The 57,548-nt window shown below is 72.3% G+C and carries 45 protein-coding genes and 2 riboswitches (2 of these 47 cut by a window edge); of the genes, 9 read left to right on the forward strand and 36 right to left on the reverse strand.

All coding sequences use genetic code 11. From position 1 onward, the window contains the following. From serA to ACWD4U_RS12290, 20 genes are all read right to left on the reverse strand, one after another. Window positions 1-566 carry the 5' end (the start) of a phosphoglycerate dehydrogenase gene (serA, locus tag ACWD4U_RS12195; protein ID WP_363451041.1) on the reverse strand. Its footprint begins 1,021 nt before the window's first position, so 566 of the gene's 1,587 nt are visible here — the first part of the coding sequence; its start codon is at window positions 564-566; the stop codon falls past the left edge of the window. Window positions 567-788: 222 nt separating this feature from the next. Further along, complete coding sequence (gene ilvC, locus ACWD4U_RS12200) at window positions 789-1,787, reverse strand: ketol-acid reductoisomerase (RefSeq protein WP_363450883.1); 999 nt, start codon at window positions 1,785-1,787, stop codon at window positions 789-791. Window positions 1,788-1,887: 100 nt separating this feature from the next. Then, window positions 1,888-2,412 carry an acetolactate synthase small subunit gene (gene ilvN, locus ACWD4U_RS12205; protein ID WP_363451043.1) on the reverse strand — a complete coding sequence of 175 codons (525 nt, stop codon included), beginning with the start codon at window positions 2,410-2,412 and terminating at the stop codon, window positions 1,888-1,890. A gap of 23 nt (window positions 2,413-2,435) precedes the next feature. Further along, window positions 2,436-4,286: an acetolactate synthase large subunit gene (locus ACWD4U_RS12210; protein WP_363450885.1), complete on the reverse strand. Its 1,851-nt coding sequence runs from the start codon at window positions 4,284-4,286 to the stop codon at window positions 2,436-2,438. A 263-nt stretch (window positions 4,287-4,549) separates the two neighbouring features. Beyond that, entirely contained in the window at window positions 4,550-7,525 is a 2,976-nt protein-coding gene (locus tag ACWD4U_RS12215) for a putative bifunctional diguanylate cyclase/phosphodiesterase (protein ID WP_363450887.1), read from the reverse strand. Between the two features lie 208 nt (window positions 7,526-7,733). Further along, window positions 7,734-10,757 (reverse strand): helix-turn-helix transcriptional regulator, encoded by a 3,024-nt coding sequence (locus ACWD4U_RS12220; protein WP_363450889.1) that lies wholly within the window; start codon window positions 10,755-10,757, stop codon window positions 7,734-7,736. Window positions 10,758-10,834: 77 nt separating this feature from the next. After that, window positions 10,835-11,056: a hypothetical protein gene (locus ACWD4U_RS12225; protein ID WP_363450891.1), complete on the reverse strand. Its 222-nt coding sequence runs from the start codon at window positions 11,054-11,056 to the stop codon at window positions 10,835-10,837. 236 nt (window positions 11,057-11,292) lie between these two features. Next, a complete protein-coding gene (gene gatB, locus ACWD4U_RS12230; protein ID WP_363450893.1) occupies window positions 11,293-12,795 on the reverse strand; it encodes an Asp-tRNA(Asn)/Glu-tRNA(Gln) amidotransferase subunit GatB in 1,503 nt (500 codons plus the stop codon). Between the two features lie 30 nt (window positions 12,796-12,825). Beyond that, the gene (locus ACWD4U_RS12235; RefSeq protein ID WP_363450895.1) at window positions 12,826-13,065 is read right to left on the reverse strand and encodes a hypothetical protein; all 240 of its coding nucleotides are present in this window, start codon (window positions 13,063-13,065) and stop codon (window positions 12,826-12,828) included. Continuing rightward, entirely contained in the window at window positions 13,062-14,555 is a 1,494-nt protein-coding gene (gene gatA, locus ACWD4U_RS12240; protein WP_449787173.1) for an Asp-tRNA(Asn)/Glu-tRNA(Gln) amidotransferase subunit GatA, read from the reverse strand. Before gatA ends, ACWD4U_RS12235 begins: the two co-directional genes overlap by 4 nt. A gap of 5 nt (window positions 14,556-14,560) precedes the next feature. Beyond that, window positions 14,561-14,857: an Asp-tRNA(Asn)/Glu-tRNA(Gln) amidotransferase subunit GatC gene (gene gatC / locus ACWD4U_RS12245; RefSeq protein ID WP_014138188.1), complete on the reverse strand. Its 297-nt coding sequence runs from the start codon at window positions 14,855-14,857 to the stop codon at window positions 14,561-14,563. Between the two features lie 126 nt (window positions 14,858-14,983). Then, window positions 14,984-16,573, reverse strand: a complete 1,590-nt coding sequence (locus ACWD4U_RS12250; protein WP_363450897.1) for a putative bifunctional diguanylate cyclase/phosphodiesterase — start codon at window positions 16,571-16,573, stop codon at window positions 14,984-14,986. A 289-nt stretch (window positions 16,574-16,862) separates the two neighbouring features. After that, complete coding sequence (ligA, locus tag ACWD4U_RS12255) at window positions 16,863-19,139, reverse strand: NAD-dependent DNA ligase LigA (RefSeq protein ID WP_363450899.1); 2,277 nt, start codon at window positions 19,137-19,139, stop codon at window positions 16,863-16,865. Next, the gene (locus ACWD4U_RS12260; protein WP_449787177.1) at window positions 19,136-20,107 is read right to left on the reverse strand and encodes a methionine synthase; all 972 of its coding nucleotides are present in this window, start codon (window positions 20,105-20,107) and stop codon (window positions 19,136-19,138) included. The genes ligA and ACWD4U_RS12260 overlap by 4 nt, the downstream gene beginning before the upstream one ends. A gap of 88 nt (window positions 20,108-20,195) precedes the next feature. Beyond that, window positions 20,196-20,885 carry an SDR family oxidoreductase gene (locus ACWD4U_RS12265; protein ID WP_363450903.1) on the reverse strand — a complete coding sequence of 230 codons (690 nt, stop codon included), beginning with the start codon at window positions 20,883-20,885 and terminating at the stop codon, window positions 20,196-20,198. Window positions 20,886-20,897: 12 nt separating this feature from the next. Next, window positions 20,898-21,431 carry an LOG family protein gene (locus ACWD4U_RS12270; RefSeq protein ID WP_363450906.1) on the reverse strand — a complete coding sequence of 178 codons (534 nt, stop codon included), beginning with the start codon at window positions 21,429-21,431 and terminating at the stop codon, window positions 20,898-20,900. Between the two features lie 53 nt (window positions 21,432-21,484). Further along, window positions 21,485-22,630, reverse strand: coding sequence for a tRNA 2-thiouridine(34) synthase MnmA (mnmA, locus tag ACWD4U_RS12275; RefSeq protein ID WP_363450908.1), 1,146 nt, complete (start codon window positions 22,628-22,630; stop codon window positions 21,485-21,487). Between the two features lie 133 nt (window positions 22,631-22,763). Continuing rightward, window positions 22,764-24,143, reverse strand: a complete 1,380-nt coding sequence (locus tag ACWD4U_RS12280) for an MFS transporter (protein WP_363450910.1) — start codon at window positions 24,141-24,143, stop codon at window positions 22,764-22,766. Between the two features lie 134 nt (window positions 24,144-24,277). After that, window positions 24,278-24,766, reverse strand: coding sequence for a MarR family winged helix-turn-helix transcriptional regulator (locus ACWD4U_RS12285; RefSeq protein WP_363450913.1), 489 nt, complete (start codon window positions 24,764-24,766; stop codon window positions 24,278-24,280). A 45-nt stretch (window positions 24,767-24,811) separates the two neighbouring features. Then, entirely contained in the window at window positions 24,812-25,993 is a 1,182-nt protein-coding gene (locus tag ACWD4U_RS12290; RefSeq protein ID WP_363450915.1) for a cysteine desulfurase family protein, read from the reverse strand. Window positions 25,994-26,100: 107 nt separating this feature from the next. On the opposite strand from ACWD4U_RS12290, the gene ACWD4U_RS12295 reads away from it, so the two are divergent. After that, window positions 26,101-26,922 carry an IclR family transcriptional regulator gene (locus ACWD4U_RS12295; RefSeq protein ID WP_363450917.1) on the forward strand — a complete coding sequence of 274 codons (822 nt, stop codon included), beginning with the start codon at window positions 26,101-26,103 and terminating at the stop codon, window positions 26,920-26,922. Here the strand turns inward: ACWD4U_RS12295 and ACWD4U_RS12300 are convergent. The 11 genes from ACWD4U_RS12300 to ACWD4U_RS12350 all read right to left on the reverse strand — a co-directional run bounded on the left by ACWD4U_RS12300 (window position 26,858) and on the right by ACWD4U_RS12350 (window position 38,633). Then, entirely contained in the window at window positions 26,858-27,517 is a 660-nt protein-coding gene (locus ACWD4U_RS12300) for a trimeric intracellular cation channel family protein (protein WP_363450919.1), read from the reverse strand. The genes ACWD4U_RS12295 and ACWD4U_RS12300 overlap by 65 nt on opposite strands. Window positions 27,518-27,562: 45 nt before the next feature. Then, window positions 27,563-28,342, reverse strand: coding sequence for a ferritin-like domain-containing protein (locus ACWD4U_RS12305; RefSeq protein WP_363450921.1), 780 nt, complete (start codon window positions 28,340-28,342; stop codon window positions 27,563-27,565). A 121-nt stretch (window positions 28,343-28,463) separates the two neighbouring features. Further along, window positions 28,464-29,378 (reverse strand): DUF6891 domain-containing protein, encoded by a 915-nt coding sequence (locus ACWD4U_RS12310; protein ID WP_363450924.1) that lies wholly within the window; start codon window positions 29,376-29,378, stop codon window positions 28,464-28,466. 26 nt (window positions 29,379-29,404) lie between these two features. After that, window positions 29,405-30,193 carry a class I SAM-dependent methyltransferase gene (locus ACWD4U_RS12315; protein ID WP_363450926.1) on the reverse strand — a complete coding sequence of 263 codons (789 nt, stop codon included), beginning with the start codon at window positions 30,191-30,193 and terminating at the stop codon, window positions 29,405-29,407. 129 nt (window positions 30,194-30,322) lie between these two features. Beyond that, the gene (locus tag ACWD4U_RS12320) at window positions 30,323-31,372 is read right to left on the reverse strand and encodes an ABC transporter ATP-binding protein (RefSeq protein ID WP_363450928.1); all 1,050 of its coding nucleotides are present in this window, start codon (window positions 31,370-31,372) and stop codon (window positions 30,323-30,325) included. A 28-nt stretch (window positions 31,373-31,400) separates the two neighbouring features. Beyond that, window positions 31,401-32,447 carry an ABC transporter ATP-binding protein gene (locus ACWD4U_RS12325; protein ID WP_363450930.1) on the reverse strand — a complete coding sequence of 349 codons (1,047 nt, stop codon included), beginning with the start codon at window positions 32,445-32,447 and terminating at the stop codon, window positions 31,401-31,403. Further along, window positions 32,444-33,442, reverse strand: coding sequence for an ABC transporter permease (locus ACWD4U_RS12330; protein ID WP_363450932.1), 999 nt, complete (start codon window positions 33,440-33,442; stop codon window positions 32,444-32,446). Before ACWD4U_RS12330 ends, ACWD4U_RS12325 begins: the two co-directional genes overlap by 4 nt. A 116-nt stretch (window positions 33,443-33,558) precedes the next feature. Next, window positions 33,559-35,331 carry an ABC transporter substrate-binding protein gene (locus tag ACWD4U_RS12335; RefSeq protein ID WP_363450935.1) on the reverse strand — a complete coding sequence of 591 codons (1,773 nt, stop codon included), beginning with the start codon at window positions 35,329-35,331 and terminating at the stop codon, window positions 33,559-33,561. A gap of 30 nt (window positions 35,332-35,361) precedes the next feature. Then, window positions 35,362-36,360: an ABC transporter permease gene (locus ACWD4U_RS12340; protein ID WP_363450937.1), complete on the reverse strand. Its 999-nt coding sequence runs from the start codon at window positions 36,358-36,360 to the stop codon at window positions 35,362-35,364. Window positions 36,361-36,897: 537 nt separating this feature from the next. Continuing rightward, window positions 36,898-37,746 carry an enhanced serine sensitivity protein SseB C-terminal domain-containing protein gene (locus ACWD4U_RS12345; protein ID WP_363450939.1) on the reverse strand — a complete coding sequence of 283 codons (849 nt, stop codon included), beginning with the start codon at window positions 37,744-37,746 and terminating at the stop codon, window positions 36,898-36,900. Window positions 37,747-37,865: 119 nt separating this feature from the next. Beyond that, window positions 37,866-38,633, reverse strand: a complete 768-nt coding sequence (locus ACWD4U_RS12350) for an enhanced serine sensitivity protein SseB (RefSeq protein WP_363450942.1) — start codon at window positions 38,631-38,633, stop codon at window positions 37,866-37,868. A gap of 138 nt (window positions 38,634-38,771) precedes the next feature. Beyond that, window positions 38,772-38,872, forward strand: a riboswitch (glycine riboswitch). Next, window positions 38,873-38,981: riboswitch (glycine riboswitch) on the forward strand. Window positions 38,982-39,005: 24 nt separating this feature from the next. Here ACWD4U_RS12350 and gcvT point away from each other — a divergent pair. The 4 genes from gcvT (at window position 39,006) to ACWD4U_RS12370 (ending at window position 43,416) form a co-directional block, all read left to right on the forward strand. Beyond that, a complete protein-coding gene (gene gcvT, locus ACWD4U_RS12355) occupies window positions 39,006-40,142 on the forward strand; it encodes a glycine cleavage system aminomethyltransferase GcvT (RefSeq protein ID WP_363450945.1) in 1,137 nt (378 codons plus the stop codon). A gap of 101 nt (window positions 40,143-40,243) precedes the next feature. Next, a complete protein-coding gene (gcvH, locus tag ACWD4U_RS12360) occupies window positions 40,244-40,618 on the forward strand; it encodes a glycine cleavage system protein GcvH (protein ID WP_363450947.1) in 375 nt (124 codons plus the stop codon). A 13-nt stretch (window positions 40,619-40,631) separates the two neighbouring features. Then, entirely contained in the window at window positions 40,632-41,900 is a 1,269-nt protein-coding gene (gene glyA / locus ACWD4U_RS12365; protein WP_363450950.1) for a serine hydroxymethyltransferase, read from the forward strand. A gap of 148 nt (window positions 41,901-42,048) precedes the next feature. Then, window positions 42,049-43,416, forward strand: a complete 1,368-nt coding sequence (locus ACWD4U_RS12370; RefSeq protein ID WP_363450952.1) for an L-serine ammonia-lyase — start codon at window positions 42,049-42,051, stop codon at window positions 43,414-43,416. 224 nt (window positions 43,417-43,640) lie between these two features. Here the strand turns inward: ACWD4U_RS12370 and ACWD4U_RS12375 are convergent, their stop codons facing one another. From ACWD4U_RS12375 to ACWD4U_RS12390, 4 genes are all read right to left on the reverse strand, one after another. Continuing rightward, window positions 43,641-44,207, reverse strand: a complete 567-nt coding sequence (locus ACWD4U_RS12375; RefSeq protein WP_449787174.1) for an ATP-binding protein — start codon at window positions 44,205-44,207, stop codon at window positions 43,641-43,643. A 135-nt stretch (window positions 44,208-44,342) separates the two neighbouring features. Beyond that, entirely contained in the window at window positions 44,343-45,533 is a 1,191-nt protein-coding gene (locus tag ACWD4U_RS12380; protein ID WP_363450954.1) for a L,D-transpeptidase, read from the reverse strand. A 177-nt stretch (window positions 45,534-45,710) separates the two neighbouring features. Then, window positions 45,711-46,952 (reverse strand): L,D-transpeptidase, encoded by a 1,242-nt coding sequence (locus ACWD4U_RS12385; protein WP_363450957.1) that lies wholly within the window; start codon window positions 46,950-46,952, stop codon window positions 45,711-45,713. A gap of 182 nt (window positions 46,953-47,134) precedes the next feature. After that, entirely contained in the window at window positions 47,135-48,364 is a 1,230-nt protein-coding gene (locus tag ACWD4U_RS12390) for a L,D-transpeptidase (protein WP_363450959.1), read from the reverse strand. 213 nt (window positions 48,365-48,577) lie between these two features. Between ACWD4U_RS12390 and glgX the strand changes: the two genes are divergently transcribed. Continuing rightward, on the forward strand, window positions 48,578-50,776 hold the full coding sequence (glgX, locus tag ACWD4U_RS12395) for a glycogen debranching protein GlgX (RefSeq protein ID WP_363450961.1): 2,199 nt from the start codon (window positions 48,578-48,580) through the stop codon (window positions 50,774-50,776). Between the two features lie 43 nt (window positions 50,777-50,819). On the opposite strand, the gene ACWD4U_RS12400 is transcribed toward glgX, so the two are convergent. Next, window positions 50,820-52,229: a family 2B encapsulin nanocompartment shell protein gene (locus ACWD4U_RS12400; RefSeq protein ID WP_363450963.1), complete on the reverse strand. Its 1,410-nt coding sequence runs from the start codon at window positions 52,227-52,229 to the stop codon at window positions 50,820-50,822. A gap of 294 nt (window positions 52,230-52,523) precedes the next feature. Here ACWD4U_RS12400 and ACWD4U_RS12405 point away from each other — a divergent pair, with 294 nt between their 5' ends. From ACWD4U_RS12405 to ACWD4U_RS12415, 3 genes are all read left to right on the forward strand, one after another. Continuing rightward, on the forward strand, window positions 52,524-54,371 hold the full coding sequence (locus ACWD4U_RS12405) for an ABC transporter ATP-binding protein (protein WP_363450965.1): 1,848 nt from the start codon (window positions 52,524-52,526) through the stop codon (window positions 54,369-54,371). Beyond that, window positions 54,368-56,200 carry an ABC transporter ATP-binding protein gene (locus tag ACWD4U_RS12410; protein WP_363450967.1) on the forward strand — a complete coding sequence of 611 codons (1,833 nt, stop codon included), beginning with the start codon at window positions 54,368-54,370 and terminating at the stop codon, window positions 56,198-56,200. Before ACWD4U_RS12405 ends, ACWD4U_RS12410 begins: the two co-directional genes overlap by 4 nt. A 138-nt stretch (window positions 56,201-56,338) precedes the next feature. Continuing rightward, on the forward strand, window positions 56,339-57,548 hold the 5' portion of the coding sequence (locus tag ACWD4U_RS12415; protein ID WP_363450969.1) for a discoidin domain-containing protein. 743 nt of this gene lie beyond the right edge of the window; only the first 1,210 of its 1,953 coding nucleotides appear in the window; it begins with the start codon at window positions 56,339-56,341; its stop codon lies off the right edge, out of view.

The raw sequence follows: 57,548 nt of genomic DNA on the forward strand, positions 1-57,548 counted from the left end.
AGCAGCTTGACGCCCATCTGCGCGGCCCGGGCGGCCTGGATGTAGGGGTCGTACGCGACGATCTTCATGCCGAACGCGGACATCCGCTGGGCCACCAGCACGCCGATCCGGCCGAGGCCGACCACGCCGAGGGTCTTCTCGGACAGCTCGACGCCGGTGTACTTGTTGCGCTTCCACTCGCCCTGCTTGAGCGCGGCGTTGGCGGGCGCGATGTTGCGGGCGACCGAGATCAGCAGGCCGCACGCGAGTTCGGCGGCGGTGACGATGTTGGAGGTCGGCGCGTTCACGACCATCACGCCGGCCTTGGTGGAGGCGGCGACGTCCACGTTGTCCAGGCCGACGCCGGCGCGGGCGACCACCTTGAGCTTCTTCGCGGCGGCCAGCGCCTCGGCGTCCACCTTGGTGGCGGAGCGGATCAGGATGGCGTCGACGTCGGCGATCGCGGTCAGCAGCTCGGTGCGGTCCGCACCGTTGCAGTGCCGGATCTCGAAGTCGGGGCCCAGCGCGTCGACGGTGGCGGGCGACAGCTCTTCGGCGATCAGTACGACAGCGCTTTTGGATGTCACAGTGCTCACGACAGTGTGTCCTAACTGTCCGGTTCACCCCGCCCGACGGAAGGTGGCGTACACGTGGCGGGGGAAGGTGGCATGTCGCGTAGCTAGACGCACGACGCTGTGGGCCTGACGCGTATTCGGGAGTCTATCGGCGGGATCTATACGGGACTGCTCCCGTCCGGCGAAATCACCCGGACGGGAACAGCCTTGTTGTACAAGCGGATCCGCAGAGGATCAGGCGCTCTCGTCGACCCAGCTCATCAGCTTGCGGAGCTTCTTGCCGGTGGTCTCCAGCAGGTGGTCGGCGTCCGCGTTCTTGTACTCGTTGTACTTCGGCAGACCCGCCTTGTACTCCGCGATCCAGGTGTTGGCGAAGGTGCCGTCCTGGATCTCCGCGAGGACCTTCTTCATCTCGGCCTTGGTGTCGGCGGTGATGATGCGGGGGCCGGTCACGTAGTCGCCCCACTCGGCGGTCTCGGAGACCGACCAGCGCATCTTCTCCAGGCCGCCCTCGTACATCAGGTCGACGATGAGCTTCAGCTCGTGCAGGCACTCGAAGTACGCGATCTCCGGCTGGTAGCCCGCCTCGACCAGGGTCTCGAAGCCGGCCTTCACCAGGGCGGCGGTGCCACCGCAGAGGACGGCCTGCTCACCGAACAGGTCGGTCTCGGTCTCCTCGGTGAAGGTGGTCTTGATGACGCCGGCCTTGGTGCCGCCGATGCCCTTGGCGTAGGACAGCGCCAGCTCGAAGCCCTTGCCGGTGGCGTCCTGCTCGACCGCCACGATGCACGGGACGCCGCGGCCCTCCTGGTACTGGCGGCGCACCAGGTGGCCCGGGCCCTTCGGGGCGACCATGCAGACGTCGACGTCGGCCGGCGGCTGGATGAAGCCGAAGCGGATGTTCAGGCCGTGGCCGAAGAAGAGGGCGTCGCCCGCCTTCAGGTTCGGCTCGATGGCCTCCTTGTAGACGTCGGCCTGGATCGGGTCCGGCACCAGGATCATGATGACGTCGGCCTCGGCCGCGGCCTCGGACGGGGTGACCACGCGGAGCCCGGCCTCCTGGGCGGCGGCGCGGGACTTGGAGCCCTCCAGCAGGCCGACCCGGACGTCCACGCCCGAGTCACGCAGCGACAGCGCGTGGGCGTGGCCCTGGCTGCCGTAGCCGATGACCGCGACCTTGCGGCCCTGGATGATGGAGAGGTCGGCGTCGTCTTCGTAGAACAGCTCGGCCACGGGGGCACATCTCCTTGCGTGGTGGTGGTGCCGGGGGTTCCTACCGTAGGGCCACCCGGCGGGGGTTCGGCGGCAGTGCTCAGGTTGTAAGACGCGCGCGTCAGGCGGAACGGTCGAGGGCGCGCAGCGAGCGGTCGGTGATCGAACGGGCGCCGCGACCGATCGCGACCAGGCCGGACTGGACCAACTCCTTGATGCCGTAAGGCTCCAGCATCTTCAGCATGGCCTCCAGCTTGTCCGAGGAGCCGGTCGCCTCGATGGTCACCGCGTCCGGCGAGACGTCCACCGTCTTCGCGCGGAACAGCTGGACGATCTCGACCACCTGGGAGCGGGTCTCGGCGTCGGCGCGGACCTTCACCAGGACCAGCTCGCGCTGGACCGCCTGGGACTGGTCCAGCTCGACGATCTTGATCACGTTGACCAGCTTGTTGAGCTGCTTGGTGACCTGCTCCAGCGGGAGGTCCTCCACGTTGACCACGATGGTCATCCGGGAGATGTCCGGGTGCTCGGTCGGGCCGACCGCGAGCGAGTCGATGTTGAAGCCGCGACGGGAGAACAGCGAGGCGATCCGGGCGAGCACGCCGGGCTTGTTCTCGACCAGGACGGACAGGGTGTGCTTGGACATGGTGGTCATCGCTTTCTAGTCCGTCAGTCCAGGTCGTCGCCGAAGTCGGGGCGCACGCCCCGGGCGAACAGGATCTCGTCGTTGCTGGTGCCGGCCGCGACCATCGGCCAGACCATGGCGTCCTGGTGCACGATGAAGTCGATGACCACCGGGCGGTCGTTGATCTCCATGGCCTGCTTGATCACGTCGTCCAGGTCCTCGGGGCGCTCGCAGCGCAGGCCGACGCAGCCCATCGCCTCGGCGAGCAGCACGAAGTCGGGGATCCGGGTGCCCTGCGCCGGCGGCTCGATGCCGTCGTGGTCGGGACCGGCGTGCAGCACGGTGTTGGAGTACCGCTGGTTGTAGAACAGGGTCTGCCACTGCCGGACCATGCCCAGCGAGCCGTTGTTGATGACCGCGACCTTGATCGGGATGTTGTTGAGCGCGCAGGTGACCAGTTCCTGGTTGGTCATCTGGAAGCAGCCGTCGCCGTCGATCGCCCAGACCGGGACGTCCGGCTTGCCCGCCTTGGCGCCCATCGCGGCCGGGACGGCGTAGCCCATGGTCCCGGCGCCGCCCGAGTTCAGCCAGGTGGCCGGCTTCTCGAACCGGATGAACTGGCTGGCCCACATCTGGTGCTGGCCGACGCCCGCCGCGTAGATCGCGTCCGGGCCGACCAGCTGGCCGATCCGCTCGATCACCTGCTGCGGCGACAACTCGCCGGCGGGGGCGGGCTCGTAGCCCAGCGGGTAGGTCTTCTTCCAGTCGTTGAGCTTGGTCCACCAGTCCGTGTAGTCGCCGCGGTGGCCGGCGTCGTACTCGGCCTGGACGGCGACGATCAGGTCGGCGATCACCTCGCGGGCGTCGCCGACGATCGGGACGTCCGCCGGGCGGTTCTTGCCGATCTCGGCCGGGTCGATGTCGGCGTGCACGACCTTGGCACCCGGGGCGAACGAGTCCAGCTTGCCGGTGACCCGGTCGTCGAAGCGGGCGCCCAGGGTGAACAGCAGGTCGGTCTTCTGCAGCGCGGTGACCGCGGGGACGCTGCCGTGCATGCCGGGCATGCCCAGGTGCTGCGGGTGGCTGTCCGGGAAGACGCCGATCGCCATCAGGGTGGTGACCACCGGCGCGCCGGTCAGCTCGGCGAGGATCCGCAGCTCGGTGCTGGCCTGCGCCTTGAGCACGCCGCCGCCGACGTACAGCACCGGGCGCTTGGCGTTCACCAGCAGCTTGGCGGCCTCGCGGATCTGCTTGGCGTGCGGCTTGGTCACCGGGCGGTAGCCGGGCAGCGAGGCCTCGACCGGCCAGCGGAAGACCGTGGTGGCCTGCAGCGCGTCCTTGGCGATGTCGACCAGGACCGGGCCGGGGCGGCCGGTGGCGGCGATGTGGAACGCCTCGGCGATCACCCGGGGGATCTCGGCCGGGTCGGTGACCAGGTAGTTGTGCTTGGTGATCGGCATGGTGATGCCGCAGATGTCCGCCTCCTGGAAGGCGTCCGTGCCGATCGCCTTGGTGGCGACCTGGCCGGTGATCGCCACCAGCGGCACCGAGTCCATGTAGGCGTCGGCGATCGGCGTGACCAGGTTGGTGGCGCCGGGGCCCGAGGTGGCCATGCAGACGCCGACCCGCCCGGTGGCCTGCGCGTAGCCGGTGGCGGCGTGGCCCGCGCCCTGCTCGTGGCGGACCAGGATGTGCCGGACCTTGGTGGAGTCCATCAGCGGGTCGTAGGCGGGGAGGATCGCGCCACCGGGGATGCCGAAGACCGTGTCGGCCCCTACGGCCTCAAGCGAGCGGATGAGCGACTGCGCGCCGGTCATGGTCTCGATGGTCTGCGGACCCGGAGCGTGCGCGGCCGGGTGGTCCCCGCGGCGGGGGGTTGCGGCGTGCTCAGTCATCTGCCTGTCTCTTCTCGGGTTCTGCCGGCCCGGGCGGCGGAGGGTCCTGGACCGGTCTCCGGCTCTGCCTCAATCGTCCGGATTTCAGGTGGTTGAGGCCAGTGGTCTCGCGGTGATCGAACAGCGTTCGTGCAACAAAAAACCCCTCGAGCCACGAGGCATGCGAGGGGGAGGCGCGTCGGGCTGCTTCAGCCGACGCGCCCGCCAAGTACGAGAATTCGGGTGCGCATGGCACCGACCTTCCTCCCACGCAGTGGGGGGTGTCAAGCTGGTGGGACCGCCGTCTCACCATGCGGGCCCCCGCTCGGACCCCCCACGGTGTGCCGTTGCGGCAGGTCGAGGGGGGTGTGGAGGTGCCCGGCGCGGCCCGGCGCGGGGTCCGTTCGGCCACCCGATCGAGCGTCCGGCGGGATCAGCGAGCGGCGGCCGGACAGGCCCGGACCCGGCCGCGGCACCGGGTAGCCGCGGCGCAGCAGGGCGCGGCGCAGCCGCAGTTCGTCCAGCGGCCGGTCGAAGGCCAGGCCCTGGCCGTGCCGGCAGCCGAGTTCCTGGAGCACCGCGACCTGCCGCGGGTGGTCCACCCCGTCCGCGCCGGTGACCAGTCCGAGGTCGCGGCCCAGGCGCAGCGCGTGCCCGGCCAGCGCCCGGGTCAGCGTGGAGTCGGCGAGGTCCTGCACCAGGCTGCGGTCCAGCTTCAGCGCGTCGAACGGCAGCCGGGCCAGCGCCCCGAGCGAGCCGCCGCCGGCCCCGAACCCGGCCAGCGCGGTGGACACCCCGAGGCGGCGGAACGCGGCCAGCCGGCGGCCGAGTTCGTCGGCCAGCGCGTCCGGCCCGGTCCGCGCCACCTCCAGGACCAGCAGTTCGGGCGGCAGCCCGGTGTCGCGCAGCGCCCCGGCCAGCGTCTCGTACATGCCGGGCGCGCAGAGCCGCTCGGCGGCGAGCCGCACGGTGACCGGGACGGGCGGGGCGGCCGGGCCGTCGGCGCGGCGGCGGGCGGCCGCGGCGACCGCCTCCTGCAGCAGCCAGCGGGCGAAGCGGGTGGCGGCGTCCCCGGTGTCGGCGGTGCGCAGGAACTCGGCGGGGGTGAGCAGCAGTCCCTCGGCGGAGCGCCAGCGGGCCTGCGCCTCGATGCCGGTCAGCCGGCCGCCGGCGAGTTCCACCACGGGCTGGTGCAGCAGCGTGAACGAGCCCTCCCGGACGGCGGCGCGCAGCCGTTCCTCGAGTTCGCTGCGCCGGTCGAGTTCGGCGCGCATCGCCGGGGAGTAGAGCACCACCCGGCCCTTGCCGCGGGACTTGGCCTGGTACATCGCCAGGTCGGCGTTGCGCAGCAGTTCGTCGGCGGCGCTGTCGGAACGGCTGCCACCGCACTCCGGGCCGCCGGCGCGGTCGTCGGCGGGCGCGGGTTCGGGGACCGGCACCGCGACGTCCGGGCCGAAGGCGATGCCGATCGAGGCGGCCACGCCGAGTTCGGTGCCGCCGATCCAGTACGGCTCGGAGAGCGCGCCGCGGATCCGTTCGGCGAGGTCGCGCACCTGCGGGTGGCCGAGCCGGCCGCGCACCAGCACCGCGAACTCGTCGCCGCCGAAGCGGGCGACGGTGTCCTCCGCGCGCACCGCGGACTGCAGCCGTCGGGCGGCCTGCACCAGCAGTTCGTCGCCGACCTGGTGGCCCGCGGTGTCGTTGACCGCCTTGAAGCCGTCCAGGTCGAGGAAGAGCACCGCGACGGCGGTGCCGACCGGGCCCTGGGCGGAGAGCGCGGCCCGCACCCGGTGCGCGAACAGTGCCCGGTTGGGCAGGTCGGTGAGCGGGTCGTGGAACGCGTTGTGCTGCAACTGGGCCTGCAGGCGCACCCGTTCGGTGATGTCGCGGCTGTTCAGGATCAGCCCGTCGCGGTACGGGTTGACGGTCGACTCGACGTGCAGCCAGCCGCCGTCGCCGGAACGGATCCGGCACTCCACCCGGGCCGAGGGCTCGCTGCTGGTGAACCGGCCGGGGGACTTGGCGCGGGCCAGGATCCGGCGCACCTCGGACAGCACCCGGTCGACGTCCTCGGGGTGCACCAGGTTGAGCAGGTTGCCGTCGACCAGCTCCCGCGGGTCGCGCCCGTAGACCCGCAGCGCGGCCGGACTGACGTAGGACAGTGCCCCGGACGGTCCGGCGATCATGATGACGTCGCTGGAACCCTGCACCAGGGAGCGGAAGTGCGCCTCCTTGGTGGAGAGTTCCTGCGCCAGCGAGAGGTTGTCCAGCAGCATCACGCCCTGCCGGATGATCAGCGCCAGGCCGACGGTGCTGGCCGCGGCGAGCATCACCCGGTCGATCGAGCGGCCGCCCAGCGCGTTGTAAGTGATGGCCGCGGTGCAGACCGCGGCGGCGGCGTACGGGGTGAGGGCGCTGAAGGTGGAGGCGACCCGGCGGCGCGGCAGGCCCTGGGTGGAGGGGTGTTCGCGGCTCGGGCGGCGGCTGTGCGACCAGGGCGCCCAGGCGAGCAGCAGCGAGCCGGCGAACCAGCCGGCGTCGAGGAGTTCGCCGGAGTGGTAGTCGCTGTGGAACTGCGGGGTGGTGAACAGCGCGTCGCAGACCACGGTGAGGGCGAGGCCGATCATCGCGGTGTGCACGGCGGCGCGGTTGCCGTCCCGGCTGCGGAAGCGCAGGCCGACCACCAGGCTGACCAGCAGGATGTCGAGCACCGGGTAGCCGAGGCCGAGGGCCAGCTTCAGCGGGTCGTCGCCGTCGCCGGCCGCGACCCGGCCGAGCGCCAGGCTCCAGCTGAGCGTGAACAGCGAGCCGGCCACCAGCCAGCCGTCCAGCAGCAGGCAGAGCCAGCCGGCGGGGGTGCGCGGGCGCTGGGCGAGCACCAGCAGTCCGGTGATGGCCAGCGGGGCGAACAGCAGGAAGGCGTAGTCGGCGTAGGAGTCGGGCGGCAGCGGGGCCCGCAGCACCACCTCGTACCAGCCCCAGGCGCCGTTCCCGAAGGCCACCATGGCGGAGGAGAGGCCGAACAGCAGCCACGCCGGCCGGGTGTACCCGCCGACCGCGAGGCCGTGCGTCAGACACGAAAGGGCGGCCGCGAGGGCCGCCCCGGCGAGACCGAAGTCCCCCATCACCAGCGCGAGTTCACTGGATCCCCAGCCGAGTGCGGCGCCCACCGCGTAGGCCGCGCAGACCACCGTCAGCAGCCCTCCGACCAGCTGGCGCGGGGAGGAACGTCGAGGCAGCACCGACTCGGTGGAGTTCAATCGACATCTCCCCCTCCGGCCGACGGCCGTACCGGTGTTCCGCTTCGGACCCTACACCACTGCGGTCACGCAACGGCACGCATACTCAACTTAGAGTAATGACCCGCAGGTGGCGCGCAGCCGGATGCGGCCGGGATCGCCCGATCGGCTCAGCGATCCCACCCGATGGGCCGTCAGCTGCCTTCCGCTGCAAAGGGCTGAAGCCGGGTCAGCCGAGCGCCGGTTCGGCCTCCGGGAGGAGTCTGAGGCGGTGGGCGAGGGCGGCGGCCTCACCGCGGGAGGAGACCGCGAGCTTGGCCAGGATGTTGGAGACGTGCACGCTGGCGGTCTTCGGGGAGATGAACAGCTGCTCGGCGATCTGCCGGTTGGTGCGGCCGAGTGCCAGCAGCCCCAGGACGTCGCGCTCGCGCGGGGTGAGGCCGAAGCCCGCCTCGTCGGCGGTGGTCCGGCGCGGGGCGTCCAGGGCCAGGCCGAGCCGTCCGGCCAGCAGTTCGGCCTGCCGGGCCAGCGGCTGGTCGGCCCGCTCGCGGGCCAGCACGGCGGACTCGCGAAGCAGTTCGGCGGCGGCCTCGCGGTCGGTGGCGGCCTGCTCCTCGGCGGCGCGCAGCAGGGCCAGGTCGAGCGGGTGGGGCAGCGCGGTGGCGCGCAGTTCGGTGATCGCCCGCTCCCAGTGCGCGGCGCCGGGGCGGCCCTCGGCGCGGGCGAGTTCGCCGTCGAGCAGCGCGGCCCAGCCGCGGTCGAGCGGCTCGTACGCGGTGAGGTCGGCGGCGCGGGCGGCGATCCGGGCGAGGACGGCGGCGCGGCCGTCGGCGGCGGCGGGGAGGTGGCGCAGGTCGGCCTCGGCGCCGGCGGCGTGCGCGAGCAGCGGCAGCAGCAGGGCCTGCTTGCCGGCCGGGGTGACGCCGTCGAGGACGGCGGCGAGGCGCTCGCGGGCCAGGTCGATCCGGCCCTGGGCGGCGGCGATCTGCAGGCCGAGCTGGGCGGTGGGCAGCGCGTGCTGCGGCTGGTCGCCGTCGGCGCTGCTGCACCGGGCGGCCGACCAGTAGCGTTCGGCCTCGGCCGACTCGCCGCGCAGCAGGGCGAGTTGGCCGCGCAGCCGGTCGAGGTAGTCGCGGTGCACGTCACCGGCGTGCTGTTCCCAGTCGCCGAGGACGCCGGCCGCCTCGGCGGTGCGGCCGGTGGCGAGCAGCGCCTCGGCGAGGTTGCCGGTGAGGATCGGGCCGCTGTTGAGCAGCAGGCCGTTGCCGCGGGCGGTGTCCAGGCCGTTGCGGGCGGCGGTGACGGCCTCCTCGGCGCGGCCGAGCGAGAGCAGCAGGCTGGCCAGGTTGTTGAGGCCGCGCAGGTAGACGTCGCCGAGCTGGCCGGAGCGGTCGAGGGCCTCGGTGAGCATGGCGACGGCGCGCTCGCCCTGGCCGAAGTCGCCGAGCAGTCCGGCCAGCGTGGTGCGGGCGTGCACCTCGACGGAGGTCGCGCCGACCTCGCGGGCGATCTCCACCGCGCGTTCGGCGGTGGCGATGAGTTCGGGCACGGGGGTGCGCAGCATGCCGTGCGCGGCGTCCAGGGCGAGTGCCTCGGCCTGGATCGCGGACGGGCCGAGGTCGGCCAGCAGGCGGTGCGCGTACTGGATCTCGTCGATGCCGCCGGGGCGCTGGAGGTGGCCGAGCATCCGGGCGCGCTGCAGCCGGAACCAGGCGGCGCGGGCCGGGTTGGACCGCTCGTCGACCAGGGCGAGGGCGCGGCGGGCGAGGCTCTGGCCGCGGTCGCGGTCGCTGGCCCGGCGGGCGGCGACCACGGCTTCGGCGAGCACGTCGACGATCTGCAGGCGGTCGCAGCCGTCGTGCTCGCCGGGGTCGCAGGCGCACGGCGGGTAGGTGTCGGCCCAGTCGTAGGGGCGCAGGGTGGTGGCGAGCACCTCGGCGGAGACCGAGTCCCAGAGTTCCAGCGCGCGTTCGAGCATCTTCAGCTGTTCGGCGAAGGCGTTGCGGCGGCGGGCGGCGCGGGCGGCGTCCAGGGCGGTGGGCAGCGCCCGGGCCGGGTGGTGGGCGTGGTACCAGTAGTTGGCGAGCCGGGCGGCCCGCACCTCGGCGTCGACCAGCTCGGGGTCGGCCTCCAGGGCGGTGGCGAAGCGGCGGTTGATGCCGTGCCGCTCGCCGGGCAGCAGGTCGTCGGAGACCGCCTCGCGGACCAGGGCGTGCCGGAACCGGTAGCCCTCGCCGTCGGTGTCGGGGCGCAGGATGTTGGCGCCGACGGCGGTGCGCAGCGCGGCGATCAGCGCATCCTCGCCGGGTACCGCCTGGCCGTCCACGGCGACCGCGGCGAGCAGCGCGTGCTCGATCCGGGAGCCGCCCTCGGCGGCGATCCGGACGATCCGCTGGGCGTCGTCGGGCAGCGCCTCGACCCGGACCAGCAGGATGTCGCGCAGTGGTTCGGTGAGGCCGGTCAGGCAGCCGTTCTGGTGGGCGGTGGCGAGTTCCTCGACGAAGAACGGGTTGCCCTCGGAGCGGCGGTGGATCCGCTCGACCAGCTCCCGGTCGAGGGTGTCGGTGCCCAGGATGCCGGCCAGTTGGGCGGCCACCTCGGGCCGGTCGAGGCGCTCCAGTTCGAGCCGCTGGACGCTGCGCAGCCGCTCCAGTTCGGCGAGGAAGGGCCGCAGCGGGTGACGGCGGTGCAGGTCGTCGGTGCGGTAGGTGGCGACGATCAGCACCCGGGAGCGGTGCAGGGTGCGGATCAGGTAGGCGAGCAGTTCGCGGGTGGAGCGGTCGGACCAGTGCAGGTCCTCGATGGCCAGCACCAGGGTCCGCTCGGTGCTGAGCCGCTCGAACAGCCGGGCGGTGTGCTCGAACAGCCGGGCCCGCCCGTACTCGTCGTTGGGTGCGCCGTCGGCCTCGCCGAAGTCGGGCAGCAGCCGGGCGAGGTGACCCTCCATCCCGGCCGCCGCCCGCTCCAGCTCCGGCCCGAGCTGCCGGTGCAGCCGGCGCAGCGCCCCGGCCAGCGGCCCGTACGGCAGTCCCTCGGCGCCGACCTCCAGGCAGGCGCCGAGGGTGGTGGCGACCCGGGGGCCGCACGCGCGGTCGAGGAACTCCTCGACCAGTCTGGTCTTGCCGACCCCCGCCTCGCCGCCGACCAGCAGCGCCTGCGGCTCCCCCGCCTCGGCCCGCCGCAGTGCGGCGGTCAGGAGGCCGGTCTCGCGGCCCCGTCCGACGAAGACCGGGCTGACCGATATCTGCTCCATGCCCGCGAGCATGCCATAGCCGTCGGCCGGGTCCGACCGGTTATCCCGGCTGGTCGACGGGGCGGCTTGACGGGGCATCAGGCGCAGCCGGCGGCGGCTTCCGAACGCCCGTGGGCGGAGCGGGAGCCGTCCTTCGCGGTGGCGGCGGTGCGGGCGGTGCGCAGGGTGCGGGCCAGGCGCTGCAGCGGCCCGCCGGTGGTGGCGCGGCGGACCGCCGCGGCCTCCCGGGCCAGCCGCTCGGCGGCGGCGCGGGCGTGGAGGTCCCGTTCGTGGGCCCGGAACAGCTCGTACTCGATCATCGTGGTTCCCCTCGTCGTGTGCTGGTACCAATCTCCGCTGCCAGTGGGGGTCGCCACATCGGGAGCTTGCCTGATCCTGCGGACCGTCAGCACCCTGGGCCGCGCGGGCCCGTGGGGGAAAACACCGGTGCCCGCCCCCTGACGGGGACGGGCACCTGGCGGATGCGACTAAGGCGGGGCCTTAGCCGCCCGCAGACCTACTTAGGCGAGCCGCTCCAGGCTGCGCCTGATGGTCCTTACCCGGCAAGCCGCTCCAGGATCAGGTCCTTGACCCGGGCCGCGTCGGCCTGGCCGCGGGTGGTCTTCATGACCGCGCCGACCAGCGCGCCGACCGCCTGCACCTTGCCGTCGCGGATCTTCGCGGCGACGTCCGGGTTGTCGGCGATCGCCTGGTCGACGGCCGCGCCGAGCGCCGAGTCGTCGGAGACCACGGCCAGGCCGCGCTTCTCGACGACCTGGTCCGGCTCGCCCTCGCCCGCGAGGACGCCCTCGATGACCTGGCGGGCCAGCTTGTCGTTCAGCTTGCCCTCGGCGACCAGCGCGCACACCCGGGCCACCTGGGCCGGGGTGATCGGCTGCTCGGACAGCTCGGTGCCGGTCTCGTTGGCGCGCCGCGCCAGCTCGCCCATCCACCACTTGCGGGCCTGGTCGGCGGGGGCGCCGGCCGCGATGGTCTCCGAGATCGGCTCCACCGCACCGGCGTTGAGCACCGACTGCATGTCCTTGTCGGACAGGCCCCACTCGGCCTGCAGCCGGGCCCGGCGGACCCGGGGCAGCTCCGGCAGACCGGCCCGCAGCTCCTCGACCCAGTCCCGGGACGGGGCGACGGGCACCAGGTCGGGCTCCGGGAAGTACCGGTAGTCCTCGGCGTTGTCCTTGATCCGGCCGGCCGTGGTGGAGCCGTCCTCCTCGTGGAAGTGCCGGGTCTCCTGGACGATCGTCCCGCCGTCGGTGAGCACCGTGGCGTGCCGCTGGATCTCGAACCGGGCGGCCCGCTCCACGCTGCGCAGCGAGTTGACGTTCTTGGTCTCGCTGCGGGTGCCGAACGTCGAGGTGCCGTTGGGGCGCAGCGACAGGTTGACGTCGCAGCGCATCTGGCCCTTGTCCATCCGGGCCTCGGAGACGCCCAGCGCCTTGATCAGCTCGCGCAGTTCGGCGACGTACGCCTTCGCCACCTCGGGGGCGCGGCTGCCCGCGCCCTCGATCGGCTTGGTGACGATCTCGATCAGCGGGATGCCGGCCCGGTTGTAGTCCAGCAGCGAGTACTCGGCGCCGTGGATGCGACCGGTCGCGCCGCCGACGTGGGTGGACTTGCCGGTGTCCTCCTCCATGTGGGCGCGCTCGATCTCCACCCGGAAGACCTCGCCGTCCTCCAGCTGCACGTCGAGGTAGCCGTTGAAGGCGATCGGCTCGTCGTACTGGCTGGTCTGGAAGTTCTTCGGCATGTCCGGGTAGAAGTAGTTCTTCCGGGCGAACCGGCACCACTCGGCGATCTCGCAGTTCAGCGCGAGACCGATCCGGATCGCCGACTCCACGCCGACCGCGTTGACCACCGGCAGCGAGCCGGGCAGGCCGAGGCAGGTCGGGCAGGTCTGCGAGTTCGGCTCCGCGCCCAGCTCGGTCGAGCAGCCGCAGAACATCTTGGTCTTGGTACCCAGCTCGACGTGGACCTCAAGGCCCATCACCGGGTCGTACGAGGCCAGTGCCTCCTCGTAGGAGACCAGGCTCATGACGCTCACAGCGTCCCCTTCTTCAGTCTTGGAGGTCCGTCAGCCGAGCAGCACGTCGTCGTCGCCGAGCCGCTTGAGCTCACGGACGAGGAGCGCGGTGCCGGTGATCAGGGCGGCGGCGCCGACCAGGGCGTTGACCAGCTTGAGGGTGTCGTCGTCGTCTCGGGCGCTGCGCACGTCCCTGACGATCGAGATCACGCCGAAGGCGCTGGTCCCGATGGACAGCCACAGGCCCGGCTTCGAGTGCTTCCAGCCCTTGGCCTTCTCGATCTTGCTCACAGTGCCGGTGCCTCCTCCAGCAGGGGGTGTCCCCACTTGTCGTTGAGCGCGGCCTCCACGGCGCCGCCCACGCGGTACAGGCGGTCGTCCGCCATCGCGGGGGCGATGATCTGCAGGCCGACCGGGAGATTGTCCTCCGGGGCGAGCCCGCAGGGCAGCGACATGGCCGCGTTGCCCGCCAGGTTCGAGGGAATGGTGCACAGGTCGGCCAGGTACATCGCCATCGGGTCGTCGGCGCGCTCGCCGATCGGGAAGGCGGTGGTCGGCGTGGTCGGGGAGACCAGCACGTCCACGCCGGCGAAGGCGGCGTCGAAGTCCCGGGAGATCAGCGTGCGGACCTTCTGCGCCGAGCCGTAGTAGGCGTCGTAGTAGCCGGACGACAGCGCGTAGGTGCCGAGGATGATGCGGCGCTTGACCTCGGGGCCGAAGCCGGCCTCGCGGGTGAGCGCGGTGACCTGCTCGGCGGAGCGGGTGCCGTCGTCGCCGACCCGCAGGCCGTAGCGCATGGCGTCGAACCGGGCCAGGTTGGAGGAGGCCTCGGACGGCGCGATCAGGTAGTACGCGGGCAGCGCCAGGGTGAACGACGGGCAGGACACCTCGACCACCTCGGCGCCCAGCTCGCGCAGCAGCTCGACGGCCTCGTTGAACCGCTGCATCACGCCGGCCTGGTAGCCCTCGCCGGCGAACTCCTTGACCACGCCGACCCGCATGCCGCGGATGTCGCGCATCTTCGCCGCCGCGACGACCGCCGGGACCGGCGCGTCGATGGAGGTGGAGTCCAGCGGGTCGTACCCGGCGATCGCCTCGTGCAGCAGCGCCGTGTCGAGCACGGTGCGGGCGCACGGGCCGCCCTGGTCGAGGGAGGAGGAGAACGCCACCAGGCCGTAGCGGGAGACCGAGCCGTAGGTCGGCTTGACGCCGACCGTGCCGGTGACCGCGCCGGGCTGGCGGATCGAGCCGCCGGTGTCGGTGCCGATCGCCAGCGGTGCCTCGAACGCGGCCAGCGCCGCCGAGGAGCCGCCGCCGGAGCCGCCCGGGATCCGGGTCAGGTCCCACGGGTTGCCGGTCGGGCCGTACGCCGAGTTCTCGGTGGAGGAGCCCATCGCGAACTCGTCCATGTTGGTCTTGCCGAGGATCACCACGTCCGCGTCCTTCAGACGCCGCGTCAGGGTGGCGTCGTACGGCGGGATCCAGCCCTCGAGGATCTTCGACCCGCAGGTGGTCGGCATCCCCTTGGTGGTGAACACGTCCTTCAGCGCCAGCGGCACGCCCGCGAGCGGGCCGAGCTCGGCGCCGGCGGCGCGCTTGTCGTCCACCGCGCGGGCGGCGGCCAGCGCGCCCTCGGCGTCGACGTGCAGGAAGGCGTTGACCTTCTTGTCGACCGCGTGGATGCGGTCCAGGTGGGCCTGGGCGACCTCGACCGCCGAGACCTCGCCGGTGGCGATCGCGGCAGCCGTCTCGGCCGCCGTGTACTTGATCAGCTCGGTCATCTCGGTCAGTCCTCCCCGAGGATCTGCGGCACGCGGAAACGCTGGTCCTCGCTGGCGGGCGCGCCGGAGAGCGCCTGCTCCGGGGTCAGCGACGGTCGCACCTCGTCCGCCCGCATCACGTTGGTCAGCGGGAGCGGGTGGGAGGTCGGCGGGACGTCCTGTCCCGCGACCTCGGAAACGCGGGCGACCGCGCCGATGATCACGTCGAGCTGCTCGGCGAAGTGGTCCAACTCCTCCGCCTGCAACTCCAGACGCGACAGCCGGGCGAGGTGGGCGACCTCCTCGCGCGTGATGCCAGGCATGCAGCGATCCTCAAGGGTGAGTTCTGGGAGACCGGGCGGCCCTGGGCGCACCCGTCCTTTCGGTCTGGGGACCCATCCTATGGGGCGGAAGGGGTTGCTCACTGCGGGCAACCTCCCCAGTGCGGCTCAGCGCGGCAGCGTCTCCACCGGCGGGGCGTCCGTGCGGTGCACCAGCAGCCACGCGGTGGCCTGGTCGGCGGGGAGGGCGGCGGAGACCAGCCAGCCCTGGACGGCGTCGACCCCGAGGTCGTGCAGTCGCTCCCAGGTCTCGTCGTCCTCGACGCCCTCGGCGACGACGGTGAGGCCCAGGGAGTGGGCGAGTTCGACCGAGCAGCGGACCACCGCGGCGTCGTGGTCGTCGGCGACCATCCGCGAGACGAAGGACCGGTCGATCTTCAACTCGCCGACCGGCAGGCTGCGCAGGCGCACCAGCGAGGAGTGCCCGGTGCCGAAGTCGTCCAGCGACATCCGCACGCCGTAGCGGCGCAGCTCGGCGAGGGTGTCGGCGGCGCGTCGGGAGTCGTCCAGCAGCAGCCGCTCGGTGATCTCCAACTGGAGCGCGTCGGCGGGCACCTGGTGGCGGGTGAGGTGTCCGGCGACCCGGGCGGCGAAGCCCGGGTTGAGGACGTCGCGCGGCGAGACGTTGACGGCGACCGGCACCATCAGTCCCTGGTGGCGCCAGCGGGCGAGCTGGCCGACGGCGCTCTCCAGCACGTAGTCGGTGAGCCGCGGCATCAGGCCGGAGGACTCGGCGAGGCTGATGAACTCGTCGGGCGGGACCCGGCCCTGGCCGGCCCGGTCCCAGCGGACCAGTGCCTCCAGGCCGACCACCCGGCCGTCGAAGGCGACCTTGGGCTGGTAGTGCAGGTGGACCTCGTTCATCTCCAGCGCCCGCCGCAGGTCGCCGAGCAGGCCGATCCGGTACGGGGTGTCGATGTCGCGGGCCTCGTCGTAGCTCTCGACGCCGCTGCGGCTGCGCTGGGCGTGGCCCATCGCGACGTCGGCGCGGCGCAGCAGTGACTCCGCGTCCTGGGCGTGCGTCGGGTAGACGCAGACGCCGGCGCTGGCCTCCAGGACGAGCAGCAGACCGTCGAGGCGGATCGGCGCGGCGAGTTCGGCGATCAGCGCCTTGGCCACCCCTTCAAGCACCTCGGGGCTGCCGACGCCGGGCAGCAGCACGGCGAACTCGTCGCCGCCCATCCGGGCCACCACCGGGCGTTCGCCGCGGCGTACCGGCGGGGGCAGCACGTTGCCGTCCTCGCCGTCCTTGGGGTGGCTGGTGCCGGAGCGCAGCGCGCGGTGCAGGCGGCGGGCGATGTGCACCAGCAGCCGGTCGCCGGCGGTGTGGCCGAGCGCGTCGTTGAGCGAGCGGAACCGGTCCAGGTCGAGCAGGACCAGCCCGACGCTGTACCCGGGCTCGCTCTCGTGCCGGGCCAGCGCCTCCTGCGCGGCGATCAGCAGCGCCTGCCGGTTGGGCAGGTCGGTGAGCGGATCGGTGAGCTGGTCGCGGGCCCGGTCGCGGGCGATCCGCCAGGCGGCGACCAGCACCGCCAGCGGGACCGCGAACAGCGGCAGCAGTTCGGGTTCGTAGCGGTACACCAGGACGGCCAACGGGATGAGCGGCGCGGCGCCGGCCAGCAGCACGCCGAGCAGCAGGACCGCCCCTGCCACCCCCTGCGGCGGGCGTGTGGGCGCGCCGCCGGTCGAACGATCCATAAGCCCAGTCCTCCGTCGGGCCCGCCCCCGCCGGGCCGCCTCACGGTGTGGCACCGCTCCGGTGCCGGTGGACGTCAGACGGGGCGTGTCCCCGCGGCCCAGGCCAAAACCGGGGCCACACACTCCTGCTGACAGTTCGTAGCGCCCAGGGTATGCCGGTGTCCGCCGGGAGGGCGCACTTTCGGTCACTCCTGAGCGCAACGTCATATCCGCGCGCTGCTCAGTGACACAATGCCCGATTTCGCTCTCGAACACCCGGGTGACGCGGCATCAGGACGATAACGACCCGTCAGGACTCGCCTGCGGGCTCCAGCCCGAGGTACTCCCGGGCCGCGTCGGCGCCCTGGTCGAGCAGCACCGCGAAGCCCGCGTCGTCCAGCACCGGCACGCCGAGCTGCACCGCCTTGTCGTGCTTGGAGCCGGGGTTCTCGCCGACCACCACGAAGTGGGTCTTCTTCGACACCGAGCCGGTGACCTTGGCTCCGCGCGAGGTCAGCGCCTCCTTGGCGCCGTCCCGGGTGTGCCCGGCGAGGGTGCCGGTGACCACCACGGTCAGGCCCTCCAGCGGGCGCTCGCCCGCCTCCTCGCCGGCCTCCTCGGTGAAGACCACGCCCGCGGCGCGCCACTTCTCCAGCACCTCGCGGTGCCACTCCTCCGCGTACCACTCCTTGATGGAGCGGGCGATGGTCGGGCCGACGCCCTCGACGGCGGCCAGCTCGGCCTCGTCGGCGGCGAACACCTTGTCCAGGTCGCGGAACTCGCGGGCCAGCTCCTGCGCGGCGACCGGGCCGACGTGCCGGATCGACAGGCCGTTCAGGAAGCGCCACAGCGGCCGGTCCCGGGCGGCGGCCAGGTTCTCCAGCAGGACGCCGGTGTTCTTCTTCGGCGCACCGCTGGTGGTGGCGAAGAAGAACACCTCCTTCTCCTCGCCGGTCTGGTCGTCCAGCCTGGGCATGCCGGTCTTCGGGTCGCGCACCAGCACCTTGATCGGCAGCAGCTGGTCCAGGGTCAGGCCGAAGATGTCCCCCTCGTTCTTGACGGGCGGGTCGGCGGGCTCCAGCGGCTGGGTGAGCGCGGTGGCGGCGACGTACCCGAGGCCCTCGACGTCCAGGCAGCTGCGGCCGCCGAGGAAGGCGATCCGCTCGCGGATCTGCGCCGGGCAGTGCTGCGCGTTGGGGCAGCGCAGGTCGATGTCGCCCTCGGACATCGGGCGCAGCTCGGTACCGCACTCCGGGCAGTGCGTGGGCATCACGAACTCGCGCTCGGTGCCGTCCCGCAGGTCGTAGACCGGGCCGAGGATCTCCGGGATCACGTCGCCGGCCTTGCGCAGCACGATGGTGTCGCCGAGCAGCACGTCCTTGGCCTTGACGATCTGCTGGTTGTGCAGGGTGGCGTACTGCACCATCGTCTTGGCCACCTTGACCGGCTCCGCCAGCACCGCGTACGGGGTGGCCCGGCCGGTGCGGCCGATGCCGATCTTGATCTCGGCGAGCCTGCCGGTGACCTCCTCCGGCGGGTACTTCCAGGCGATCGCCCAGCGCGGCGACTTGGAGGTCGCGCCGAGCCGGCCCTGCAGGGCGATCTCGTCGACCTTCACCACCACGCCGTCGATCTCGTGCTCGACCGAGTGCCGCTGCTCGCCGAAGTACCGGACGAACTCCCGCACCCCGTCGAGGTCGTCGACCACCCGGTTGTGCTTGGCGGTGGGGAGGCCCCAGCCCTCCAACAGCTGGTACGCGTGTGACTGGTTGTCGATGTCGAAGCCGACCCGGGCGCCGATGCCGTGCACCACCATCCGCAGCTCGCGGGAGGCGGTGACCAGCGGGTCCTTCTGCCGGAGCGATCCGGCGGCGGCGTTCCGCGGGTTCATGAACAGCCGGATCATCGCCCGGGGGCGCTTGCCCTCCTTGGCGCGCTCCTCGTTCTCCAGCCGGCGGCGCTCGTTCTCCGCGGCGAAGGAGTCGTTCAGCGCGTCGAACTCCGCGCTGGGGAAGAACACCTCGCCGCGGACCTCGACCAGCTCCGGGAGGTTCTCGCCCGTCAGCCGGTGCGGGACGCCCTTGATGGTGCGGACGTTGGCGGTGATGTCCTCGCCGACCCGGCCGTCGCCGCGGGTGGCGGCCTGCACCAGCACGCCGTTCTCGTACGTCAGGTTGACCGCCAGGCCGTCGACCTTCAGCTCGCACAGGAAGTGGTAGTCGATCCCGGCGAGTTCGGCGGCGACCCGCTCGGCCCAGGCGGCCAGCTCCTCGTCGTCCATCGCGTTGTCCAGGCTGAGCAGCCGCTCCCGGTGCTCCACCGGCGCGAACTGCCCGGTCGGCGCGCCGCCGACCCGCTGGGTCGGCGAGTCCGGCGTCACCAGCGCCGGGTGCTCGGCCTCCAGCGCCTCCAACTCCCGCATCAGCCGGTCGAACTCGGCGTCGCTGACGGTCGGCGCGTCCTGCTCGTAGTACCGGGCCCGGTGCTCCTCGATCTCGGTCGCCAGCTCGGCGTGCCGGGTCCGCACCTCCGCCGGGACGTCCTCCCAGCCCTCCACCACCGCCACCGGGGCCTCCTCGTTCGTCACTCCGGGTCGTCCGCGAGGATCCGCGCCGCCTTCACGGTGTGTGACAACGCCCGGCGGGCGTACGCCGGGGACGCCCCCGCCAGCCCACACGTCGGTGTCACCACCACCCGGCGACCCAGTAGCTCCGGATCCAGCCCGAGCCTGCGCCACAACGTCCTGACACCCTGGACACTACCGGCCGGGTCTGACACGCCGTTTGATTGAGGAGCGGCCGCGTCGGTGGACGGCACCACACCGGCGAGGATCAGCGTGCCGCCCTCGATCGCCTCGCCGAGGTCGTCGTCGTCACGTTCGGTCAGCAGCGAGAAGTCCAGGCTGACCCCCGCCACCCCGGCGCGGCGCAGCAGCGGGATCGGCACCCGGGGCGCGCAACTGTGCACCAGCACCGGCACGTCGAGCCCGCCGATCACCTCGCGCAGGGTCTGCTCGGCCACCTGCCGGTCGATCGCCCGCAGCCGCTGGAAGCCGCTGGCGGTCTTCACCGAGCCGGCCAGCGCGGCGGGCAGCAGCGGCTCGTCCAGCTGCAGCACGGGGGTGGCGCCGGGGACCCGGCGGCGGACGTCGGCGAGGTGGCGGCGCAGGCCCTCGGTGAGCGACTCCGCCAGGTCCCGGCAGGCGCCGGGGTCGCTGAGCGCCTTCTCGCCGTGCTTCAGTTCGATCGACCCGGCCAGCGTCCACGGGCCGACCGCCTGCAGCTTGAGCAGCCCGGTGTACCCCTGGGTGAACTCCTCCAGCGCGTCCAGGTCCTCGCCCAGCCAGGAGACGGCGCGCTTGGTGTCCCGGCCGGGCCGGTCGGTGAACCGCCAGCCGCTCGGCTCGGTCTGCACGAACAGCTCGGTCAGCAGCCCCGCCCCGCGACCGATCATGTCCGCACCCGGCCCGCGCGCGGGCAGCTCCGGCAGGTGGGGCAGCTGGTCCAGCTCCCCCGTCACCGCCCGGACCGCCTCCCGCACGTCCGCACCCGGCATCGACCCGATCCCGGTCGCCGCACCGGAGAGTTCCGCGAAAACGCTCGTGTCAGTCACGTGGGAGAGCGTACGGGCCCGGGCGGTGGCGCTACTGCCCCGGCCGCACCGTGATCTCGGTGATCTCCGCGTCCCGCGGCAGGTCGAGCGCGGTGACGATCGCGGTGGCCACCGACTCGGGGGCGATCCAGCGCGCCGGGTCGTACTCCTTGCCCTCCTGCTGATGGACCTTCAGCTGCATCGGCGTGGCCGTCCGCCCCGGGTAGACCGTGGTCACCCGCACGCCGTGGCCGTGCTCCTCCTGCCGCAGCGCGTCGGCCAGCGCCCGCACCGCGAACTTGCTCGCCGCGTACGACCCCCAGGTCGCGTCGGCGCGCAGCCCCGCACCGGAGTTGACGAAGACCACGTGCCCGCGGGCCAGCCGCAGCTGGGGCAGCAGCAGCCGGGTGAGCTCGGCGGGCGCGACGGCGTTGACGTTCAGCTGGTACTGCCACGCCTTCACCGGGGTGTCCCCGACCGTGCCCAGCTCGACCACGCCGGCCACGTGCAGCAGCGAGTCCAGCTCGACCGGCACCGACTGGTGCCCGAACGCCCAGGACAGTTTCGCCGGGTCCTCCAGGTCCCCCACCAGGGTCCGCGCGGCGGGGTAGCGCTCGCGCAACTGCGCGGCGCGGCGGGCGTCGCGGGCGAGCAGCCAGAGCTCGTCACCGCGGGCGGTGAGCCGGTCGGCGACGGCGGCGCCGATGCCGGAGCCGGCTCCGGTCAACAGATGGACACCCATGGGCGCGATCCTTTACGACTGGTGGGCGGTCAGGTGGGCGAGAGCCTCGGCCGGGGTCTGCGCGAACCCGACCAGCTCCGACAACGGACGCGGCAGGAACCCCTCCGCGTCCATCCGTTCGAGCTGCATCCGCAGCCCGGTGTAGAACCCCTCGGTGTCCAGGAAGACCACCGGCTTGTCGTGCAGCGCGTGCTTCTTCAGCTCCAGCACCTCGGTCACCTCGTCGAGCGTCCCGAGCCCGCCGACCAGCACCACCAGCGCATCCCCCCGCGCCAGTAGTTCGGCCTTCCGGGCGGCCAGGTCCGGCGCCATCACCAACTCGTCGGCGCCCTCGTACGACTTGTGCCGCAGGAGCTCCACCGAGATCCCCACCAGCCGCCCCCCGGCCTCCTTCACCCCGTCGGCGAGCAGCCCCATCAGCCCGGCGTGCGACCCGCCCCACACCAGCGTGTGCCCGCCCTCGCCCAGCAGCCGGGCGAACTCGGCGGCCGGGGCGGAGTAGGTGGCGTCGAGCGAGTACGCGGAGCAGAAGACCGTGATGTTCATAGTGCAACCAGTCCTATCACCGGCCGCACCGGAGAGGTCAATCGGAATACCCGTCAGCTCTGCGGAGCCGGCTCCACGGCCCGCTCGGTGGTGGCGATGGTCGCCGAACCGACCACGCGGGTGCCGTCGTAGAGCACCACGGCCTGGCCCGGCGCGATGCCGCGGGCAGGAGTGTCCAGGCGGACGTGCATCTCGTCGCCGCTGAGCACCGCGGTCACCGGCACCTCCTCGCCGTGCGCCCGGAGCTGGGCGGTGTAGCGTCCCTCCCCCACCGCCGGGGTGCCGCACCAGCGCGGACGGATCGCGGTCAGCGCGTGCACGTCGAGCCCGCTGACCGGACCCACGGTGACGGTGTTGTTCACCGGCGAGATGTCCAGCACGTACCGCGGCTTGCCGTCCGCGGCGGGCCGGCCCAGGCGCAGGCCCTTGCGCTGCCCGATGGTGAAGCCGTACGCGCCGTCGTGCTCGCCCAGCTTGGTCCCGTCGGTGTCCAGGATGTCGCCGGGGGCGGTGCCGAGGCGCTCCGCCAGGAAGCCCTGGGTGTCGCCGTCGGTGATGAAGCAGATGTCGTGGCTGTCCGGCTTCTTGGCCACCGCCAGCCCGCGACGCTCCGCCTCCTCGCGGATCACGTCCTTGGTGGTGTCGCCGAGCGGGAACAGCGAGTGCGCGAGCTGCTCCGCGTCCAGCACGCCCAGCACGTACGACTGGTCCTTCGCCGCGTCCACCGCCCGGTGCAGCTCGCGGGCGCCGTCCGGCAGGTCGACGATCCGGGCGTAGTGGCCGGTGCACACCGCGTCGAAGCCCAGCGCGACGGCCTTGTCCAGCAGCGCCGCGAACTTGATCTTCTCGTTGCACCGCAGGCACGGGTTGGGCGTGCGGCCCGCCGCGTACTCCGCGATGAAGTCCTCGATGACGTCCTCGCGGAACCGCTCGGCCAGGTCCCAGACGTAGAACGGGATCCCGATCACGTCGGCGGCCCGCCGGGCGTCCCGCGAGTCCTCCAGCGTGCAACACCCCCGCGCCCCGGTCCGGAACGACTGCGGATTACTGGCCAACGCCAGGTGCACACCCGTCACCTCATGCCCCGCCTCCACGGCACGAGCAGCGGCAACAGCGGAGTCGACACCACCGGACATCGCGGCAAGCACCCGCAGACGGCCGGTGGACGGAGCAATCGGGGCGCCGGGGAAGTCAGTCATGATGCCTCCCAGAGTACAGAAGGCGGGTTCAGGGGCCCGGGGAACGGCGGGAGTGCGTGGCGGTCGGGGTTCCGGGGCGCTGCGAGGTCTGGTCGCGTGGAGGTCTCCAAGACCTGCAGCCGGCTTCAGACCGTCAGGCACTCGCCTCGCCGTTCCCCGAGCCCCCAGACACCTGCGGCAGCGCAGCAGTGAGCGCCATCGCCGCCACCAGCAACACCGCCCCCACCCCGAACGCCAACCGGTAGCCGCCGGCAGCACTGAGCATGGTGAGCACCGCCACCCCCAGTGCCGCGCCCACCTGCTGGGTGGTGGAGAGCAGTCCGGAGCGCAGGCCGGCGTCCTCGGGGCGGGCGTCGGCCATGCCGAGGGCGGTGAGGGCGGTGATGGCGAGGCCGAAGCCGGCGGCGCTGAGCATGGTGGGGAGCAGGTCGGTCGCGTAGTGCAGCGGCCCGGAGGGGAGCCGGGTGAGGAGGCCGAGGCCGACGGTGAGCAGGCCGAGGCCGATGAGCAGAGTGCGGCGCTCGCCGAGGTGGTTGATGGCGCGGGCGGCGACCGCCAGCGACACCACGCCGATCGTGACGGCGGCGGGGAGCATGGCCAGTCCGGTCCCGAGTGCGCCGTAGTGCTGGACGTCCTGGAGGTACAGCGCGATCAGCACCTGGAACCCGAACAGCGCGGCCAGCAGCAGCATCTGGATCACGTTCGCCAGGGCGACCACCCGCTCGCCGAGCATCCGCAGCGGCAGCAGCGGCATCGCGGCCCGGGTCTGCCGGAGCACGAACCCGCCCAGCAGCAGGACCGCGGCTGCCCCGAAGCCCAGCGTGTGGGCGGACGCCCACCCTCGCGGGCCGGCCTCGACGATCGCGTAGACCCCCACCATCAGGCCGGACGTCACCAGGGCCGCGCCGACCGCGTCGACGGCCGCCCGTCCGCCCGACGCCTCGTCAGGTCGCAGCAGCCGGCGGCCCGCCAAGATCGCGGCGGCCCCGATCGGCAGGTTGATGAAGAAGATCCAGTGCCAGCCGAGTCCTTCGGTGAGGACGCCGCCGAGGACCTGGCCGAGCGAGGCGCCGGCCGCGCCGGTGAAGCTGACGGCGCCGAAGGCCTTGGCGCGTTCGGCGGGTTCGGGGAAGAGCGGGACGACCATGCCGAGGCCGACGGCGGAGGCCATCGCACCGCCGGCGCCCTGCAGGAAGCGGGCGGCGATCAGCATCGCGGGGGTGCCGGCCAGGCCGCAGAGCAGCGAGGCGGCGGTGAAGACGGCGAGGCCGGCGAGGTAGATCCGGCGCGGTCCGAGCAGGTCGCCGAGGCGTCCGGCGAGCAGCAACAGTCCGCCGAAGGCGACCACGTAGGCGTCCACCACCCAGGCCAACCCGGCCGGGGAGAAGTGCAGTTGCCGCTGGATCTCGGGCAGCGCGACGGTGGTGATCGAGCCGTCCAGGATCACCATCAGCATGCCGGCGCAGACCACCGCGAGGGCCGGCCAGCGGGCGCGCGTCGGGTTTTCGGACATGACGGGTCTCCCCTCCCTCCGGGCCGCGCACGGACGCGCGACCCCTCACAAGAGAGACCGTAGCAGATAGTTTTGTAATAGACGATCTAATCCAGGACGATCCCGGGACTATCTCCGACCGACCCCGGCCCCACCTACTGCCGCGCCCGCCGCGGCCGCCGCACCGCCTTCTCCCCCACCTCCCCGCCCGCCTCCGGCTCCCGCTTCAGCTTGGTGAGCGCGTCCACCACCACCTGCCGCTCCCCGGGCGAGAGTTCGTCCAGCGCCTCGGCGTGCACCCGGTCGACGATCACCACCCCGCGGCGGACCAGCTCCTCGCCGGCCGGGGTCACCTCGATGACGCGCACTCGCCGGTCGGTCGCGGACGGGCGGCGTTCGGCCAGGCCCGCCCGCTCCAGCTCGTCGGCGGTGACCACCATCGTGGTCTTGTCCAGCCCGGCCAGCGCGGCGAGTTGGGACTGGGTGCGCTCGGCCTCCATGGCGTGCACCAGGACGCAGTGGATGCGCGGCGAGCTGTCGATCTCGGCCAGGGCCAGCGACAGCCGGGTGTTCATGGCGTGGGCGGCCTGCACCAGCAGTTCGGTGAGGTCGCGGACGGTCCGCTGCGGGACGGGTGCGCTCATCCTCCCAGAATACGTCCGGCAGCAGAACGTCCCGCAAGGAACGAATCAGCGCGAGGCGCGCACCAGTCCGGCCCGCCGGGCCCGCTCGACCGCGCCGGGCAGCGCCGCGGCGAGTTCGGCGACGTCCGCCTCGGTGGAGGTGTGGCCGAGCGAGAAGCGCAGCGAGGCCCGGGCGAGTTCGGGGGCGACGCCCATCGCGAGCAGCACGTGGCTGGGCTGCGGGACGCCGGCCGAGCAGGCCGAGCCGGTGGAGCACTCGACGCCGGCCGCGTCGAGCAGCATCAGCAGCGCGTCGCCCTCGCAGCCGGGGAAGGAGAAGTGCGCGTTGGCGGGCAGCCGCCCGGAGCTCGCCGGGTCGCCGTTGAACACGGCGTCGGGCGCGGCGGCGCGCACCACCTCGACCAGCCGGTCGCGCAGCGCGCCGACCCGCTGCGCGTAGCCGGGCTGGCCTTCGACGGCGAGCGCGGCGGCGACCGCGAAGCCCGCCGAGCCGGGCACGTCGAGGGTGCCGGAGCGGACGTCGCGCTCCTGTCCGCCGCCGTGCAGCAGCGGGACGGGCGCGGCGGAGCGGGAGAGCAGCAGCGCGCCGACGCCGTAGGGGCCGCCGACCTTGTGGCCGGTGACGGTGAGCGCGGTGAGCCCGGACTCGGCGAAGGAGACCGGCACCTGGCCGAGCGCCTGCACCGCGTCGGAGTGCATCGGGATGCCGAACTCGGCGGCGACGGCCGCGAGTTCGCGGACCGGCTGGAGGGTGCCGACCTCGTTGTTGGCCCACATCACGGTGACCAGGGCGACCGTCCCCGGGTCCGGCTCGATGGCCGCCCGCAGCGCCTCGGGGTGGATCCGGCCGACGGCGTCCACCGGCAGGTACTCGACCTCGGCGCCCTCGTGCTCGGCCAGCCAGTGCAGGGCGTCCAGCACGGCGTGGTGCTCGATCGGGCTGCTGAGCACCCGTCTGCGGGCCGGGTCGGCGTCCCGCCGGGCCCAGTAGAGGCCCTTGACGGCGAGGTTGTCGGACTCGGTGCCCCCGCCGGTCAGGACGATCTCGCTGGGGCGGGCGCCGAGTGACTCGGCCAGTGACTCCCGGGCCTCCTCGACCGCGCGCCGGGCGCGCCGGCCGGCCGTGTGCAGGGACGAGGCGTTGCCGACCGCCCCGAGGTGCGCCGTCACCGCGGCGATCGCCTCGGGCAGCATCGGAGTGGTGGCGGCGTGATCGAGGTAAGCCATAGCGGCTCCAAGTGTAGGCGGCGGCCGAGTCACGATTTGGCCATTGCACCCTGTGCAACGCGCCGTTAGCCTTCCCGCCAATCCGGGTGTGTAAGGGAGTGGGAACCGTGTCGCAGACCGTCGACCGGGCGCTGACCATCCTGGCCTCGCTGGGCGAGGGGCCCGCCTCGCTGGAACAGGCCGCGGCCAGGATCGGGGTGCACAAGTCCACGGCGCTCCGGCTGCTGCGCACGCTGCAGGAACACGGTTTCGTCACCCGCCAGTCCGACCAGCGCTACCGGCTCGGCGGGCGGCTGTTCGCGCTGGCCCACCAGGCGCTGGAGGGCATCGACATCCGCCAGGTGGCCGCGCCGTACCTGGCGGTACTGAACGAGCGGTACGGGCACACCGTGCACCTGTCGGTGCTGGAGGAGGGCGAGGTGCTCTACCTGGACAAGGTGGAGGCCCGCTACCCGGAGTCGGCCCGCACCTGGCTGGGCGAGGCCAGCCGGATCGGCAAGCGCGCCCCGGCGGTGGCCACCGCGGCGGGCAAGGTGCTGCTGGCCGACCTGCCGCCGGACCGGCTCGGCACCTTCCTCGACGAGCAGGACTTCCCGGCCCGCACCCCGCAGTCGATCCGCAGTGCGGAGGCGTTCCGCGCGGAACTGGCCGAGGTGCGGCGGCTCGGCTGGGCGGTGGACCAGGCCGAGTACCAGGAGTCGGTGAACTGCATCGCCGCGCCGATCGCCGGCACCGAGGGCACCGCGATCGCCGCCTGCTCGATCTCCGCCCCGGTCCGGGTCGCCTCGGTGACCGAGCTGAGCCGGCTGCTGCCGGAGCTGTTGTGCACGGTGGAGGCGATCTCGCTGGCGTACGGCGGCTCCCCTACTCCTCGCTGGTGCGAGAACCGTTGCGGTGCCAAGCACGAGGTGCGCGCCAGCCGTACCTGAGCGCCAGCAGCCGGATCACGAACGCGGCGACGGCCGCCACCGAGGCGCTCAGCGGGGTCAGGTCCCCGGTGGCGATCAGCACCGCGACGATCGCCGAGCCGACCAGCGCGGGCACCGCGTAGATCTCCCGGTCCCAGCGCAGCAGCGAGGGCGGCTCCATCGCCAGCAGGTCGCGGATCACGCCGCCGCCCGCGGCGGTCAGCATGCCGCAGGCGACCGAGGAGACCGAGCCGAGGCCGTAGTCGTGCGCCTTGATGGTGCCGGTGACGCAGAACAGGCCCAGGCCGGCCGCGTCCAGGGTCTGCACCGCGCGGTTGATCCGCTCCACCTCGGGGTGCAGGAAGAACACCACCAGCCCGGCGGCCAGCGGGGTGGAGAAGTAGCCGAGGTTGGTGAACGCGGCCACCGGGAGCGCGCCGATCACCAGGTCCCGCAGCACGCCGCCGCCGAGGGCGGTCGCCTCGGCGAGGACGCAGATGCCGAAGATGTCCATGTTCTTGCGGACCGCCAGCAGGCCGCCGGAGAGGGCGAAGACGAAGATGCCGATCAGGTCGAGGGTCTGCTGGACGGTGTGCGGGAAGATCTCGGAGCTCACCGGGTCAGTCTCCACGGCGGCCTCCGACGGCCCGTCGGCGGGCGGTCAGGCGAAGGTCTCGTGCGGGGCGGGGCCGCCCAGGGCGTTCAGCTTGGCCGGCATCCGCAGCGTGGTCATCCGCCGCCAGCCGCCGACCCGCTCGTACGCGTACACCGCGTGGATGCCCGCGGCCAGCGCCGCCGACTTCGCCTTCGTCCAGCGCAGTTGCTCGCCGAGGTGCGCCATCACCGCCAGGCTGACGTCCCGGTAGGTGCGGATCTCGGCGCGGGCGGTGGTCTGCAGGGTGTCCAGGATGGCCCGGCCGTGGCCGCGGTGGGCCAGTCGCAGCAGCTCCTCGTGGCAGAACGCCAGGTGGTTGTCCTCGTCGTTGGAGATCATCCGGACGGCGCGGCCGAGCTCCGGGTGGTCGCCGAAGATCTTCTTCAGCATCAGCATCTGCTCGGACGCCCGCTGTTCGGTGACCCGGCTGTGCACGAGGTAGGTGATCACGTCCTGCTCGGTGAGCGGCTCGTCGCGGCGCAGCCGGGCGTGCGCGAGGCCGATGCCCTGGCGCTCCAGGATCATCGTGTAGTCGGTGTCGTCGGGGACGTCGACCGGGTCGAGGCCGCGCTTGTGCATCAGCGCCTTGAAGATCCGTCCGTGCTTGTCCTCGTCGGCGCCGTGCCGGGCGACCTTGGGGGCCAGCTCCCGGTCGGGCACCAGTCGGGAGATCCGCCCGTTCTCCCAGCCGCCCTGGTCCTCGCCCTTGGCGGCGATGGAGCAGAACAGCCGGAACGCCTGGTCGTCGTCGTGGATCTCCTGGAACAGACTGCGGGCCGACAGCATGGGACCACCCCTCGAACGGGAAGCCGGTGACATCCGGTCCAGTCAAGGCACCGCCCACGGCCCGGGCAACAGCTCACGCCGCGCACTGCGCCGGACGAAGGACGGCCTTGCCGCAGTCGGGCTAGCCGATCAGCCGGCGGCGCCAGTCCAGGTCCACCACCCGGATCGCGTGGCCCGGGTCGCCGTCCCAACGGACCGTCAGACCGATGTCCCGGAGCGCCTCGGCCACCTCGTGGCCGACCGCCGTGGTGGTCGCCTCCGAGTCGTCGAAGCCCCCGTACAGCAGCATCAGGTCCTCGCCGCGGGCGGCGGACTCGGTGCACTGGCGGTGGAAGTAGACGAAGCCGCGGGCATCCGGCTCGCCGTCCGCCCAGATCTCGCCGTGGCCGCAGCTGCGGCAGCAGGTGAAGTCCTCGCGGGCGGTGATGCCGCGGGCGTCCAGCGCGGCGAAGGCGCGGGTCAGCCGCTCGGGGTCGGTCTCGCCCTGCCAGCTGCGCTGCTCGGCGACCCGCTCCAGCCAGAGCTGGTCGGCGAGTTGCGCGGCCTGCGCCCGGCTGACCGGTCGGCGGTCGCCGTCGACCAGGTATTCCTCGGCCAGTTCGGCGGCGTCCGCGCGGGTCGCGTACCCGCCGGCCAGCAGCAGCCGCACCGCGTCGAGCAGGACGGTCTCGTCCTCGGGCCCGAGGGTCAGCGGGGCGGGTTCGGGCGCCGGGCCGAAGTCCATCGGCTGCCAGTCGACGCCCGCGTCCCAGCCGGCCTCGCCACGGGCCCAGCCGGTGAGCAGTTCGGCGACCCGGCCGAGGTCGGTGACCAGGGTCTCGTAGTGCCGGTCCGGGCCGCCGGCCCGGTGCTCGACCGTCCAACCGCCCTCGACCGGGCAGCTCTGGGCGAACTCCTCCGGCAGGTCGGGGATCCGCGCGAGCACCACGTGCCGTTGCGGGTCGGAGCCCATCGCCCGTACGGCGGCGGCGAGTTCGTCGTCGGTGGGACGCAGCCGGCGGGGGCCGGACTCGGTGCGGACGGTGATCGGCAGCATGGCCGGTACTCTGCCAGGCCGCACTGTCAGGGCCGTACGCCGGTGGCGACCAGCGCGGCCGCGGGGAAGCCCTCCGGGTGGGCGGCGGCCAGCCGGTGGTAGGCGGCGTGGATCCGCTCGACGGTGGCGGGCGGCTGACCCTCGATCAGCGCGGAGGTGAGCACCGTGCCGGAGCGCACGTCGTGCCACCACTGCTCGGGGTCGACCCGGTGCAGCCACCGGACGGGCTCGACCCGGACCTCCGCGAAGCCCGCGCCGGCGAGCAGCGCGGCCAGCCCCTCCGGGGTGGCGTGCGCCGCGAACGGCGCGCTGGGCAGGCCGGTCGGGCGGACGGCGCCGGACTGCTCGAAGGCGTCGAAGAAGATCCCCTGGGCGCGGTTGGCGGCCAGGGTGTCCCAGCAGGAGAGCACGACCCGGCCGCCCGGCTCCAGGACGCGGTGCAGGTCGGCGACGGCCCCCGCCGGGTCCGGCACGTGGTTGATCACGAACGCGCCGACCGCCGCCTCGAACTCCCCGGCCCTGAACGGCAGCCCCGGCAGCACCGCCTGGCACACCGTCACCCCGGGCAGCCCGGCCGCGGTGGCCCGCACCATCTCCACCGCGGCGTCCGTCGCGGTCAGTTCGGCCCCGAGCCCCAGCGCGAGCGCCGCCAGCCGCCCCGTCCCGCAGCCCACCTCCAGCAACCGGGTCCCCGCACCGACCCCCGCCGCCTCCAGCAATCGCCCGTGCACCCCGGCGGTCATCGCCCCGAACCCGCCGTCGTACCCCCCGCTACGGGTCGCCCACCCCCGCCGCTCGAACTCCGCGAACTCCATGAACCGTCTCCCCATACCTGGAATCCGCGCCCCGCCAGGGGCGCGAGTAACTGCGCGAGCAACCCTGGCCGAACGGCAAGATCCGCCCAGCGCGGGGAACTCCCCACCCTGGGCGGATCCGGCAGTGCGTCAGACCGTCGCGTTCTCCGGGAAGTGGCACGCCACCTGGTGCCCCGTCTTCGCGACCGCGAGCGGCGGTTCCTGGCTGGCGCAGATGTCCTGCGCCTTCCAGCACCGGGTGCGGAACCGGCAGCCCGACGGCGGGTTGAGCGGCGAGGGCACGTCACCGGTGAGCAGGATCCGCTCGCGGTTCTCCTTGCGCCGGGGGTCCGGCACCGGCACCGCGGACATCAGCGCGTTGGTGTACGGGTGCATCGGCGCGGTGTAGAGCGAGTCGCGGTCGGCGATCTCCACCACCTTGCCGAGGTACATCACGGCGACCCGGTCGGAGACGTGCCGGACCACCGAGAGGTCGTGCGCGATGATCAGGTAGGTCAGCCCGAGCTCGTTCTGGAGGTCGTCCAGCAGGTTGACCACCTGCGCCTGGATGGAGACGTCCAGCGCGGAGACCGGCTCGTCGGCGACGATCATCTTCGGCTTGAGGGCGAGCGCGCGGGCGATGCCGATGCGCTGGCGCTGGCCGCCGGAGAACTCGTGCGGGTACCGGTTGTAGTGCTCGGGGCTGAGGCCGCAGAGCTCCAACAGGTCCTGGACCGCCCGCTTGACGCCGTGCTCGGTGGCCACCTTCTGCAGCCGGAACGGCGCGCCGACGATGGTGCCGATGGTGTGCCGCGGGTTGAGCGAGGAGTACGGGTCCTGGAAGATCATCTGGATGTCGCGGCGGTAGGGCCGCATCGCCGAGACGCTCAGGTGGGTGATGTCCGCACCCTCGAACTCGATCTTCCCGGAGGTGGGTTCGTCGAGCCGGGTGACCAGGCGGCCCATGGTCGACTTGCCACAGCCGGACTCGCCGACCACGCCGAGGGTCTCGCCGGCGTTGACCGCGAAGTCGATGCCGTCGACCGCGCGCACCGCGCCGACCTGACGCTTCAACAGGCCCTTGGTCACCGGGAAGTGCCGGGTCAGCCCGGTCACCCGCAGCAGCGGTTCGCGGTCCGGGCCGGATGCCTGGGCGGGCACCTTGACGGCCTGCGGGGCCGCCGTCTGGCTGTCCGTCATCGGTTGTCTCCAAGTGGGTGGTACGTGCTCACAGCCGGGGCGCGATCTCTTCGGTGAAGATCCGGTGGCGTTCGGCGATCGGCAGGTGGCAGGCGGCGTGGTGCCGGGGCGCGGCCTCGGCGAGCACGGGCACCTCGCTGGTGGAGCGGCCGCCGGTGAGCTCGGCGTACGGGCAGCGCGGGTGGAAGGCGCAGCCGGACGGCACGTTGATCAGGCTCGGCGGGGTGCCCTTGACCGGGATCAGCCGGTCCTGGAGCTCCCGGTCGAGTCGGGGCATCGAGCCGAGCAGGCCCCAGGTGTAGGGGTGCTCGGGGGATTCGAACAGGGTGGCGGCGGGGCCGCGCTCGACCGGCTTGCCGCCGTACATGACCAGGATGTCGTCGGCCAGTTCGGCGACCACGCCCAGGTCGTGGGTGATGATGATGACGGCGGAGCCGAACTCCTTCTGCAGGTCGCGGATCAGGTCGAGGATCTGCGCCTGGACGGTGACGTCGAGGGCGGTGGTCGGCTCGTCGGCGATCAGCAGCGACGGGTCGTTGACCAGCGCCATCGCGATCATCGCGCGCTGGCGCATGCCGCCGGAGAACTCGTGCGGGTAGCCGTCGACCCGCTTGTCGGGCTGCGGGATGCCGACCCGGTCGAGCATCTCGATGGCGCGGGTGCGGGCCTCCTTCTTGGAGGCGCCGGGGTGGTGCGCCCGGTAGCCCTCAATGATCTGCGCGCCGACCGTGTAGTACGGGTGCATCGCGGTCAGCGGGTCCTGGAAGATCATCGCCATCTTCTGGCCGCGCAGCTTGCGCACCCGGTCCGGCCCGGCGGCGACCAGCTCCTCGCCGTCCAGCCAGATCTCACCGGAGATCTGCGGGGCGCCGCGCTTGGTGCCGGTGCGGTGCAGGCCCATGATCGACAGCGAGGTGACGGACTTTCCGGAACCGGACTCGCCGACGATGCCGAGGGTCTGGCCGCGCTCCAGGTCGAAGCTCAGACCGTTGACGGACTTGACCAGTCCGTCGTCGGTCGGGAAGTGCACCTTCAGGTCGCGGACGGACAGGAAAGGCTTGTCGGTGTTGCTCATGCCAGCCTCACCCGAGGATCGACGACGGCGTACAGCAGGTCAACCGCGAGGTTGGCCAGGATGATGAAGAAGGCCGCGAAGAGGGTCACACCCATGATCACCGGCAGGTCGCTGGAGGCGATCGAGGTGACCGCCTCGTAACCGAGCCCGCGGAGGTTGAAGGTCTTCTCGGTGAGCACCGCACCGCCGAGCAGGCCGCCGAGGTCCATGCCGAAGATGGTCAGGATCGGGGTGAGGGTGGCGCGCATGGCGTGCTTGCCGATGACCACCGGCTCCTTGAGGCCCTTGGCGCGCGCGGTGCGGATGTAGTCCTCGCCGAGGACGTCCAGCAGCGTGGCGCGACTGAGTCGGGCGTAGGTGGCCGCGAACAGGAACGCCAGCGTCACCCACGGCAGCACCAGGCCCTGGAACCAGGAGACCGGGTTGTCGGTGAAGTCGGTGTAGTTGTTCGGGAACCAGCCGAGCTGGTGCACGAAGACCGCGAGGGCGACCAGGCCGGTGAAGTACATCGGCAGCGAGACGCCGGCCAGCGCGACGGTCATGGTGATGCGGTCCAGGGCGGTGCCCCGGCGGAGCGCCGAGATGACGCCGGTGGCGGTGCCGAAGACCAGCCACAGCAGCGAGGCGCCGACCGCGAGCGAGAAGTCCACGCCCACCCGGTCGAGCAGGAGCGGCCACACCTCCCGCTCGGTCTTGAACGAGTAGCCCAGGCAGGGGGCCGCGCAGTGGGTGATGTCGGTGCCGGCGTTGAAGTCCCGGCCGACGAACACGCCCTTGAGGAACAGCCAGAACTGTTCGACGATCGACTTGTCGAGGCCCATCTTGTGGCGGATACCCTCGACGGCCGCGTGGTCCGCGATCTTGCCCACGTAGAGCATCGCGGGGTCGGTCCCGGTGAGCTTGGGCACCATGAAGAAGATGCCGAAAGTCACCGCGGCGACCACCAGCAGCATGAAGACGACGTTGACCAGTCGCCTGACGAGATAAACGAGCACTGCGGTCGGCCCTGCCACGGGCCGACCGGGCTCCCCGGTGGGGGAGTCCCGGCCGACCCGGGCAGGGCCTTCACCTGCCCTTCGGACTAGCGGTGCGAACTACGGGGAGGGTCAGGTCACTTGCCGTCGGAGACGCCGAGCGCCTGGAAGTCCACCTCGCCGAAGGCGTCGGTGATGTAGACGTTGGTCAGGCGCGGGTTGCGCCAGTTGAGGGCCTTGTCGGCGACGATGGGCAGGTAGTAGCCGCCGTCGATCACCTTGTGGTTGATCTTCTTGTAGAAGTCGGCGGCCTTCGCCGGGTCGGTCGACGCCGCGGCCTGGTCGAACCAGCCGTTGATCTCCGGGTCGTTGATGCCGGCGTAGTTGTTGTTGCCGTTGCTGGTGATGAAGCGGCCGTCGACCAGCGGCTGCAGGTAGCCGGAGCCGGTCGGGTAGTCGGCGCCCCAGCCCATCACGATCAGGCCGTAGCCCTTGGTCTTGACGACGTCGGGCGCACCGATGACCGAGGAGATCAGCTTGCCGTCGTACTGGTCGACGGTGACGTCGATGCCGACCGCCTTGAGGGCCGTCTGCAGCGCCACCGCGGAGTTGACCTCCTTCGGCTTGTTGCCGCGGACCGCGATGGTGGTCTTGAAGCCGTCCGGCTTGCCGCAGGCCTTCAGCTCCTCCTTCGCCTTGTCCACGTTCGGCTTGCCCTTGGTGAAGCCGTACGGGTCGTAGTCGTCGGAGCCGAGGATGTTCGGGGGCAGCATCGAGCCGAACAGCGAGCCGGCCACGGAGCCGCCGCGGGCGGTCTGCAGCGCGGTGGTGTCGGCCGCGTACAGCACCGCGTTGCGGCAGTGCTGGTTGTCGAACGGGGCCACCGACGGGGCGATGGTCACGTAGCGGATGAAGCCGTTGTACGGGTCGTCGGTGTGGGCCTTCAGCGCCTGGTCCTGGAGGACCTTGACCTGGGCGGCCTGGGACAGACCGGTCTGCGCCCAGTCGAGGTCGGCGTCGCCGGAGAGCAGGCGGGCGTCCATGTCGTCGGCGTTGGTGGTGACGGTCAGCTTGACGACGTCCGGCAGCGCCTTGCGGAACGGGTCGGAGGCCGGGTCCCAGTTCTCGTTGCGGACCAGCTCGTAGCCCTTGCCCGGCTCGGCCGACTTGAACTTGTACGGGCCGGAGGAGACCGGCTTGTCACCGAACTTGGCGCCGGTGTCCAGCTTCTGCGGGACCGGGGCGGCCGAGCCCATCGCCAGCAGGTAGGGGAAGTCCGAGTTCGGCTTCGCCAGGCTGAAGATGATGGTCGAGTCGTCCGGGGTCTGCACCGACTTCAGGCCCAGCTTGTTCGGGTCGGTGTCGGTGTAGGGGCCCTTGTAGTCCTGGCCCTGGTCGAGCTCGTTGATCAGGTAGGTCGGGCCGCCGGAGATGACGTCCTGCGCGAAGACGCGCTCGATGCCGTACTTGATGTCCTTCGAGGTGATCGGCGAGCCGTCCTCGAACTTCAGGCCGGACTTCAGCTTGAAGGTGTAGGTCTTGCCGTCCGCGGAGATCTCCGGCTTGGCCGAGGCCAGGTCGGGGACGAGGTTCAGGCCGTCCTTGCCCGGCTTGCCGTCGAAGGCCAGCAGGGTGCGGGCGTAGAAGCGCTCGAAGTTCCACACCGAGGCGTAGTAGGCGCGGCCCGGGTCGAGGGAGTCGACGTCGGTGGTGGTCCACAGGTTGAGGGTGCCGCCCTTCTTGTCGGACGGGTTCACCACCTTGTCGGCCGCCGCGTTGAAGCCGGCCGCACCGGACTTGGCGCTGGCGTTGTCGCTGCCCGAGCCGCCCTTGCTGCCGCCGCAGGCCGCGGTGGTGAGGGCGAGGGTGGCCACGAGGGCGGCCGCCGCGAGCGTCCTGTTTCGCTTCATGGTTGGGGGAACCTCCAGAGTTGGGCGGGCTCAGTTGCCCTTGGGGTCGAGCGCGTCACGCAGGCCGTCACCGAAGAGGTTGAAGGCGAGCACGGTGATGAAGATGGCGAGGCCGGGAATCACCATGTAGGTGGGGTCCGCCTGGTAGATCCCGACCGCGTCCGAGAGCATCTGCCCCCAGGACGGGGTGGGCGGCCGGACACCGGCCCCGAGGAAGCTGAGCGCCGCCTCGTTCAAGATGTTGGTGGGGATGATCAGGGTCGTGTAGACCAGGATCGGGGCCACCAGGTTGGGCAGGAGTTCACGGAACAGGATGTGGGCGCGGCCGGCGCCGAGGCTGCGCGCGGCGTCCACGAACTCGCGTTCGCGCAGCGACATCGCCTGGCCTCTGACGATGCGTCCGATGTAGGGCCAGCCGAAGAAGCCGATCACCATCATCAGCACCAGCACGCGAACGGTCGTGTCACCCAGGCCGAGCACCGAGTTGGGGATCACCGACACCAGGGCGATGCTGAACAGGAGCTGCGGGAAGGCCAGCAGCACGTCCATGATCCGGCTGATCACGTTGTCGACCCAGCCGCCGAAGTAGCCGGCCATGATGCCGAGCACCACACCGAAGAGGATCGCCACCGCGGCCGCGCCGAGCGCGACGAGCAGCGAGATCTGGGCCCCGTAGAGGATGCGGGAGAACACGTCCCGGCCGAAGACGGGGTCGACACCGAGCAGGAAGTCCCCGCTGATGCCGCCGAAGGCGCCATTGGGCAGGCCGAGGTCGGGGTTGATCTGGTCCGGGTGCGGCTCGTCGACCGGGTGGCCGAACAGCGCGCTGAGCACCGGTGCGAAGACGGCCGCCAGGATCAGCAGGACCACGACGGCGCCGCCCCCGAGCGCGACCTTGTCGCGCTTCAGGCGGTCCCAGGCGATGCGCCCGGGCGATCGGCCCTCGATCTTCTTGGCAGGCTCCGGAATTGACGCGGCGTCAGGCTGCGAGCCGGCGGCCGGACCGGAGGTCTCGGTGGGTGTGGTCATGAGTCAGTTCGTTCCCCTCGCCGACGGTGGCCGGCCCACGGAGTCGCGTTTGGTGCGGAATGCAGAGCGGTTGCGGTGGTGCCGGACGCCGATGCGGCGGTGCAGAAGTGCGTGAGCAAGCAGGTCATACGGGATGAAGCCGTGTACTGCGTAATGCGGAAGTGCATGGTGCCGCCGCACGGAGGTGCGCATCGTGCGGTTCATGCTGTGGCGGCGGTGCGTTCACCTTCGTGGGGTTCGTCCTGCACTCCGCATTGCGCAGCACTCTCTGTCATGGGACGCGCCCGGCGGAAGACCCCCATCCCGAAGGATGCCTAACTGTGATCTGTCGGCATGCACATTCGTTGCGGCCGCATAACGCTCTTCACACAGGTGTTACATGTCCGTCAAGGGGCATGCTGACGTTCCCCCGCCAGTGGCGGGAAAACGCCAGGTGGTGCGGGGGGTTTCGCGCGTAGATCATGGGCTGGCAAAAAACCCCCGCCGACCTCGGTAAAGGTCGCGTCGGGGGTTTTCTGAGCGGGTGTCAGGGTATTGTCATCGGCCCGGATAGCCCGGCCACGGAGCCTGCGGCCAGGCCCCGGCGGGACCGGCCGGTGGTGGCGCTGCGTAACCAAAGCCGGTCGGGTAGGGCTGCGGGGCCGGGGCGGCTTGTCCGGCTTGCCCGGACTGCCGGTCGAAGAACGGGCGGGCGTGGGCCCACAGCCACATCGCCACCGGGTCGAACTCGTCGGCCATCATCACCGTGGACACCGCCAGCCCCTCGGGGGCGTGCGCGGCCGCCCGCTGCACCAGCGCCCGGGCCGCCTCGACGGCCGGCGCGGAGGTGTCGTACAGGTCCAGGCCGACCGCCAGGTAGGGCTCGCCGAGCACCGGCTGCACCCAGGCCCGGCGCAGCGAGCGCAGCGGCCGCACCTCGCCCGCCTGCTGCTCCAGCACGGCGAAGAACTGCGGCGCCTGCACGGACGGTTCGGAGATCCGCAGCGGCCCGGCGGGCAGCCGGTCCAGGCCGACCGCGATCCGCCGCAGGTCGGCCCAGGGCACGCCGACGCCGCCGCCGGGGCGGTGCGGGTCCAGCCAGAGTCCCCAGCGGGTGCGGTAGAGCGCGCCGGCGATCTCCAGCCCGGACACCACCTCGTGGCCGCGGCTCCAGCCGCTGGCCGCGAGCTGCCCGGGCGAGGTCACGCACGGCGCGTAGCCGTGCCCGCCGATCTCCATGTTCCCGTACTGGGCGTCCGGGCTGCCGGGGCTGCCGTGCCACAGCAGCATCCAGACCTGACCGCCGGCCAGGGCGCGCAGCAGGCCCTCGTACGCCTCCCAGCGGTCAGGCGCGACCGCTGCGAGGGCACGCTCGATCTCGCCCGGATCGCCGGCTGCTCCCGTCACGTCGTCGCCCTCTTCCGTCGTCCGCCGCCAACCGCGCTCCGGTGTGCCGGGGCAACCCTATGGGGCGGGCCCGACAGCCGTCATGCCGCCGTCCCCCGTGCGGACCCCATGATGGATGGTCAGGGTCGGACGTAGAAGGGCTGGACGCGGCCGAGCAGCCAGTCCACCACCGGGTCGGCGACCAGGTCGAGCAGCACCAGGTGGACGCCCCAGCTCGGCGGGGCGGTTCCCAGCGCCCGGCCGAGCGCCAGGTTGACCTCGGCGGGGTCGGCGGGGGCGACCGGGTCCAGCTGCACCCCGACGTACAGCAGGGTGGGCTCGCCCTCCACCCGGGCCAGGGCCCGGCGGGCGGTCAGCACGCCCGGCACGTGGGCGAGTTCGGTGGTCGCGGCGGCCAGGAAGGCGAACGGCTCCAGGTGCGGCTCGGGCTCCTTGAGCGCGACCCGGGCGCCCTCGACGACGCCCTGCGCCTCCCACTGCTCGCCGCGCGGGCCGCGGCGCAGCTCGCCGACGCCCTCCGGCGGGACCGGGATGCCCACCGGCGCCTCGGGGTTGACCGCGATGCCGATGCCCAGCGGCAGGCCGCGGGCGAACTCCCACATCGGGGCGATCGCGAACGGGAAGCCCGGGCAGTGCTGGAGGAACTGCTCCTGCGAGGAGTACACCGGGACGTAGGGCGCCCCGGCCAGTTCGAGGGTCGGCAGGTCGAGCGAGCCGCCCTGCGGGTCGGCGCCCGACGGCAGCGGGATCCACACCTGGCTGCGGGCCAGCACCTCGATCACCCGGGGCGTCGCCCCGGGGTCGCCGAGCGCGGCCGTCAACACCTGCTCCAGTTCGTTGGCCGGCCAGCCCCCGCCCTCCGGAACCTGCCCCAGCGGGAACCCCATCTCGCCCCTCCACATCCGCGGTTGCGATCAGGTTAGCGGCGCGCACGGTCCGTCCGCGGCGCGTGGCGGCGAACCCCACTCCCGCGAGGGGGCTCCGGCATGCCATGATGGCGGCGCCCAAACTTCATACCGGCCGCTCGAACCCGCGCGGGAGAGCCGGAACGACCCCTGGTCGCGACCGGCGCCGAAGGAGCAAGTCCTCCCCGGAATCTCTCAGGCCCCCCTACCGCGCGGGCGAGGCACATCTGGAAAGTGGACACGGCCGCGCCGTGCGCCCACCCACGGTGCAAGCCGCCATCCTGTTCAGGAGGCGGTGAAGCTCTCAGGTTTGACGACAGACGGGGAGATCCGCCCCAGCATGCCCGTTTCCAGATGACCGGGAGTCCTGTCGTGTCCCTCCGCCTGACCGCGCTCGACGCACTGCACCGCTCGCTCGGCGCCACCATGACCGACTTCGCGGGCTGGGACATGCCGCTGCGCTACGGCAGCGAGCGCGAGGAGCACCTCGCCGTCCGCACCAAGGCCGGTCTCTTCGACCTCTCGCACATGGGCGAGATCACCGTGTCCGGCCCGCAGGCCGGCGAGCTGCTCGACCACGCCCTGGTCGGCTTCATCTCCGCGCTCGGCGTGCTGCGCGCCCGCTACACCATGATCTGCCGCGAGGACGGCGGCATCCTGGACGACCTGATCGTCTACCGGACCGCCGAGAACGAGTACCTGGTGGTCGCCAACGCCTCCAACGCCCAGGTGGTGCTGGACGCGCTGACCGAGCGCGCCGAGGGCTTCGACGCGACCGTCCGCGACGACCGCGACGCCTACGCGCTGCTCGCCGTCCAGGGCCCGGAGGCGAACGGCATCCTCGCCTCGGTCACCGACGCCGACCTGCCCGGCCTGAAGTACTACGCCCTGCTGCCCGCCACCGTGGCCGGCAAGGACGTCTGGCTGGCCCGCACCGGCTACACCGGCGAGGACGGCTTCGAGATCTTCTGCGCCCCCGCCGACGCCGAGCACCTGTGGACCGCCCTCACCGAGGCCGGCGCCGACAAGGGCCTGATCCCGTGCGGCCTGTCCTGCCGCGACACGCTGCGCCTGGAGGCCGGCATGCCGCTGTACGGGCACGAGCTGTCCACCGAGCTGACCCCGTTCGACGCGGGCCTCGGCCGGGTGGTGCGGTTCGACAAGACCACCAACGGCGGCGCGTTCGTCGGCCGCAAGGCGCTGGAGGAGGCCGCCGCCCAGGCCGAGGCCAACCCCCCGCGCAAGCTGGTCGGCCTGGTCTCCGAGGGCAAGCGGGTGCCGCGCGCCGAGTACACCGTGGTGGACGCCGAGGGCGCCCCGATCGGCCGGATCACCTCGGGCTCGCCGTCGCCGACCCTCGGCAAGCCGATCGCCATCGCGTACGTGGACGCCGCGCACGCCGAGCCGGGCGGCACCGTCGCGGTGGACGTCCGCGGCAAGGCCGAGCCGGTCCAGGTCGTCGCGCTGCCGTTCTACAAGCGCGCCCGCTGACGTCCCGTCAGCCCCGCACACCCTTCCAGCAGACCTTTTCCCGTCCGTCCGCCCAGCGGACGGCTGCGCCCTCCCCTCACGCGATCCTGGAGAATGACGTCATGAGCAACCCCACGCACCTGCAGTACACCAAGGAGCACGAGTGGCTGACCGCCGCCGTGGACGGGGTGTCGACGGTCGGCATCACCGCGCACGCGGCCGACGCCCTCGGCGACATCGTGTACGTCCAGCTCCCCGCGGTGGGCGACACCGTGACCGCGGGTGAGACCTGTGGCGAGCTCGAGTCCACCAAGTCGGTCAGCGACCTCTTCTCCCCCGCCACCGGCGAGGTCACCGAGGTCAACCAGGCGGTCATCGACGAGCCGGCCCTGGTCAACTCGGAGCCCTTCGAGGGCGGTTGGCTGTTCAAGGTCCGAGTCGAGGCCACCGACGAGCTGCTCGACGCCGACGGCTACTCCGCCTTCACCGGCGCCTGACCGGGAGTCCCCCATGACGGTTCTCAACCAGTCCCTGCACGCGCTCGACCCGGAGATCGCCGCCGCGGTCGACGCCGAGCTGCACCGCCAGCAGACCACCCTGGAAATGATCGCCTCCGAGAACTTCGCCCCCGTGGCGGTCATGGAGGCCCAGGGCTCGGTGCTCACCAACAAGTACGCCGAGGGCTACCCGGGCCGCCGCTACTACGGCGGCTGCGAGTACGTCGACGTGGTCGAGCAGATCGCCATCGACCGGATCAAGGAGCTGTTCGGCGCCGAGCACGCCAACGTGCAGCCGCACTCCGGCGCGCAGGCGAACGCCGCGGCGATGTTCGCGCTGATCCAGCCGGGTGACACCATCCTGGGCCTGAACCTGGCCCACGGCGGTCACCTGACCCACGGCATGAAGATCAACTTCTCCGGCAAGCTCTACAACGTGGTCGCGTACCACGTGGACGAGAAGACCGGCCAGGTCGACATGGCCGAGGTCGAGCGCCTCGCCAAGGAGCACCAGCCGAAGCTGATCATCGCCGGCTGGTCCGCCTACCCCCGCCAGCTGGACTTCGCCGCCTTCCGCCGCGTGGCGGACGAGGTCGGCGCCCTGCTGATGGTCGACATGGCGCACTTCGCCGGCCTGGTCGCCGCGGGCCTGCACCCCTCCCCGGTGCCGTACGCGGACGTGGTCACCACCACCACGCACAAGACCCTGGGCGGCCCGCGCGGCGGCGTCATCCTCTCCAAGGCCGAGCACGCCAAGAAGATCAACTCCGCGGTCTTCCCCGGCCAGCAGGGCGGCCCGCTGGAGCACGTGATCGCCGCCAAGGCGGTGGCCTTCAAGGTCGCCGCCACGGAGGAGTTCAAGGAGCGCCAGCGCCGTACCCTGGAGGGCGCGAAGATCCTCGCCGAGCGCCTGCTCCAGGACGACGTGGCCGCCTCCGGCGTCTCCGTCCTCTCCGGCGGCACCGACGTGCACCTGGTCCTGGTCGACCTGCGCAACAGCGAGCTCAACGGCCAGGACGCCGAGGACCGCCTGCACGAGGTCGGCATCACGGTCAACCGCAACGCCGTCCCGAACGACCCGCGCCCGCCGATGGTCACCTCCGGCCTGCGGATCGGCACCCCGGCGCTGGCCACCCGCGGCTTCGACGCCGAGGACTTCCGCGAGGTCGCGGACGTCATCGCCGAGGCGCTGCTGCCGGGCTTCGACGAGGCCAAGGCCGAGGCGCTGAAGGCCCGGGTCACCGCCCTGGCCGCCAAGCACCCGCTCTACCCCGAGCTGTAACCCGTCCGACCGGCCGCCCCAACCCGGCGGCCACCGGACAAACCGGGGCACCGCGCACACTGGACAGTGCGCGCGGTGCCCCGTTCCGTGCCCCGCCCTCCGTCCACGAGACGGACCACTCCACGAGACCAGACAAGGACGTCACCCCGTGGCCATCAGCGTCTTCGACCTCTTCTCCGTAGGCATCGGACCGTCCTCCTCGCACACCGTCGGCCCGATGCGGGCCGCCCGGATGTTCGCCCGTCGCCTCAACACGGAGGGCCTGCTCGACGACGTCGCCTCGCTGCGCGCCGAGCTGTACGGCTCGCTCGGCGCCACCGGACACGGCCACGGCACCCCCAAGGCGGTCCTGCTCGGCCTGGAGAACCACTCCCCGCGCACGGTCGACGTCGACCAGGCCGACCTCGACGTCGAGCGGATCCGCGCCACCAAGCGGATCAACCTGCTCGGCCGCCGCGAGCTCCCCTTCGACCCGGACTCCGACCTGGTCCTGCACCGCCGCAAGGCCCTGCCGTACCACGCCAACGGCATGACGCTGTGGGCCTACGACGCCTCCGGCGAGGTGCTGCTGGAGAAGACCTACTACTCGGTCGGCGGCGGCTTCGTGGTCGACGAGGACGCCATCGGCGAGGCCCGGGTCAAGCCCGACGACACCGTGCTGCGCTACCCGTTCCGCACCGGCGAGGAGCTGCTGCGCCTCACCCGGGAGACCGGGCTGTCCATCTCCGGCCTGATGCTGGAGAACGAGAAGGCCTGGCGCAGCGAGGCGGAGATCCGGGCCGGCCTGCTGGAGATCTGGGCCGTCATGAAGGAGTGCGTCGCCGCGGGCATGTCCCGCGAGGGCATCCTCCCCGGCGGCCTCAAGGTCCGCCGCCGCGCCGCCGCCGGAGCCCGCGCCCTGCGCGCCGAGGGCATCGGCCCGGCCAACGCCATGGAGTGGGTCACCCTCTACGCGATGGCCGTCAACGAGGAGAACGCCTCCGGCCGCCGCGTGGTCACCGCCCCCACCAACGGCGCCGCCGGGATCATCCCCGCCGTCCTGCACTACTTCATCAACTTCATCCCCGGCGCCGACGACGAGGGCATCGTCCGCTTCCTGCTCGCCGCCGGCGCGATCGGCATGCTCTTCAAAGAGAACGCCTCCATCTCCGGCGCCGAGGTCGGCTGCCAGGGCGAGGTCGGCTCCGCCTGCTCGATGGCCGCGGGCGGCCTCGCCGAGGTCCTCGGCGGCTCCCCCGAGCAGGTCGAGAACGCCGCCGAGATCGGCATCGAGCACAACCTCGGCCTCACCTGCGACCCGGTCGGCGGCCTGGTCCAGATCCCCTGCATCGAGCGCAACGGCATGGCCTCCGTCAAGGCCGTGACCGCCGCGAGGATGGCCCTCAGGGGTGACGGCCGGCACCACGTCTCCCTTGACAAGGCGATCAAGACGATGAAGGAGACCGGCGCCGACATGAAGATCAAGTACAAGGAGACCTCGCGCGGCGGCCTGGCCGTCAACGTCATCGAGTGCTAACGCTCCCCATCGCGCCGTTGAAGTGAAGGTGAAGTGAAGCACACGCCTTGGGATCGATTTTGTTTGGCACCCAAGGGCATGCGATAGTCGACAAGTCGGGCGGATCGACCTGACAACTTCCACCGCGTGGCACGCACCCCCTTGGCCGCCCGGTGACGCGCAGGGGCCCCGGGACCGCGAACACCGCGGACAGGGGCCCCGCATCGTTTTCCGGGGTGGGGCGGTCAGGCGAGGGTGGCGGCGACGCGGTCGCGGTCGCGGACCTTCATCTCGAACCAGACGCCCTTGCCGCGCGGCAGGAGATCGGCGCCCCAGCGGTCGGCGAGGGCGTCGACGAGGCGCAGGCCGTGGCCGTTCTGGTAGCCGGTCTCGGGGGCGAGGATGAGGCAGGGCAGGGAGCGGGAGGAGTCGCGGACCTCGATCCGCAGCCATCCCGGCCGCCGGACGACCTTGAGGCCGATCATGCGACCGCCGGCATGTCGGACGGCGTTGGCGACCAGTTCACCGGTCAGCAGTTCGCCGGCTTCCAGGAGCTGATGGAGTTTCCACGCCTGTAAGACCGACAGCACGAGCCTGCGCGCCACCCCGGCGGATTCCGGGCGGGAGGGCAGCCGGACCTCCTCCGCGGAGTCCGGGTCGCTGAGCACGCCGAGAAAGGTGTGCTCCATCTCCTCGGCGGTCAGCCGTTCCAGGTCGGCCAGCACCACGCCGATGCCGGGTTCCGACAGCTCGTCAATCCGGCTGCCCGGCAGTCGATGTGATGCCTGCTCCGGTTCGCCCCATCCCGCCATGCGCCCCATCATTGCGGAACGCGAGCGGCCGCGTACGGACAATGAGCAAACGATCACTATTCGGTTGGCATATGCCCACAGCAACCGAACGGGCGGCCGAGCGCCGTGCGCCCGAGCCGCCCGTCCCGGCGGGTCCTACCACTGGCCCCAGGGCACGTTCCAGCCGCTCAGGCCGTTCTCCGCGGAGACCGTGGCGCCCTTGGAGTTGAGCACCTTGACCACGTCGCCGACCAGGGTCGAGTCGTAGAGCTTGCCGGCCGGCGTGTCGGGGCTGCCGTCCTTGGTGTCGGTGACGCCGATGCAGCCGTGGCTGGCGTTGGCCCGGCCGATCAGGCTGCCGCTCCAGGAGTTGCCGTGCACGTAGGTGCCGGAGTCCGTGAGCCGCATGGCGTGCGGCACCTCGAGGTCGTACTCGTCGCCGGAGCCGGCCGGGGTGACGCCGTTGGAGGTCATCCGGGTGGTGCCCTCCTTGGCCTCGACCACCATGGTGCCGTTCCAGGTGTCGAAGCCGGGCTTGCCGGCGGTGAAGCCGACCGAGTCGACCTCCTGGCCGTCGCGGACCACGGTCATCCGGTGGGTGTCGACGTCGGCGGTGGAGATCTGCGAGCGGCCGATGGTGAAGGGCTCGTCCTTGTCCACGCCGCCGTACACGCCGGGCGCGGTCTCCACGCTCTTCAGCCGGTACTTCACCGTCACCTTGGTGCCGGACTTCCAGTAGTCCTGCGGGCGGAAGTCCAGGCGGTCGTCGCCGAACCAGTGGCCCTTGGCCACCGTGCCGTCGGAGCCGGTGACGGTGATGCCGGCCAGCACCGCGTCCTTGTTCTTGACGTCCTTGCCGAAGTGGACCGAGACGATCATGCCGACGCCGTAGGTGGCGTCGTCGTCGACGTTGTCGTGGGCGCCGGCGTCCTTGGTCGGGGTGAGCGTGGTGAAGGAGCTGGTGGCGGTGGTGGCGACGCCCTGGGCGTCCACCGCCTGGGCGTTGACGGTGTAGGCGGTGGAGACCTGGAGGTTGCCGCCGGGGGTCCAGCCGAGGCCGTCGGCGGTGAGGGTGCCGGGGACCTCGGTGCCGTCCGGGCCGGTGACCTTGACGGTGGTGAGCTTGCCGCCGGTGGCGGAGACCTTGAGCGCGCCGGCGGGCTTGACGTCGGTGGCGCCGGCCGCGGGCTCGATCGCGATGGCTGCGGCCGAGACGGTCGGCTTGGCCGGGCTCGGCGTGCCGGAGGCCGTCGGGCTCTGCGCCGTCGCCGTACCGCCGCTGCACCCCGCCGTGGCCATCAGCACCAGGGCGCCCGCCACCGCTCCCACCGCGAATCGCCCTCGCATCGACTTCACTGTCCGCTCTCCCCACGCGCCCGCCTGTCGGCTGACAGGTCTTTCTGCTGATATGACGGCGCAAGGGGGGTGAACGTTGCAGGCCGAGTGTTCCGGTACGGTCACGAACCGCGGACGGCCCGGCGGTTCCGAGGAACCACCGGGCCGTCCGTTCGAAGCGCGTGCGACCTACCACTTGCTCCACGGGATGGTCCAGCCGCTCAGGCCGTTCTCGCCCGAGACGGTCGGGCCCTTGGAGTTCTGGATCTTGACCACGTCGCCGATCATCGAGGCGGCGAAGAACTTGCCGGCCGTCGAGTTGTCGTCGCCGCCCTTGGCGTCCTGCATCGAGATGCAGCCGTGGCTGGCGTTGGACTTGCCGAAGGCGTTGCCCCAGTAGTTGCCGTGCACGTAGGTGCCGGTGTCGGTGAGGCGCATCGCGTGCGGCACGTCCGGGACGTCGTACTCCTCGCCCTTGACGTTGGCCACGGTGGCGGAGTTCATCCGGGTGACCTTCTCCTTGCCGGAGATCACCATGGTGCCGTTCCAGGACGGGTTGTCGTCGTTGCCCGCCGTGATCGGGATCTTCTGGGTGGAGCCGTCGCCCTTGGTGACCGTCATCATGTGGGTCGAGGCGTCGGCCACCGAGACCTGGTAGCGGCCGATGACGAACGGCTCGTCCTTGTCCACGTCGCCGTAGACGCCGGGCGCGATCTCGACGTTCTTCAGCCGGTACTTGACCGTCACCTTGGTGCCGGCCTTCCAGTAGTTCTCCGGGCGGAAGTCCAGCCGCTGGGTGCTGAACCAGTGGCCCTTGGCCACCGTGCCGTCGGAGCCCGTGACGGTGATGCCGGCCAGCACCGCGTCCTTGTTCTTGATCGCCTTGCTGAAGTTCACCGAGACGATCATGCCGACGCCGTAGGTGCCGTTGTCGGCGATGTTGTCGTTGGTGGCGACCGTCTTCGCCGGGGTCAGCGTGGTGAAGCTGGTGGTCGAGGCGGCCACCAGGCCGGCCGAGTCCACCGCCTGGACGTTGACCTTGTAGGTGGTGCCGACCGCGAGCTGCTCGGTGGGCTTCCAGCTCAGGCCGTCCGCGGCGATCTGGCCGGCCACCGCCTTGCCGTTCTTGTCGGTCACCTCGACGTTGGTCAGCTTGCCACTGGCCACCGACACCTGCAGGCCGTCCTTGGGCGCCACGTCGGTCGCGCCGTCCGCCGGGGTGACGGTCAGCTGGGCCGTCGACACCTTCGGCGCCGCCTCGGACGCCGCCGCGGAGGCCGAGCCGCCGCCCTTGGCGTCGGTCGAACCCCCCTTGCCGCCCCCGCCGCCGCAGGCCGCGCTGAGCATCAGCACGCCGCCCATCAGCAGGGCCATCGAGGCCCGACGCGCCACTCGCCCGCGCCCGCGCGCCGGTATCCCGGACTCGGACATCTGAACCGCCTCCACTGCGCTGCTCCCCTCCCGGTATCCACAACGAATACACGTGTGTCGCCCGGGCTCGGTTTCACCTGGACGGTTGCGATTTCGGCACCGCCCGGCTGGGGTCGGGCGCGCGCGGGGGTCAGGATAACCGGCGTCCGTGAGTGAATCTTCGGCGGGAGCGGGGTGCCCGTTCAGTGAACTGTCAGCGCACTGCCGCGCAGCCACTGCGCCCAGCCCAGGTTCCAGCCGTTCAGGCCGTTGTCCGGCGCCACCCGGTCGCCGTGCGCGCCGCGCACCTCCACCACGTCGCCGACCCGGACGTGCGCGTAGAACCAGCCGGCCGGCGAGTCCGGCGCGCCGCCCTTGGCGTCGGCCAGGCCGATGCAGCCGTGGCTGGCGTTGGTCTCGCCGAAGACCGCCGGGTCCGCCCAGTAGTTGCCGTGCACGAAGGTGCCGGAGGCGGTCAGCCGCAGCGCGTGCGGCACGTCCTTGATGTCGTACTCGTCGCCGAGGCCGACGGTCTGCGAGTTCATCCGGGTGGTCTCGAAACGCTCGGAGACCACCATCGCGCCCAGGTACGTGGAGTGCTCGGGGCTGCCGCCGCTGATCGGCAGGGTGCGCACCACCCGGCCGTCCTGCCGGACCGTCATGGTGTGCGCGTCCAGGTCGACGCTGGAGACCACGGCGCGCCCGACGGTGAACCGGACGTCCTTGCTCTGGGTGCCGAGGTAGCCGGGCCCGCCCGCGACGTCCTTGAGCCGCAGCGCCAGGGTGACCCGGGTGCCGGCCGTCCAGTACTCCCGCGGGCGGAAGTCCAGCCGCTGGTCGCCGAACCAGTGCCCGGCCACCTGGACGGGCGGGTCGGCGGTGACGGTGAGCGCCCGCTCCACCGCCGCCCGGTCGGCGATCGGCCGGGAGAAGCGCAGCGAGACGGGCATCCCGACGCCGACCACGGAGCCGTCCTCCGGGGTGAAGAACGCGGCGAAGGTGTGCTCGGGGACCTCGGTGGCGAAGGCGGCGTGCTGGACGGCGCGCAGCCCGGCGGCGTCCACGGCGACCGCGTCCAGGGTGTACGGGGTGGCGCCGTCGAGCCGGGCGGCGGGGGTCCAGCCGGTGCCGTCGGCGGCGAGCGTGCCGGGCACCTCGGCGCCCCTGTCGTCGGCCAACCGGACCGACAGCAGCCGCCCCTGAGTCACCGTCACCCGCACCGCGCCGTCCACCGGGACCTCCTGCGCGCCGTCGGCGGGGGTGAGCGCGAGCTGGGCGCGGGAGACCGCCGGGCTGCTCACGGCGGCCGCCGGGCCCGCGGGGCTCGCCGCGTCGACGCTCGGCGGCGGCGCGCCGCCGCCGGAGCAGCCGGTCAGCAGCACCAGCCCGACCGCCGCCGCCCGCCGTGCCCAGTGCCGAACTGCGGGCCGCATGCCAGGTCCTCCACGTCGTGCGATTCCACCCCTTTGCCGGTCATAACGATGGATTCCGGCCACCGGACACGACCGAATGGTTTCTCCACCCGGTTCCACGGGGCACAGGAATGATCACGGTCCGTCACGCCGCCCGACCGGGTGTGACGAGGTCACCGTGCAGGGAACAACTGGAAGAACGGGGACGGGCCCCCGGGTGGCTGGGAGGGTGCCATGACGGCGTGGCAGGAGCTGGGTACGGGCACGCCCCGGGGGGCGCGGGCCGCGTCCCGGCTGAACGGCTCCGCCCCCGGGCCGGCCCCCGAGCAGCCCTGGCCGGGCGGCTGGCAGCCGCTCGGCGCCCGGTTCCGGACCGACGCGCAGGGCCGGGGCACCAACTTCGCGCTCTGGGCGCCGAACGCGGAGGGCGTCGAGCTCTGCCTGTTCGACGACGACGGCCGGGAGACCCGGTACCGGCTGGCCGAGCAGACCTACCAGACCTGGCACGGCTACCTCCCCGGCGTGCTGCCCGGCACCCGCTACGGCTTCCGGGTGCACGGCCGCTGGGACCCGTGGACGGGCGCCCGCTACAACCCGGCCAAGCTGCTGCTCGACCCGTACGCCCGGGCCGTCGACGGGCATTACACCAGCCACGACGCGGTCTGCGCCGCGGTACGGGGCTGGCCCGAGCGCGACGTCGCCGACACCGTCCGGGACGACCGCGACTCCGCGCCGTACGTGCCCAAGGCGGTGGTGGTGCACGACGCCGACGACTGGTACGACGACCTGCGCCCGAAGACGCCGTGGGCCGAGACGGTGCTGTACGAGCTGCACGTGCGCGGCTTCACCATGCGCCACCCCGACATCCCGCCGCAGCTGCGCGGCACCTACGCGGGCCTGGCCCACCCGGCGGCGATCGCGCACCTGACCCGGCTCGGCGTCACCGCGGTCGAGCTGCTGCCGGTCCACCACCACGTCAGCGAGGACCACCTGCAGCAGCGCGGGCTGGCCAACTACTGGGGCTACAACACGCTCGGCTTCTTCGCCCCGCACGCGGGCTACGCGGCCTCCGGCAGCCGCGGCCAGCAGGTCGGCGAGTTCAAGCGGATGGTGCGGGCGCTGCACGCGGCGGGCATCGAGGTGATCCTCGACGTGGTGTACAACCACACCGCCGAGTCCGGGGTGATGGGCCCGGCGCTCTCCTTCCGCGGCATCGACAACGGCGGCTACTACCGGCTCGACCGCTCCCGCCGCGGCTACGCCGACTACACCGGCTGCGGCAACACCCTGGACACCCGCCAGCCGCACGTGATCCGGCTGGTCACCGACTCGCTGCGGTACTGGGTCTCCGAGATGGGTGTGGACGGCTTCCGCTTCGACCTGGCCGCCGCCCTGGCCCGCGGCAGCGACGGGGTGGAGATGCACCACCCGTTCCTCGCCGCGGTCTCCCAGGACCCGCTGCTCAGCCGGGTCAAGCTGATCGCCGAGCCGTGGGACGTCGGCCCGGGCGGCTACCAGGTCGGCGGCTTCCCCCCGCTGTGGGGCGAGTGGAACGACCGCTACCGGGACACCGTCCGGGACTTCTGGCGCGGCGCCCGCCCGGACGTCCGCGAGCTGGCCACCCGGCTCTCCGGCTCCTCCGACCTGTACCAGCGCGGCGGCAGACGCCCCTACGCCTCCGTCAACTACATCACCGCGCACGACGGCTTCACCCTGCGCGACCTGGTCTCCTACGACCGCAAGCACAACCTGGCCAACGGCGAGGACAACCGGGACGGCACCGACGACAACCGCTCCTGGAACCACGGCGCCGAGGGCGACACCGACGACCCGGCGGTGCGCTCACTGAGGGTGCGTCAGCTGCGCAACCTGCTCACCACGCTGCTGCTGTCCACCGGCGTCCCGATGCTCACCGCGGGCGACGAGCTCGGCCGCACCCAGGGCGGCAACAACAACGCGTACTGCCAGGACAACGAGACCAGCTGGCTGGACTGGTCGCTGCTGGAGGACCCCGACTGGCGCTCCCTCACCGAGCTCACCGCCCGGCTGGTCCACCTGCGCCGCGCCCACCCGGTGCTGCGCCAGCGGGCGTTCTTCTCCGGCCGCCCGGCCGGCCCGGACGGCCTGCGCGACCTCAGCTGGCTCACCCCGGCCGGACACGAGATGACCGAGGCCGACTGGTTCTCCCCCAGCCACGCGCTCGCCCTGCGGCTGTCCGGCAGCGCGATGTCCGAACGCGACCCGCAGGGCCGCCCGCTGCGCGACGCGAGCTTCCTGCTGCTGCTCAACGCCGCCCCCGATCCGCAGCACTTCACCCTGCCCGCCCCGCACACCCCGGTGATCGACACCGCCCGGCCCGACGCCCCGGACCCGGCCGCGGTGAGCGAGGTGCTGCTCACCGGCCGCTCCGCGATGCTGCTGCAGGCGCACTGAACCCCGGACCCCTCGCGGGGCCCGGGGTCACCGGCGCGCGGGCTCAGCCGCGCGGGTGGGAGACCTCGACGTTCTCCAGCACCCCGAGCGCGTCGGGGACCAGGATCGCGGCGGAGTAGTAGGCGGAGACCAGGTAGTTGACGACGGCCTTCTCGTCGACGCCCATGAAGCGGACGTTCAGCCCGGGCTCGACCTCGTCGGGGATGCCGACCTGGGTGAGGCCGACCACGCCCTGGTTCTCCTCGCCGGCGCGCATCGCGATGATCGAGGTGCTGGTGCCGTGGACCGGGATCTTGCCGCACGGGAAGATCGGCACCCCGCGCCAGGCGGGCAGCTGGTGGCCGCCGAAGTCGGCGGTGGAGAAGTAGACGCCGCGCCGGTTGCACTCCCGGCCGAAGGCGGCGATCGCCTTCGGGTGGGCGAACAGGTAGTCGGTGTCGCGGCGCATCGCCAGCAGCTCGTCCAGGTCGTCCGGGGTGGGCGCCCCGGCGTGGGTCTGGATCCGCTGGTCGAAGGCGCAGTTGGAGAGCAGCCCGAACTCGGGGTTGTTGACGATCTCGTACTCCTGGCGCTCGCGCAGCGCCTCGATGGTGAGCTTCAGCTGCTCCTCGGTCTGGTTCATCGGCTCGTTGTAGAGGTCGGCGACCCGGCTGTGCACCCGCAGCACGGTCTGCGCGACGCTCAACTCGTACTCGCGCGGGGAGAGTTCGTAGTCCACGAAGGCGGTGGGCAACTGGTGCTCGCCGGCGTGGCCGGCCGACATGCCGATCTCGGCCTCACCGTGCGGGTTCTGCGCGGCGGCGTGCCCGGCCCGGTGCGCGGCGATCCGCGCCCGCAGCTCCGGGGAGCGCTCCAGGACCGCCCGGAAGTCCGACCGGGACAGGCTCAGCGCGGTTCCCGCGGTGGCGGCCCGCACGGTGTACGGCCAGCGCCCGTCGGCGGCGGCCAGCGCCTCGTCGCCGATGTGGTCGCCGTCGGCGTGCACCGCGAGCAGGGTCGACTCGCCGTACTTGCCGGTGCCGATCCGCTCGACCTTGCCGTACGCGACCAGGTACACCTCGGCGCGCGGGGCGCCCTGCTCGACCAGCACGTCGCCGGGGGCGAACTCGCGCTGCTCGAAGCGGTCGGCGAGGGCGGCGAGCACCGCGTCGTCGGCGAGGCCGCGCAGCACCGGGACCTCGCGCAGCGTCGGCGGCAGCACCCGGACCTCGGTGCCGGCCTTGACGAAGCTCACCCGGCCGCGGCCGACGGCGTAGTTGAGCCGGCGGTTGACCCGGTAGGTGCCGGCCGAGACGTGCACCCAGGGGAGCTTGCGCAGCAGCCAGCGGGAGCTGATCTCCTGCATCTGCGGCCGGGACTTGGTCGTGGTGGCGAGGTTGCGTGCCGCCTCGGTGCTCAGGCTCTGCCGGGCCGGTGCCTGGACGTCGGGTGCGGGCTCGGTCTCGACCGACATGCGGGTCTCCTGTGGTCCGGTGATCCACCGCGATCACTCTCTGCGCGAGATCAGACCGCATCGGCACCGGGGGCCTGCAAGAGAGCGCGGGTGGTGCGGAGTTCGGAGGTTTGTGCGCCTGCGCGCCCCTGATGGCGGCGCACGCTCCCCGGGTCCGGCGCACCCGGGTCGCGTCCGCCCACCGCCACCGGCCGTTCGGGGGACGGCGGTGGGTGCCCCGGCCTGGCCGGATCTCGCCGACAGGGGCAAAAAACCGGGTGAGAAATGTCAGCGGCTGTGCCTACCCTCTCGCCGATGGCCGAGAACCAGAACCCCGCTCCGCACACCCCCGCGGACCCCGACGGCCCGTCAACCGACGGCCCCCGGACTTCACCCGTACCGGTACACCGGTCCGCGGTGCGCTCGCTGCTGCGCCTGTGGCCCTACGCCCGCGAGGCCCGCTGGCGGATCTTCGGCTCGATGGGCGCCGCCGGACTCGCCTCGCTCAGCGTGCTGGCGGTCCCGCTCGTGCTCCGCCGGATCGTCGACGGCCCGGTCGCCCACCACGACCTTCCCGGCCTGTGGCCGCTCGCCGCCGCCCTGCTGCTGCTCGGCCTGGCCGAAGCCGCGCTGTTCGGCGTCCGCCGGGTGATCGTGGCCCGCCCGCTGGCCCGGGTCGAGACCAGGCTCCGCGGCGACCTGTTCGCCAAGCTGCAGCGCCTCCCGGTCTCCTTCCACGACCGCTGGCCCTCCGGCCAGCTGCTCTCCCGGGCCACCTCGGACCTGTTCGTGCTGCGCCTGTTCCTGGCCTTCCCGCTGGTCTTCCTGGTCGTCAACTCCACGGTCTTCCTGACCGGTACGGCGCTGATGTTCGCCCTGGACTGGCGGCTGGCCCTGATCACTCTGGTCCCCGCCGTCCCGCTGATCCTCTACACCCGCCGCTTCGAGGGCGGGTACTCGGCCGCCTCCCGGCTCGCCCAGGACCAGAACGGCGACCTGGCCACCGTGGTCGAGGAGTCGGTGCTCGGCATCCGGATCCTCAAGGCCTTCGGCCGGCACCGCTCGATGGCCGAGGAGTTCCGCCGGCACAGCGCCGAACTGCGCGACACCGAGCTGCGCAAGGCCGGGCTGCTCGGCAACCTCTGGGCGGTCATCGTCGGCCTGCCCGAACTCGCCCTCGGCGCGGCCCTCGCCACCGGCGCCGTGCTGGTCGCGCACGACCAGCTCTCGGCCGGCACCCTGGTCGCCTTCCTCTCCACCGCGCTCGCCCTGCGCTGGCCGGTCGAGTCGCTGGGCTGGCTGCTCGGCTTCGCCGCCGAGGCCGCCAGCGCCGCCAACCGCTACTTCGAGGTGATGGACGAGCCGGAACCGGCCGACCTCCCGGCGGCCGACGAGGTGTCGGACGACCGCGGCATCCGGTTCACCGGCGTCCGCTTCCGCTACCCCGACGCCCCGGACGGCACCCCCGACCTGCTGTCCGGCATCGACCTGCACGTCCGCCCCGGCGAGACGCTCGCCCTGGTCGGCGCCACCGGCAGCGGCAAGACCACGCTGACCGCGCTGCTCCCCCGGCTGTACGAGCCCACCGGCGGCGCGATCACCCTGGACGGCACCGACATCCGCGACCTGCCGCGGGCCGAGCTGCGCCGCCTGGTCTCGGTCGCCTTCGAGGAACCCACCCTGTTCTCCGCCACGGTCCGCGAGAACGTCCTGATGGGTGCCCCCGACGCGGACGAGCAGCGGCTCACCGACGCCCTCGCCACCGCGCAGGCCGGCTTCGTCGACAAGCTCCCCGAGGGCCTGGACACCGAGGTCGGCGAGCAGGGCCTGAGCCTGTCCGGCGGCCAGCGCCAGCGCCTCGCGCTGGCCCGCGCCGTGGTCGGCCGCCCGCGCTTCCTGGTCCTCGACGACCCGCTCTCCGCGCTCGACGTGCACACCGAGGCGCTGGTCGAGCGGGCTCTGCGCCAGGTGCTGGCCGGCACCACCGCCCTGGTGGTCGCCCACCGCCCGTCCACCGTGCTGCTCGCCGACCGGGTCGCCCTGCTCGCCGACGGCCGGATCGCCGCGGTCGGCACCCACCAGGAGCTGCTGCACTCCTGTCCCGCCTACCGGGCCCTGATGTCCGGCGAACTGTCAGAACTGGAAGGGGCGTTGGCCCGATGACCACCGCCGTCGCCGACCCCGCGGTCGATGAGGACGAGCTGCCGCCCCCGGCCGCCGACGACCAGGACATCCCCGTCCCGCCCGGCGCCCCGCGCGCGCTGCTCGGCTCGCTGCTCGCCCCGCACCGCCGCCGGATCGCCGTCGCCGTCCTCGCGCTGCTCGTCCAGCAGGCCGCCCTGCAGGCCGGTCCGCTGCTGGTGGCCTTCGCCATCGACCGCGGCATCCCCGCCCTGCGCGACCACGACGCCGGCCCGCTGATCGCGGTCACCGCCTCGTACCTGGGCTGCGCGCTGCTCGCCACCCTGCTGCAGCGGGCGTTCATCCGGCTCGCCGCCCGGATCAACCAGGACATCCTGCTGGAGCTGCGCGGCCGGATCTTCCGGCACGCCCAGCGGCTCAGCCTGGACTTCCACGAGCGCTACACCTCCGGCCGGATCATCTCCCGCGCCACCAGCGACGTGGACACCCTGCGCGAGCTGCTCGCCGAGGGCCTGCAGGAACTCCTGATGGTCTGTCTGTCGGTCGGCTACATCACCGTCGTGCTGGTCCTGATGGACTGGCGGCTCGGTCTCGCCGCGCTCGCCTCCTTCCTGCCGATGTACCTGATCATCAGGTCGTTCCGGCGCCGCTCCCAGCAGGTCTACCGCCGCTCCCGCACCGCGGTGGCCTCCCTGATCGTCCGCTTCACCGAGACCATGAACGGCATCCGCCCGGTCCAGGCCTTCCGCCGCGAGGCCGCCAACGACCGGGCCTTCGGCGCCGTCAACAAGCAGTCCGCCACCGCCACCGCGGACGGCCTGCTGGAGATGGCCCGGTACGTCTTCCTGTCCCGGATGACCGCCAACGTGTGGATCACCGGCGTGGTCGTCCTCGGCGCCTTCCTGGTCACCGACGGCAGCCTCGAACTCGGTGTCCTCACGGCCTTCGTGCTCTACCTGCGCCGGCTCTACGACCCGATCGACCAGCTGGCGATGTTCCTGAACAGCTACCAGTCCGCGGCCGCCGCCCTGGAGAAGATGGCCGGCCTGCTCGCCCACGAGCCCAGCGTCCCCGAGCCCGCGGAGCCCGCCGTACTGCCCGCCGCGGACGGCAAGGGCCGCGAGGTCGCCTTCCGCGGCACCGACTTCGCCTACGCCAACGGCAAGCAGGTCCTCCCCTCCTTCGACCTGGTGCTGCCCGCCGGGCAGACCACCGCCGTGGTCGGCGCGACCGGCGCGGGCAAGTCCACCCTCGCCAAGCTGCTCGCCCGCTTCTACGACCCCACCGCCGGCGCCGTCACCCTGGACGGCGTCGACCTGCGCGCCCTCTCCACCCCCGACCTGCGCGCCAACGTCGTGATGGTCACCCAGGAGTCCTTCCTGTTCTCCGGGACGGTCGCCGAGAACATCGCGGTCGGCAAGCCCGACGCCACCCGCGCCGAGATCGAGGCCGCCGCCCGCGCGATCGGCGCCCACGAGTTCATCACCGCCCTGCCGGACGGCTACGACACCGACGTCCGCAAGCGCGGCGGCCGGATCTCCGCCGGCCAGCGCCAGCTCGTCGCCTTCGCCCGCGCCCTGCTCGCCGACCCCGCCGTGCTGATCCTCGACGAGGCCACCTCCTCGCTCGACGTCCCCGGCGAACAGGCCGTCCAGCGCGCCATGCGAACCGTCCTGGAGGGCCGCACCGCCGTGATCATCGCCCACCGCCTCTCCACCGTCGAGATCGCCGACCGCGTCCTCGTCATGGACCAGGGCCGCATCGTCGAGGACGGCACCCCCGCCACCCTGATCGCCGGCGAGGGCCGCTTCGCCACCCTCCACCAGACCTGGCGCGACAGCCTGGTCTGACCCCCGAGCCCGACGTGTACGTGTTTTGCGGACCCAGAGTCGTACATTTTCATATCTTGCTCGCTCTATTGCTGAGCCATGTCAACCTGGTTACGCTCCCGAGTCGCTGGGATTCGTTGACTGGGCGGAGGCTCCGGGATGGGTGTCACACGGCGGGTGTTCCTGCAAGGCGTCGCGGCGGCGGGCGTGGTCGGCGCGGTCGGGCTCGGGGAGGGCCCGGCCGCGGCGGCGAGTGCGCCGGGCGACGTGGTGGGCAAGGTGACGGTGGGCTACCAGGGGTGGTTCGCCTGCGCGGGTGACGGGGCGCCGATCAACGGCTGGTGGCACTGGGCCCGGAACATGGGGCAGGCCCCGTCACCGTCCAACAGCGGGATCGTGGCCTGGCCGGACCTGCGCGAGTACCCGGCCACCTACCGGACGGCCTTCGCGAACCTGAACAACGGTCAGCCGGCCGCGCTGTTCTCGTCCTACGACCAGTCGACGGTCGACCTGCACTTCCGCTGGATGAAGCAGTACGGCGTCGACGTGGCCGCCCTGCAGCGCTTCAACCCGACCGGCGGCGAGGGGCCGACCCGCGACGCGATGGCGGGCAAGGTGCGCAGCGCGGCGGAGTCCCAGGGCGTGAAGTTCTACGTCATGTACGACGTCTCCGACTGGACGACCATGCAGGCGGACATCAAGACGGACTGGACGAACAAGATGCGGGCGCACACCGCGTCGAGCGCCTACGCCCGGCAGAACGGCAAGCCGGTGGTGTGCATCTGGGGCTTCGGCTTCAACGACAACCAGCGCCCGTTCGCCCCGGGTCCGTGCCTGGACGTGGTCAACTGGTTCAAGGCGCAGGGGTGTTACGTGATCGGCGGGGTGCCGACCTGGTGGCGCACCGGTGACCGCGACTCCCGCCCGGGCTTCACCGACGTCTACCACGCCTTCGACATGCTCTCGCCGTGGATGGTCGGCCGGATCGGCAACGCGGGGGACGCCGACAACTTCTACAACGTGGCGACCGTGCCGGACCTCGCGGACTGCAACGCGCGCGGGGTGGACTACCAGCCGTGCGTGCTGCCCGGCGGGGTGGGCGACCGGCAGCGGGCGCACGGCGACTTCATGTGGCGGCAGTTCTACAACATGGCGCGGGCGGGGGTGGCCGGCGTCTACATCTCGATGTTCGACGAGTACAACGAGGGCAACCAGATCGCCAAGACCGCCGAGACGCAGGCCTGGGTGCCGGCCGGCTCGGGGCTGCTGGCACTGGACGAGGACGGCACCTTCTGCTCGTCCGACTACTACCTGCGGCTGACCGGCGACGGCGGCCGGATGCTCAAGGGCCTGGCGCCGGTGACCGCGA

This window comes from Kitasatospora sp. NPDC002522, from assembly GCF_053595195.1.

What these genes read in the sequence shown, in the direction of transcription:
- ilvN (WP_363451043.1), bottom strand. Translation starts at nt 2,412, where the DNA reads ATGTCCAAGCACACCCTGTCCGTCCTGGTCGAGAACAAGCCCGGCGTG.
- ACWD4U_RS12210 (WP_363450885.1), bottom strand. Translation starts at nt 4,286, where the DNA reads ATGACTGAGCACGCCGCAACCCCCCGCCGCGGGGACCACCCGGCCGCG.
- ACWD4U_RS12220 (WP_363450889.1), bottom strand. Translation starts at nt 10,757, where the DNA reads ATGGAGCAGATATCGGTCAGCCCGGTCTTCGTCGGACGGGGCCGCGAG.
- ACWD4U_RS12225 (WP_363450891.1), bottom strand. Translation starts at nt 11,056, where the DNA reads ATGATCGAGTACGAGCTGTTCCGGGCCCACGAACGGGACCTCCACGCC.
- gatA (WP_449787173.1), bottom strand. Translation starts at nt 14,555, where the DNA reads ATGACCGAGCTGATCAAGTACACGGCGGCCGAGACGGCTGCCGCGATC.
- gatC (WP_014138188.1), bottom strand. Translation starts at nt 14,857, where the DNA reads ATGCCTGGCATCACGCGCGAGGAGGTCGCCCACCTCGCCCGGCTGTCG.
- ACWD4U_RS12250 (WP_363450897.1), bottom strand. Translation starts at nt 16,573, where the DNA reads ATGGATCGTTCGACCGGCGGCGCGCCCACACGCCCGCCGCAGGGGGTG.
- ACWD4U_RS12260 (WP_449787177.1), bottom strand. Translation starts at nt 20,107, where the DNA reads ATGCCGGGTGCGGACGTGCGGGAGGCGGTCCGGGCGGTGACGGGGGAG.
- ACWD4U_RS12265 (WP_363450903.1), bottom strand. Translation starts at nt 20,885, where the DNA reads ATGGGTGTCCATCTGTTGACCGGAGCCGGCTCCGGCATCGGCGCCGCC.
- ACWD4U_RS12270 (WP_363450906.1), bottom strand. Translation starts at nt 21,431, where the DNA reads ATGAACATCACGGTCTTCTGCTCCGCGTACTCGCTCGACGCCACCTAC.
- mnmA (WP_363450908.1), bottom strand. Translation starts at nt 22,630, where the DNA reads ATGACTGACTTCCCCGGCGCCCCGATTGCTCCGTCCACCGGCCGTCTG.
- ACWD4U_RS12280 (WP_363450910.1), bottom strand. Translation starts at nt 24,143, where the DNA reads ATGTCCGAAAACCCGACGCGCGCCCGCTGGCCGGCCCTCGCGGTGGTC.
- ACWD4U_RS12285 (WP_363450913.1), bottom strand. Translation starts at nt 24,766, where the DNA reads ATGAGCGCACCCGTCCCGCAGCGGACCGTCCGCGACCTCACCGAACTG.
- ACWD4U_RS12290 (WP_363450915.1), bottom strand. Translation starts at nt 25,993, where the DNA reads ATGGCTTACCTCGATCACGCCGCCACCACTCCGATGCTGCCCGAGGCG.
- ACWD4U_RS12305 (WP_363450921.1), bottom strand. Translation starts at nt 28,342, where the DNA reads ATGCTGTCGGCCCGCAGTCTGTTCCAGGAGATCCACGACGACGACCAG.
- ACWD4U_RS12310 (WP_363450924.1), bottom strand. Translation starts at nt 29,378, where the DNA reads ATGCTGCCGATCACCGTCCGCACCGAGTCCGGCCCCCGCCGGCTGCGT.
- ACWD4U_RS12315 (WP_363450926.1), bottom strand. Translation starts at nt 30,193, where the DNA reads ATGGAGTTCGCGGAGTTCGAGCGGCGGGGGTGGGCGACCCGTAGCGGG.
- ACWD4U_RS12320 (WP_363450928.1), bottom strand. Translation starts at nt 31,372, where the DNA reads ATGACGGACAGCCAGACGGCGGCCCCGCAGGCCGTCAAGGTGCCCGCC.
- ACWD4U_RS12325 (WP_363450930.1), bottom strand. Translation starts at nt 32,447, where the DNA reads ATGAGCAACACCGACAAGCCTTTCCTGTCCGTCCGCGACCTGAAGGTG.
- ACWD4U_RS12335 (WP_363450935.1), bottom strand. Translation starts at nt 35,331, where the DNA reads ATGAAGCGAAACAGGACGCTCGCGGCGGCCGCCCTCGTGGCCACCCTC.
- ACWD4U_RS12340 (WP_363450937.1), bottom strand. Translation starts at nt 36,360, where the DNA reads ATGACCACACCCACCGAGACCTCCGGTCCGGCCGCCGGCTCGCAGCCT.
- ACWD4U_RS12350 (WP_363450942.1), bottom strand. Translation starts at nt 38,633, where the DNA reads ATGGGGTTCCCGCTGGGGCAGGTTCCGGAGGGCGGGGGCTGGCCGGCC.
- gcvT (WP_363450945.1), top strand. Translation starts at nt 39,006, where the DNA reads ATGACCGGGAGTCCTGTCGTGTCCCTCCGCCTGACCGCGCTCGACGCA.
- gcvH (WP_363450947.1), top strand. Translation starts at nt 40,244, where the DNA reads ATGAGCAACCCCACGCACCTGCAGTACACCAAGGAGCACGAGTGGCTG.
- glyA (WP_363450950.1), top strand. Translation starts at nt 40,632, where the DNA reads ATGACGGTTCTCAACCAGTCCCTGCACGCGCTCGACCCGGAGATCGCC.
- ACWD4U_RS12375 (WP_449787174.1), bottom strand. Translation starts at nt 44,207, where the DNA reads ATGGCGGGATGGGGCGAACCGGAGCAGGCATCACATCGACTGCCGGGC.
- ACWD4U_RS12380 (WP_363450954.1), bottom strand. Translation starts at nt 45,533, where the DNA reads ATGCGAGGGCGATTCGCGGTGGGAGCGGTGGCGGGCGCCCTGGTGCTG.
- ACWD4U_RS12385 (WP_363450957.1), bottom strand. Translation starts at nt 46,952, where the DNA reads ATGTCCGAGTCCGGGATACCGGCGCGCGGGCGCGGGCGAGTGGCGCGT.
- ACWD4U_RS12390 (WP_363450959.1), bottom strand. Translation starts at nt 48,364, where the DNA reads ATGCGGCCCGCAGTTCGGCACTGGGCACGGCGGGCGGCGGCGGTCGGG.
- glgX (WP_363450961.1), top strand. Translation starts at nt 48,578, where the DNA reads ATGACGGCGTGGCAGGAGCTGGGTACGGGCACGCCCCGGGGGGCGCGG.
- ACWD4U_RS12400 (WP_363450963.1), bottom strand. Translation starts at nt 52,229, where the DNA reads ATGTCGGTCGAGACCGAGCCCGCACCCGACGTCCAGGCACCGGCCCGG.
- ACWD4U_RS12405 (WP_363450965.1), top strand. Translation starts at nt 52,524, where the DNA reads ATGGCCGAGAACCAGAACCCCGCTCCGCACACCCCCGCGGACCCCGAC.
- ACWD4U_RS12410 (WP_363450967.1), top strand. Translation starts at nt 54,368, where the DNA reads ATGACCACCGCCGTCGCCGACCCCGCGGTCGATGAGGACGAGCTGCCG.